The organism is Pectobacterium carotovorum (genome assembly GCF_033898505.1).
GTDB lineage: Bacteria > Pseudomonadota > Gammaproteobacteria > Enterobacterales > Enterobacteriaceae > Pectobacterium > Pectobacterium carotovorum_J.
The window spans coordinates 1-53,816 of sequence record NZ_JAXAFK010000007.1 but is presented as its reverse complement, the minus strand read 5'-3'; the positions used below and the strand labels follow the sequence as shown (position 1 = coordinate 53,816).

Genomic DNA, 53,816 nt, shown 5'->3' with positions numbered 1-53,816 from the left:
TCCTGAGCTGAACGAATTCCAGTGTGGCACCTATGAGATGCACTCGCTGAAAGAAGCGCAGGAAATCGCTCAGCACATCGTGGATCATGATATTGGTATCAACCAAAATGACGATCTGGCACTGCCGAAAGATAAGCTGGCCGAGCTGCATATCTAGTTTGTCGGATAGGTACAAATAAAAAAGAGAGCTGAAAGTTGGCTCTCTTTTTTTGTGTTCGAGAAAGGGTCAGACGGCAAGAAAGTGTTGTATAACCCGGCTACCAAAGTAGGAAAGCGTTAGCATCAGCGCGCCGAGCAGGCTGAACCAGACAACGCGCCGACCGCGCCACCCTTCATGATAATGTCCCCAGAGCAGCAGAATATAGATGAACCACGCAAACAGGGAGAACACGGCCTTGTGCAAGTTCTCTTTGTTATCGATTAGATCGTCCATGTAGAACAAGCCGGTACAGAGCGTCAGCGTGAGCAGAATGACGCCAATCTGCGTGATGTGAAACATTTTACGCTCAATGCCCATCAGCGGCGGCATGTCAGCGGCAAATCCCAGTTTTTTATTCTTGAGCAGATAATCAAGCCAGGCAAGCTGGAGCGCATAAAGGGCAGCAATTAACAGCGTGGCATAGGAAAAAAGTGCCAGACCGATATGGATCATCAAGCCCGGTGACGCTTCCAGATGCGTAATAAATTCACTTGGCATGAAGCTGGCGAAGGCTAGATTGATCAGCGCAAAGGTGTAAACGATAGGAAGAATAAACCAGCCACGATCGCGCGCGGCAACAATCGTCATCACCGTACAGATGATAAGACTGACCAGCGAACCGATATTCAGCAGGCTAAGGTTTTGGCCGACCTGGACATCGAAAATACGTTGATAGAGCGCCACCGCATGGCAGATTAGCGCAGCGCTGGCCGAGAGTATTGCCAGCCGACGATATGCACTGTTCTTGCGCAGCAGACTGGGGATAATCAGTCCGAGGCTGAGTGTGTAGGCGACAAGCGCCACAATAGCGAAAACAGACATACAAATAGGTTATTAAATATCAACTAGGTAAAATGAAGAATCAGTATAGCGTTAGTCGCCGTGGGCACCAACAGTTCTCCGTCAGCAGCGCTGAGATCGTTCCCGCTTTTGTGTATAATCTCTTCCATTCGTGTCGCGCTGGCGGCCTGTCTTACGTTGAGCATGAGATATGTTTGAAAATTTAACCGATCGACTCTCGCGCACATTGCGCAATATCAGTGGCCGTGGGCGGTTGACTGAAGACAACATAAAGGAAACGCTGCGTGAAGTGCGTATGGCATTGCTGGAAGCCGACGTCGCGTTACCTGTGGTGCGTGATTTTATCAATCGCGTGAAAGAGCGTGCCGTAGGGCATGAAGTTAATAAAAGTCTGACGCCGGGCCAAGAGTTCGTCAAAATTGTTAAAAACGAACTCGTCAGTGCCATGGGGGACATCAACGCCGAGCTGAATCTTGCTGCGCAACCACCTGCGGTTGTTCTGATGGCCGGTCTGCAAGGTGCGGGTAAAACGACCAGCGTGGGCAAACTGGGTAAATTCCTGCGCGAAAAGCATAAGAAAAAAGTGCTGGTGGTTTCAGCTGACGTTTATCGCCCTGCGGCGATTAAACAGTTGGAAACATTGGCAGAGCAGGTGGGGGTCGATTTCTTCCCGTCAGACGTGCAGGAAAAGCCGCTTGCGATTGTAGAACGTGCGTTACAACACGCTAAGCTGAAATTCTACGATGTATTGTTGGTCGATACCGCGGGTCGTCTCCATGTTGACGACGCGATGATGGACGAAATCAAGCAGGTTCACGCGGCGATTAAGCCCGTTGAAACGCTGTTTGTGGTTGATGCCATGACGGGGCAGGATGCGGCGAATACGGCGAAAGCCTTTAATGAAGCGCTGCCGCTGACCGGTGTAATCCTCACTAAAATTGATGGTGATGCCCGTGGCGGTGCGGCGTTGTCTATCCGCCATATTACTGGTAAGCCGATTAAATTCCTCGGCGTCGGTGAAAAAACCGAAGCGCTGGAGCCGTTCTACCCTGAGCGTGTTGCATCGCGCATTCTCGGCATGGGCGATGTGCTTTCACTGATTGAAGATATTGAAAGCAAGGTTGACCGTACACAGGCAGAGAAGCTGGCGAAGAAGCTGAAGAAGGGTGATGGGTTTGATTTGACCGATTTTCTGGATCAGCTCAAGCAGATGCGCAATATGGGCGGCATGGCGAGCATGATGAGTAAAATGCCTGGCATGGGCCAACTGCCTGATAATGTGAAATCGCAAATGGATGACAAGGTGCTGGTACGTATGGAAGCGATCATTAATTCAATGACGCATCAGGAACGTGCTAAGCCTGAGATTATCAAAGGATCGCGCAAACGTCGTATCGCGATGGGCTCTGGCATGCAGGTGCAGGATGTAAACCGCCTTCTGAAACAGTTCGATGATATGCAGCGAATGATGAAGAAGATGAAAAACGGCGGCCTGGCGAAAATGATGCGCGGTATGAAAGGGATGATGCCACCAGGATTCCCGGGGCGTTAACCACCGAAACCGATGGTGCAGAGAAACTCTTGGCGAGATTACACGCTTTAGATTGCTTTTTGCGCCAAAATGAGTAAAATTTTCGGGCTTTTTATATGACATACTGGGCTCCGTTCCTCGATGGGGCCCAGTTGTTTTATTCACTAAAGAGGATGTTATGGTAACAATTCGTTTGGCACGTGGCGGCGCTAAAAAACGCCCTTTCTATCAAGTAGTCGTGACCGACAGCCGCAATGCGCGTGATGGTCGTTTCATCGAGCGCGTAGGTTTCTTCAACCCAATCGCAGCTGGTCAAGCAGAAGCCCTGCGTCTGGATCTGGACCGTATTGAGCATTGGCTTGGTCTGGGTGCAACTGTGTCTGATCGCGTATCTTCGCTGATCAAAGACGCTAAAAAAGCAGCATAATCTGTTGCGGTGGTGATAATGAGCAATCAACTCAGCCCAAAGCCTCCCGTTAACCCGATTGTGATGGGGAAAATTGGATCGGCGTATGGCATCCGAGGTTGGCTCAGAGTGTTTTCATCCACCGAAGATGCCGAGAGCATTTTTGATTATCAGCCTTGGTTCATCCAGAGCAAAAGCGGTTGGCAGCTTGTCGAGATTGAAGGCTGGAAGTATCACAATCAGGATCTGATCATTAAAGTGAAAGGTACTGATGACCGTGATGCGGCTAATTTACTGACTAATTGCGAAATTGTCGTAGATTCGTCACAACTGCCCGATCTGGGCGAAGGTGATTATTACTGGAAGGATCTTATGGGCTGTCAGGTCGTGACCGTAACTGGTTATGAGTTGGGTAAAGTCATCGATATGATGGAAACCGGCTCGAACGATGTGATGGTAATAAAAGCCAACCTGAAAGATGCCTTCGGAGTCAAGGAACGGCTGGTTCCGTTCCTCACTGAACAGGTTGTTAAGCGCGTCGACCTTTCTACTCAAACTATTGAAGTAGATTGGGATCCTGGTTTTTGAGCTCTGAATCGACCAGTAGTACCCAGCGGAACGAGACTATGTGGATTGGGGTGATTAGCCTGTTTCCAGAGATGTTCCGGGCAATTACTGATTACGGAGTCACTGGCCGGGCAGTAAAAAATGGCCTGCTGAACGTACAGTATTGGAGTCCTCGCGACTTCACTTACGATCGGCATCGCACCGTGGACGACCGACCTTACGGCGGCGGCCCCGGAATGCTGATGATGGTGCAACCTTTACGGGATGCGATCCACGCAGCAAAAGCAGCGGCAGGCGAAGGCGCGAGAGTGATTTATTTATCACCTCAGGGCCGTAAATTAGATCAGCAAGGCGTACGTCAACTCGCTACGAACCAGAAGATGATTCTGGTCTGTGGACGGTACGAGGGGATTGATGAGCGCGTAATTAAAACCGAAATCGATGAAGAATGGTCGATCGGCGATTACGTACTTAGTGGTGGGGAACTGCCAGCGATGACCCTGATTGACTCCGTTGCCCGCTTTATACCGGGCGTACTGGGGCATCAGGCTTCAGCAGAAGAAGATTCTTTTGCCGATGGGTTGCTGGACTGTCCTCATTTCACTCGCCCTGAAATACTGGAAGGCATGGAGGTTCCGGCAGTGTTACTGTCTGGAAACCATGCGGAAATACGCCGCTGGCGATTGAAGCAGTCGCTGGGCCGAACCTGGCTTAGAAGACCTGAACTTCTGAAAAGCCTAGCTCTGACTGACGAGCAAACAAGGTTGCTGGCTGAATTCCAACGTGAATATCAGTCTGAGCAACAAGAGTATTAGGTGGTTACGCCGGTTTGACCTGGCGAACCCAACTATCAGTTTACCTAGGGTAAGAGACATATTATGAGCAACATTATTAAGCAAATCGAAGACGAACAAATGAAGCAGGACGTACCTGCATTTCGTCCGGGTGATACCGTAGAAGTGAAGGTATGGGTTGTTGAAGGTAGCAAAAAACGTCTGCAGGCATTCGAGGGCGTGGTTATCGCTATTCGTAACCGCGGTCTGCATTCTGCATTCACTGTTCGCAAAATTTCTAACGGCGAAGGCGTGGAGCGTGTATTCCAGACTCACTCTCCAGTAGTTGACAGCATCGCTGTTAAACGTCGTGGTGCCGTGCGTAAAGCCAAACTGTACTACCTGCGTGAGCGTACTGGTAAGTCTGCTCGTATCAAAGAGCGTCTTAACTAAGATAGCGCTTTCGCAACATCCGAAAGTTGTTATTTTTCAAAGGCCTAGCGTAAATGCTAGGCTTTTTTTTATCTAAGTGGCGGCAAAGTGGCGGCAGAGAAAAAGCAGTGGCGACAGATAGGCAAAAGAAAACCCGCTTTCGCGGGCTTTAGGTTGCTGTGTTAAATCCAGAGTGTTCCCTGATTTGACCGATCAGGGTGTGGCGGGACGGGCTTAACATCGCCCGGCGTCATAATAATATCCGCGATGGTTTCCATTGACTTGAATGTGCAACCGCAGTTGATATTCTGGCACTGGTGATAACGCTCTTTTGTCTTGTTCGTAATGTAGCGGCTGGATCTCGCGTGCGCTGCATTTTGGCAGAGTGGGCAATGCATCATTTCGTAAATCGCCTTATCGTCCTGTCTGGTTTATATCATCAATCATATCACTTTATTCGATTTTTCAAATATTGATTTGAAAATGAATTACTGTTCACTTCCCTCATACTCAACATCAGACAGCAGCACTTCCAGCTCCAGTGCGGTAATGTAGCCGTTATTACTCAAGGAATGCGTCACTTTTGAGATTGTCCATTCCTGTTCGTCGATCACCTGCTTAAAGCCGCTCACCTGAACAGGGGTTTCAGGGAACAGGTCAGCGCGTCCCATTGCCAGCGTAATAGAAAACTCCGCGACACCGCGTTGCAGCTTGTCCCACTTCGCCTGTGCAGCGCGCGTGGCCTGTGCTTTAGTCGCAAAAACCGTGGTCAGCGCCAGCACGTTTTCATCCGTGCCAACCAGATAATCCCCCTCGCGGGCTTCTGGCTCCTTCTTTGCCTTTTTCGCTTTAGGGTGCGTCTTCTGTGGTTGTGCTCCCTGATGCAATAACACTTTTTTCTGACGTTTTACCTTTACCGTTTTCGGCTTTTCAGGTTGAGGCTCTTTTGTATGCAGCCAGCTTGCCGTTACACCTGTGTACGCGCCCCGGTCAGCGAGGCTAAAACTGTGCTGATCGCCGTCGCTGCGTTCAATAATCTGCTGTGGGATAGGTTTACCGCTGGCCGTCTTCCCCGTTCCGGGACGGATAAACAGCAAACGCCCGGCTTTGATCGCCACGATTGCCCCGTTGCGCTCAGCCAGCCGGGTAATAAATACCGCGTCGGTTTCCTGCGTCTGGTCGATGTGCGGAATTTTTATCCCCGCGAATCCGTCAGCCAGCATCGGCGCAAGGTTGTTACGCTTCGCCACCTGTTCAACAATCGCCCCCAGCGTGGTGTCGTGATAGGACAGCTCACGCCGGGAGTTCAGCGACCCGCGAAAATCGGCACTCCGCGCCCGGATAGTAAGCGTATCCGGTGTGCCACGGTGCTCTATTTCATCCACCGTAAAATCACCTTTACCGATCAGCGCTTCACCTTCCCAGCCCAAAAACACCGACAGCACCGCGCCCCGGCGGGGTAACTGCAACAGTCCGTCGCTGTCGTCCAGCTCGATGTCGAGCTGGTCGGCTTCAAATCCCCGGTTATCAGTCAGGCTCAGTGATAGCAGACGCGAGCTGATAACGGTTGTGATGTCCTGCTCATTGAGTCGCAGCAGGTACGCCGGGGCGGTTTTACTGCCTGCGCGAACATTCAGCGGGTTAATCATGCGAATAACCCCCCAATGGCGGATTGCGCCCGGTTAGCCATTTCCCCGGCGCTGCCGATCAATCCCTCCGCCTGCTGGCGTAAATCGCCCAGCATCGCAGACAGCGACGAGTCAACGCGGGTCAGCGTGATGGTAAATTCAATCCGCCGGGCGCGGCCATCAGGGAAAAAATCGGTTTTCGTCTGGCTGATACTGTTCACCACAAACACGCCGTAAATCGTGCCGCTGCCCTCAATCAGCGGCCATGCACGCCCCTGATCGGCCATCGTCTCCAGCATCAGCAACGACAGTGTGCCGCCTGTGATTTCCGGCAGGAGTTCCCCTGACAGCGTGATTTTCTCGTCTTCAACGCCTAAGAACTGCAACGCAGGACGCTGACCGACGCGGCTGTTTGACGGCCAGCGGTAGTCAACGTTGCGCTGCATGTTCTGGTAAGGCAGGGTCTGGAGCTGGAACACAAACAGCCCTAATGTGAGCATCATAATTCGCCTCCCTGATAACTGTACTGACTGAATGCGCGTGACCGCGCCGCCCGTTCCCGCTGCTCAAGCTGGCGTGTGACTTCCTTCGCGATGTCCTGCGCACTCTGGCCGGGCTGGGCAACAATGCTAATTGGCGCGTGAATGCTGATCGGGGATGATGCCGCGCTGGCCTGAACCGTTGGCGCTATCGGGCGATAGGCTGACATGTTCATGGCTGCGGACGCCATCGCCGCCGTTTTTTTACGGCTGGTGACATTGACCGGACCCTCAACGATTTCAGGACCATGTTCACCGACGACGGCAAACTCTCCCAGCTTGATACCACCGCCGTTATCACGTACACCGCTGTAGCGGGCAGCAATTGACGTTGCGTCGACGCCTTGCGGAACCGGTGCGGTGATGACCCCCACCTTTAGCGCGGCGGCCTCTTGTGGCGGCAGGATACTGTCAGCGGTCGGCAGCTTCTTCGATTTCTCGTCAACCAGCCCCAGCTTTTCCAGCAGCCACGACACGCCTTTTTTCAGCGACTCCAGCGGGTTCATGATGATGTTCAGCCCGTTAGCCAGTGCCTCACCAAACCGTTTCCCCATGCTGGCCGCACCGTCCAGCTCGGCGGCAGTGGATTTGACCGGATTCAGCAGATCGCCGAACCAGCCAAACAGCGCCCGGATTTTGTCACCAATCCACGTAAAGACAGGCTGGAGCGGCTCAAACGCCGCAATGATTGGCGCGCTGGCCGCCACGAATCCCTCAACCACGCCGCCGATAAAGGCCTGAATCGGCTCCCAGTATTTCCAGATAAGCAGTGCGCCGCCAACCATCGCCGCGACGGCCAGCCCGACGGGAGACAGCAGCACGCCTAACGCACTACCAACCAGCGTAATGCCAGTGCGCAGCAGTGCCAGCGGTGACGTAAACAGCCACATCAGCACCCGGCCAAAACCCGACATCGCGCCCCGAATAATGGTCAGCGGGTTACTGACCGCCCCGAATGCCGAGGTCAGCGCAGAGGTTCCGGCACGTAGCAGCATCAGCGGCGACTTTGCCAGCCAGCCGATCATCCCGCCGAGGCGGGTTAATCCTCCTGACAGCGGCGTAATGCCGCGTGTTCCGGCAAACCGTAATCCGGCACTCAGTAAACCCGCTCCGCCAATTAATGCATTAATCCCGCTCATGACAGGCCACGCAACCAGCCCGATCCCGCCCAGCACCGTAATTAACGCCGTGGCTGCGCCACCCACCATCACTATCTGCCGCGTCAGCTCCGGGTTAGCCTTGACCCATTCATTGACGCGGGTTAACCACTCCGTCGCGGCCTGCGTCAGTTTGCGCAGTGCGCCGTCATCGTCATTGAACAGGTTAAAGCGCAGACTGGACATCGCGCCCTGTAGCCGCCCGATATCCCCCTCAAGGTTATCACGCAGGGTATCGCCCATACGGTCAGCCGCCCCGGACACGTCACCGAGCTTGTTTTCGGCTCCGGCCAGTGCGGACAGGAATTTCGGTATCTGGTCAATCGACAGGTCTTCAATCGGCGTACCAAACAGGGCGATGGCCGCGTTTGCCCGTTCTGCCGGATCTTTGATTTTCAGCAGCCCGTTGGCGGTTTTTTGCATTGCCGCCCGCGCCTTATCGCCGCCGCTGGCAATCGCGGTAGACATTTTGGCGGCATTGAGTCCGGCGGCGTCATACGCTTCAATGCTGGCTTTGGACATATCCGACCCACGGATTGAGAACTCTTTAACCGCGTCGCCTGTCTTGTCCAGCGCAAACTTGCCTTGCTGCGCCATCTCAACCAGCAGCGTCATCGCCTCCGATCCGCTGAATCCCATGTTGCGGAAGTGGGTCGAATATTCGTGCAGGATTTCCGGCAGTTCGCCGCGCATCTGCGCCGACACGCGCTGCATCCCGGACACCATCAAATCAAATGCCTCGTCGCTGTTCTTCGCGAGGCCATTTTTCATCATGATGGCGGCTATCTGGATACTCTCGGTTGCATCGCCACCGAGCGCCGTTTGTATGTCCAGCGCCTTCCGCGATATCCGCGCCAGCTCGGTTTCCCCGACGTCTCCCATCGCCCCCAATGTGCTGCGCACCGCAGCCACCGCGTCCGCTATCTGAGTGAGATCGTTACTCACACCCGAAGCGTTAATATCTTTGATAACGCGGGTGTACTGTTCGCCGTCGGCCGCATTCCCGCCTGTCTGCGCGGCGATGCGCGCCCCGTGTCCGTCGGCCTGTACCGACGGCGCAATCAGGCGGCTTTCGGCATACAGCGCCGCGGAACCGAGGCCAAACGCCGCCGCGCTGGTATTGCGTACCCCGGCGGTGATTTCCTTGCCTTTCTCATAGCGCTGCCTGACCGCGTTCAGTTTTTCCTGTTGCTGGCTGACGCGGGACAGCGCGGCGCGTTGCTGGTCAAGCTGCGTCGTTGTCTGAGATATGTTGTTGCGTAATTTGCGCTCCGCGCCGGACAGGTTGCGCGTGCTGATGCCTGCCAGCTCTAGCTCAGTACGCTGGCGCTGTACCGACTGGCGCAGTTGTCCATACTCCGTTTTTAGCGTGGCGGCATGACGTTTCGCCCGCTCCAGCGCCTGTGCCTGCCGTTTGGTGGGATTTTCGCTATTGCGCAGTTCCGCCGACAGTTCGGCGGCTTTGGCCTGCGCCTGCTGGAGTACCGCGCCCGTTTCGCTGAGCTGGCTTTTTGCCTTGCGGAAACCGTCGATACGCCCGGCCTGCGTGTTCAGGTCTTTGAGCTGGGTCTGTGAATCGCGGATATCGCCCGACAGCTTTTTACTGGCGGTTTGCACCGCCTTAAACGGGCGAGTCGCACTGTCCACGGCCTTGAGCAAAACATTTAACTGTAAATTATTACTCATTGGTATGTCCGCTGCGTTTCAGCGCCTTGTCGCGCCACAGGATCAACTCGGTGAGGGTCATTGGGTACAGCTCCGATGGCGGCCAGTGAAAAATTACCGCGATATCCGCCATCAGCTCATCAACACTCAGGCTTCGGGGGAGGTTCCCTGTTGCGATTTCGGCGTCAAAAAACCGACCACCTTGCCCGCGATGGCAATCATATCCGGCAATTCCATGCGGGTGATGTCGGTTTCGGTGAGTGCCGGAATGGTCATGCGTGGCAGCACTTTAATCAGTGCGTCGACGTCCGACCCGGCCAGCGCCGCCAGGCTGACGCCGCGCAGCGTTCCGGTAGTCGGTTTAATCAGGGTGATAGTGTCGATGATGGTTTCGCCGCGCTTGATAGGGGTTTCCAGTGTGACCACGTTGTCGTTTTTGTTCATGATGTTGCCTCTGTGTTCAGATAGAAAATAGAAAGAAGACGGCCAGCGCCGGGCTGGCCGGATAGATTTACGCCAGACCAATCGCCCGGCGGTGCTGCTCCAGACGGTCAACACCGACAACACGCTCAATCATGTTGATGGTGTCAATCTCGATCATCTCTTTGCCGTCGATGGTCAGCTTGTAATAGGTGCATTGGGTGGAAATCTTGGTTTCAGTGGCTTCCCCTTGCTTACTCTCGCCGCCGTCAATTTCTTTATGACGGCCACGCATCACCACTTCAACCGCCGAAATTTCCCCGGTGTCATCGCGCTGGTATGACCCGGTAAAGCGCAGCAACACCTTGTCAGCGCCCGGCGCGGCGTACTGGCTCCACAGCGTTTCATCAGCAAAACCGCCTAGCGTCCATTCCATCGACAGCGCGTCATCATCCAGCCCAAAATCAATGGGCGCGGTGCCGTTCATGCCGCCGCCGCGATAGTTCTCCAGCTTGCGGGTGAGTTTCGGCAGCGTGACGGCGGAGGCGATCCCCATATAGCTCATGCCGTCGTTAAACAGGTTCATAAATTTCAGATTGCGAGGCAGTGCCATAGCGCGTTAGCTCCTTAGCTGTTGACCGACGCGGCCAGATTCACCAGATATTTATCGGTGATGCGCTGGCGCAGGGTGAGGTTTTCAAGCGGGGGAACGGGGGTATAGTCGTAATCGATATACAATTTCCCCGCTTTGAGGGTGCCTTTATCGTTCGCGGTTTCATCGAACCAGCAATCCGCATCAATGATGTAACCGCCGGATTTCAGTTCGCGAAACTTGGCTTTGATACCTTCGATAATGTCTTTGATAAGCGTCGCGGTAACGGGCTTATCCACCGCCCACATGTGCGCCTCGGCCATCGTGTCAGCCAGCACCTGCGCGGTGCGGGTGTAGTTCTCAAACAGGAACAGCGGATCGTCAGAACAGGTGCGGTTACCCCAGAAGCGGAAGCCGTCTTTACGTACCAGCGTGGTGACACCTGCCTGATTCAGTAAATCCGCATCGGTGCCGGGTGCCTGCAAATCCCAGAACACCGACGCGCTGATGCCCGTCACGCCGTTCACGCCGACGTTAGACAGGGTTTTATGCCATCCGGTTTCTTGGTCGATTTTGGCGCGCAGACCGAGGGCGCGGGCGGTGGCATACGCGGTGGCGCTGGCGTTGGCCGTGGTATCCCATGCGATAAAATCCGGCCAGATCACCATCAATTCACGCTGGCTAAAATTTTCCCGGTAGTTGATGGCGTCCGACAGGGTTTTGCAGCCCCACGCGCTGACGTAACCAAAAGCACGCAGCGACTGACAAATGGAGGCTAACGCCGTGGCAACAGGCAGCGAGTCCAGCCCCGGCGCACCGAGAATGCGCGGTTTCACCCCCGTGGCGGTCATGGCATCTAACAGGCATTTCATCCCGGTGTATTTGCCGTTTTCGTCACTGCCGCCGATCACATTGCTGATGGTTTCGGCCTCGTCTTTACCTTCGTCCACACGCACCACAACGGTAACGGGTTTGGACTGGTCGGCGATGGCAGACAGGGCAGCGGCCAGCGTGCCTTTTTTCCCGGCCTTGCCGACGGCGGACAGCACGTTGGTAATCAGCACCGGGGTATTCAGGGGAAAGGTGGCCGCGTCGGCGTCGGCGGCGGTACATACCATGCCGATAATGGCGGTGGAAACGGTGGAAATAACGCGCGTGCCGTCGTTGACTTCGACGACCTGCACGCCGTGGTGAAAATCACTCATTTAGCTGACTCCATAAAAATAGGCAAGGCTATTGTGTTGTGTGAGTCTGAGGCGGGCGAGTAATGCTGGCACGGTGGGGGCTGGCACAACACCGGGGCGAAAAACAGCCATGAAAAAAGCCCACCGTTGGCGGACGGTGGGCTTCGCTTTCCCCAGTGGATCATTATTATTTTAAAACCATAGACATAATGACATCTGGACTGGCTATTTTATAAACGTTTATACAGATCGATTATGCGTTATTGATCGGCTACGTCGATCAATGTGCCTATTCAGACTCCGCCAAAAATCGCAACGGAATTGACCGGAAAATCCAATAGCCGAAAATCGCCCCCTTTGCCGATCCCTGTCGCTGAAACACTGATAACCCGCAATGCATCAACCGTCGGCAGTTGGGATGCGCCGGAACACATGTTCATCGAGTCGCCTCGTCCGCCCACGGTGTAGGTGAACGCGTAATTTTCATTTTTCATCGGGGTTTTAAAGCGGATCGTAAAATCTCCGGTGCTGTTTTTTATCACCGACTGCACATTGTATGCGTCATTGATTTCACCGTTTTCATTAAAGCGCACCCACGCCCGGCACATCTGTTTATCGTCACGAAGCGGCACACCTAACGCCGCGATATCAGCCGCGTGCAGGGTTTTCGAATTATATTCACGACGCCAGCCGGGCGCGGAATCGGCACCGTTATCGATATAAACAAACGTTCCGGGTATCGCCTCCGCGTCGCTTGATGTTGTCGGGGTCGTGATGCGGATCGTTCTGCAATGAAAGCGGTCACTGAACACTTCAACAACCGCCCCCGCCAGCTCAATGTGACCGCAGCCTGTATCGGTAATTTTCCGGTTTACCGCGTAGCTCCATGACCCCGCACACACAAAATACAGATGCTGAAATGCCCCTATCTCATCTAAAAAATCAATAAATTGCGCGGTTGTCCACGCGCCAGCACTGCCGCCGAAATTAACCCACCCGCTCCCCAAATGGGGCAGGCTGGCATTTCTGGCGAACTGTTTTTTATTCACGATATCTGCGCCGTTCTGGTCTTTTGCCAGCTTCCCGGCCAGCGCGTTTACTATCGTCGTTGAAAAATCGGGGTCATTACCCAACGCGGCCGCCAGCTCCTGCAAGGTGTCCAGCGCGCCCGGCGACCCGTTCACCAACGCCGAAATAGCCGCTTTCACAAAGGCCGTGGTCGCCAGCTGCGTGTCATTCGATGCCTGCGTTGCCGTAGGGGCGGTGGGTTTACCAGTCAGTGCCGGGCTGGCTTTCGGCGCGTATTGTGTGTGCGGGTCGGTGGCGGAGGCGTGTGCATTCTGCTTATTCGTCACATCAGCAAGGGCATTGAGTACCGTCGTAGAGAAGTTCGGATCGTTACCCAGCGCCGCCGCCAGCTCTTGCAGCGTATCCAGTGCGCCGGGGGCACCGTTAATCAGTGCGCCGATGGCCGTTTTCACAAAGGCCGTGTTCGCCAGTTGCGTGTCATTCGATGCCTGCGCTGCCGTGGGCGCAGTGGGTTTGCCTGTCAGTGCCGGGCTGGCTTTCGGTGCGTATTGCGGGTGCGGATCGGCGGCTGTTACGTGTGCATTGTGCTTATTCGTAACATCAGCAATGGCATTAAGTACCGTTGTTGAGAAGTTCGGATCGTTACCCATCGCCGCCGCCAGCTCTTGCAAGGTGTCCAGCGCCCCCGGCGACCCGTTCACCAACGCCGAAATAGCCGACTTCACAAAGGCCGTGGTCGCCAGCTGCATGTCATTCGATGCCTGCGTCGCTGTGGGTGCGGTAGGTTTACCCGTCAGTGCCGGACTGGCCTTTGGCGCGTACTGCGGGTGCGGATCAGCCGCGGCAAGGTGTAGCTTCATCAGATTATCCGCATAGGCTTTCACCTCGATCACGGCGTTATCAACATAGCTCCGCGTTGCCAGCACCACAGCCGGGTCAACTTTCAGCGTCACCGCGTCGGTACTGCTGACAATCAGTATCATGCGCACGGTCTGGATGCGGCCGCTGCCCTCCTGTAGCTGCGGTTTGTAGGTTTCCGGGCAGTTGGCGACCGCAATCAGATTGCCGTCATCGTCAAATAGCCCGATTTCACGAATCCACCAACCGCCCTCATTTTCGGGAATAACCTGCTCGGCGATAATCTGGCTGGGGTTTTTCGGGTCAATGCTCATCATGTTGAGTGCGGCGCGCCGCTTCTCGCTAATCAGTGCCGTTTGTGCCGGGTTCGGTGTCGGCAAGACACCGCCGCCGTCACCGACGGCCATCTGGCTGATGTTCAGGCGGTTACCCAGCGCGGTAGCGTTAGCCAGTCTGGCCGCGCCGATGTTGGTTAACAGGGCAAAATAGGTTGCGCTCATGCGGTTACGCTCACATTGTCGATTAAATGAAGTGCTGCCCCGGTCACATCCAGACCGGACACGGTAATGGTTTCAGGAAAATAGGGGTAAACGGTCAGCGCGTCGCCGCCATAGGACAGCGCGGCAACGTAGGCCGCGCCCTGCGTGTCAAGGTTGATATTCAGCCCCAACAGGTGACGGGACGCGGGTTTGGCGTCGGCAATCAGCCGCTCCAGCTCGTAAAAGGTTTCTTCGGTAATGCCGCTATCCTGCACGCCAATGTCCAGGCGAAACGTGCCTGGCTCGCCGCCGTTCTGAAACCATTCGCTGATACGGATCAGATAACCAAACGGCTCCACCACGCGACGTAACGCACCGATGGTGCCTTTATGCCGATGGATAAAGAACGCATCGCGGATCACCTGCCGTTTCACGCTCTCCGGCCACACCTCATCCCAGCGGTCAACGGAAAACGCCCACGCCAGATACGGCAGCAGGTGTGCCGGGCAGGTGTCCGGGTTCCACAGCAGGCGCAGGGGAACCGGTACGCGGGTAATCTCGGCGCAGGCAGTAGCGGCGGCGACTTCCAGCGCGGACGACCCGACAGGCAGCAGACGGCTATCACTCATCTGCACCGCCTACACCCAGCCGATAGCCGGAACAGTAGGACGCCTGCGCGGCGGTCAGCACGATATCGGCGGCGGGTGTCGTCAGCTCGACCCGTTGCACGCCTTCAACGTGCAGCGCAGCATAAATCGCCGAGCGACGAATATCCCGCCCCAATCGGTGCTGCGCACTGATATAGGCTTTCAGCTTCTGTTCGGCGGCGGCGCGTACTGGCTCCGCTTCAGGACTCCGATACAGATACAGCGTGGCGTCAATCTCATACGGCACAATGGCGGCAGACTGCACCGTCACGCGGTCTGCCACCGGGCGCACGTCTTCGCCGTTCAGAGCGTCGGTAACAATAGCGACCAGCTCCGGGCTGGCGCTGCCGTCGCCCTCGCGTGACAGTACCGACACGGTGACGCTGGCCGGGCTGGGGCTGATAACCGACACATCCGCCACGCGCCCGTCGGCGCTGCGTCCGTGGTACTGGTAAGCCCCGACAGACCCGGCAACGCTTAAGCCCTCGAAAGACTGCTGAATGCGCAGGCGCAAATCGCTGTCGGATTCCATCAGGGCTGGCGTGGGCGGCAGGGTCGAATCGTCAGCCGGGGTGACCACCAGACGGGACACGCTGAAATTGGCGCCGAGCTGGTCGAGGTCACTCCCTTGCGCATACGTCACCATCACGGCGCGAGCGGCTTCATTGACGCGCTGGCGCCATAGCAATTCGCGGTAGGCGTTTTCCTGTAACAGCTTGACGAGCGGATCGGATTCCAGCGCCAACGTGCGGGCAACGGCGGCGCGCTGGTCTTCCGGGTAGAGCGACAGCAGCATCGCTTTGCGCTCGGTGTAAACTGCCTCGTAGTCCAGTTCTTCCACCACGGCAGGTGCGGGAAGCTGGCTTAAATCAATCATCGCCATGTGTCAGCTCACAGGAACAGAAAGGGAAACGGCGTTGCTGTCAGCCAGCACGCCCGTAATATCAACGGCCAGCTTGCCGTCAAAGGTGCTTGTCAGGTTGATGGCCGTCAGCGTGATGCGTGGCTCCCAGCGCTGCAGCGCCATGTAACACGCGGCCATGACCTGCAATTTCACAGCGGGATTTTGCGGCTGGTCGATCAGCGCCGACAGCAGCGACCCGTAATCCCGACGCATCACCCGCGACCCGACGGGCGTAATGAGAATGTCGCGCACGCTCTGGCGAATGTGCTCAAGGTCGCCGAGCGTCTGGCCGCTGTCACGGCTCATGCCGAGGTAACGTGCTGTCATCGTGTCCCGTCCGTCCAGCCGCCGCCGTTTTGTACGTTGCCGTGATTGTGTTTATCCACTTGCACGCCGTTTGAAGTAAACGCGCCGCCGCTGTGCTGGATAGTGCCGCGCATTTCCCCGCCTTTTTGTACTTCCAGCGTTCCGGTAATCAGCTTGTTGGTGCAGACCACCTCCGGTGAGTCTAACGTGATGCGCGTGGAGGCGTTCACGGTGACCTGTGGCGCGGTAGTGGTAACAGACTCTGACGCGGTGAGTGTGGCGGTTTTAATCCCGCTGACGGTCAGCGCTGATGTTGCGGGTTCGTACTCGATCATCGCACCGTCGGGAAAGCTGATATGTAACGCATCGGCAGACGCCGACGGCGCGGGCTGGTCATCGGAATAGATGCCGGGCAGCACAAAGGCGGTGTCCAGTTCGCCGCCGATGGACAGGATCAACACCTGTTCACCAATGGACGGTGCCCACCAGTCGCGTGAACGTCCGGCACGGCGGGTTAACCAGTTCAACCAGCCTGTGGTCATGTCTCCGGTTTGCACCCGGCACAGGGCGTCCGCTGTGTTGACGTGGGTCACGACGCCGACACGGATCATATTGCGCAAGAGGCGCTGGATTTCGGTAAGGGTGGCTTGTGTGTTCATCGCTTCATGGTGGATACTTTGAACGACTTACACAAACCTTTGACGTTGTTCTGTTGGCAAAACAACAAGGTAAAAAACTAAAAGAGAAAATAAATATGCTCGATTTTTTTAAACTAAGTAGTACTCAAACGTTAATCAACGAATATATCCCTAATATAAAAAACGGTGGTGCTGATGAGTTTAATAAAAATAGGGGGACGTTTATTAAATTAATTCTTCTCAATATGAGGCGGAATCCAGCTTTATGGGATGAGTACACTCAGTTTAATATCAATCTCATACATGGGTGGATTAATAGCTATCTCGAAGAGAAATCACAAAATGATGCAGATCTTGATTCATTTCTTGCTTTGTTGTTTCGGTTTTTGATGGAGTTTCATTTTTATCAACCTAATGATATTTCCTTTGAATTAACTAGAGTAAAAGATTTTGTTATTTATAAAAAAGATAGCTTTAGTTATGATGCGCAAGTTCAAATTTTATATGCATTATATGAGATGCCATTTTCATTATGTCGTGAAAAATATCAAAATAGCGATGTGCAAAATTTTATAGATGCAGCCCGAGCTGAAACAGTAATGAAAGAAACCATGGATACTTGGAATGAAAAAATCAAAACACAAACAGAAAAAGTAGAAAAACTAAAAGAAAGATTAGATGAGCAAGAAAATGCCTTTAATTTTGTTGGCTTGTATCGCGGATTTGATGATCTATCAGAAAAGAAAAAAATAGAATCAAGACGAGCCTTTTGGTTTACTATACTGCTTGGGGTTTTAGTTCTCTTACCTTTTGGTATCGATGTTTATTTAGTTTACGAGGGGGTTGTTAAGCTTGATTCAATGCTATCTTTATTTAGCTTGATTCCTGCTTTTACATTGACATTCATATTTGTTTATTACTTTAGGATTTCCTTGAGCAATTACACGTCTATAAAATCCCAAGTAAATCAAATTGAATTAAGAAAAACACTTTGTAGCTTTATACAAAAATACTCTGAGTATGCTAAGGAAATGAAAGCTAATGACGGAAATTCATTGGAAAAATTTGAGGCGATAATTTTCTCAAATATCATGCCATCAGAAGATAAGATCCCTTCAACCTTTGACGGGATTGAGCAAATTGCTAAATTGATTGAAAGCGTGAAGGGAAGATAAATTTATAGCCCCGCCATCAGGCGGGGCAGTTACCAATAAATCAGTTCTGCTTACTCAATTCATCACACTCTGCACGCTTATCCTTTAACAACCGCATCAACAAATTCACGGTATTAACCGCTGAGCCGTGTTTGCAATCCAGAGTTGGGAATAACGCTTGCATATGCGGCCAAAAATCCATGGTCAGATATTCCACGGATTTGAATAACGCATTGAGTTGCGAGGTTTGAATATGGTTGAAGATAAGCGGTGTCTCAGGAATATAAAATTCCAGCTCACAAGGGTGAACGGGCTTTTTCGGTTCAGGTGGAACGGCTTTTTCCTGCGGGTTGAAGTAGCAGTCCTCCAGCTTTTCGAACACATCCCATGCCTGATCGGTTTCCAGCATCTTGGCGTGGCGGGCTGCACCGCGTTCCGTCCAGAGGATGAGGCTACGGGCGCGTTTACCGACTAACCCGTTTAAATCGGGTCTGTTCTTAAATTCTTTTAATTCTGAATTGGTTATCTTGAAATAATGCTTACCACAAACAAAGCGCTGTGCATTGTTGAGGTAGTTGTCAGAAATGTTTTTAGGTTTTGAACCGTAAAGCTGAGCTAAGAGTTCAGTAGTAACGACGGGAATATTGTTGTGAGTAATAACGGGCAGGCTTTCTACAGATAGTTGGGTAGTCATGATGACCTCGTTAAATTTTTCGAGTTACCACAAACGGTGTGGTGCCGGGAGGCTCGAAACGGCTTAACGAAACCGCGGACTTATTCCCCTTGCGGGTATTCTATTAGTCGCCCTCCCGACATTGATCGGGGTGTGACCGCGCAATGCGTCCACTGAATGACAGGCATAAAAAATCCAACACTATCGGGGTTGGTTGTCCGCGTTAAGAGGTTTTCGAGGCCTCGTGGGGCGAACCATAGCGGAAACTGTCAGGTAAAATCAACCGTTTTGTTAATGCACTTGCGCACAGTGCATGGGTGCATTACAATTACACGCACAACAAACGAGGGAGCGACGGATGCAAAAAATGCGCAGCATTCATAGCTTTCGGGATCAGTGGCTGGAAGATTTTTTTATGTATGGCAAGTCGCATAAAAAGATACCTGCCGATGTGGTTACATCCTTGTCCCGCAAGCTGGATATCATCAACGCGGCGGTTTCAGCAAAAGACCTAAAATCGCCGCCGGGGAACCGATACGAGAACCTTAATCCGCCATTGGGGGAATATTCATCCATCAGAGTAAATATCCAATATCGCCTGATTTTTAAATGGGTTGATGGTAAAGCAGAGGATATCTACCTTGACGACCATGGTTATAAAAAGCACAAATAACCCGTAGACCCGTAGACCCGTAGACCCGTAGACCCGTAGACCCGTAGACCCGTAGACCCGTAGACCCGTAGACCCGTAGACCCGTAGACCCGTAGACCCGTAGACCCGTAGACCCGTAGACCCGTAGACTCGTAGACCGAAGGAAAATATATGGCACAGGCACAACGCAAGCCGACATCCGTAGGCGATGTCCTGTTATATGAATATCTAGAACCTACAGGTTTGAAGATTAATGACTTGGCGGAAATGCTGAATGTCCACCGCAACACGATCAGTGCACTGGTCAACAATAACCGTAAGTTAACGGTTGATATGGCATTCCGGTTGGCGAAAGCATTTGATACGTCAGTTGATTTCTGGTTGAACCTGCAAAATAGCGTTGACGTGTGGGAAGTGGAAAACGACGCGCGCACTCAGGAAGAAATTAGCCGTATCACTACGCTGGAAGATTTTCTGGCGCAGCGTGATGAAAATGTGAAAGACGTAGCGTGAGCTAAGCCCCGCACTCGCGGGGCTGATTTCATTTACTCAGATGCTCTATCAGTAATCCCTCGACTTCTTTTAACTCCCGATCGCTAAACCCTAACAGCGGCCGTGCCTCGTATTGAACATCGTCGCCGTTGCGGCTAGGCCGATCACGCAGGCCGTAATGATGCACCCGCGCCATGCGTTGTACCCGTCCGACAAATTCCACGCTGGCCGCATCGGCGGTGCCTTTGGCTTTCAGGTATTTAGCGGTACGCAGTTTCTGGAACATCTGGCGTTTAACCCGGCCTTTTTTGCCTTTAATCGGTTGGGCTTTGCGCGGGGCATAGGGCGTGCCGTCCGGTGCCTGCTGCTGTTTGATGTGTTGCTGCTGGCTACCGCGCAGGGCTTTTGCCACCGTTCCGGCCAGCTTTCGACGGCCAGACGCCGACAGGCTGGCAAGCAGCCCGGCCAGCTTGTCGTCAAACGGTTTCAGCTCATTCATTCCACTGACTCACTAATTCGCCGTTGATATACATGGAGTCCGGACGCGTGACGGGAACAGGTAACGGCGGCTCTGGCGCGTGGGTAACGTGCAATGCCTTGTCTACCTCTTTGACGATCACACGCTCAGTGAGTTTCAGGCTGATACTGATATCACAGCTACCGTTATCGTTAATATCCGCAAGATAGGTAAACCCTTTACGATCATGGGCTATATCCGGCTGATTTTCACGTATCCACGCCTGAATCGGCACCAGTAGCCAGTCGATATCGTCGGTAAAATCCGTGATGACCAGATTCAGTGTGTACTGATTTTCAAACGACAGCGACGCGGCCAGCGTAGACACCACCGCGCCGCTGTCGATAAAGACATGCAGCATATCCGGGTTATTTTTCAGTACCGGCACCGCATCATTTAAGGCGCTGCGCAGGCTGTTGGGTTTCAGCATCGTGTTGTTCCTGACAGTGTTTGATGGTTTCGACCTGTAGCGCACAGCTCACCAGCGCGCTTTCCAGTTGGCGGTTATCCGCGCTTAAATCACCGTTCGTTTCCGGGCTGCTGCCCGGTATTGGGCAGCTCGTTACCTTCGGACAGCCAACGTAAATAAGCGCCGGGGTTGTCAAAGGCGGGGCGGGTGTGCAGCCGCTTAAAGTCGTCAGGCAAAGCAGTGCCATACCAGCGGCGCAGTTCGGCATTTTCATTAAGTAACCTCATAATTTTTTTATCGCGGGACGCGGCCAGTTGCCCGGCCTGTGACAGTTTCGTTCGGAGTTCCGCCTGTGCCTGTTCGTTGCGTATCGCACTGGACTGCAACGCGTCGATCACTCCATCCCTGACCAGCAGTTCAAGCGACTGTTTAACCAGCATTGCGCTCTGTTCGCTAATCAGTTTTTCTGCGTCAGACAGTTGCCGCTTAGTCACGAACAGCAGCACGATGAACAACACGACAGCAACAAGGATTACGCGGGTAAACGTGCTCATGCCGCCCCCTTAAGGCAGACGGCGCGCTCACGCTGGCGACGGGTTTCAATACCGCGTGATACCTCACCGTTGACATAGACCCAGCGTAATAGCTGGTCACAGGCGCTGCGCCACTGGCCTTTGTTGATGAAAAACGCCAGCGTAGAGCGGCAGGCCGCACCGACACCGACATTAAACGCAAAACTCACGATGGCGTCATAGACGGCCTGCGGCATGTTAACGGCCATACAGCGTGCCAGCGCCCGTTCGACCCGCAACACATCGGCAACCAGATTGACCGCCGCCTCACGCTCGGTGATGGTTTTCCCCGGCGCCACGCCTGCGGTGTGTCCGATCCCGTTTGTCCACACGTTCGCGCTGCACTGGTACGGGCTTAAGCGGCATCCCTCAAGGTCGGCAATCAGCGCCAGCCCCTCTTGTGACGTTTTCAGCAAGGAAAAATCCGGCACTAACGCGGCCAGCGCTAACACCGTGGCGATAACGCAGCGTTTAACGAGTGATTTCATTGATAACCTCGCGGGGATCGATAGTCTTCAATAGCTGGTAACTCTTGCGGCGGTAGTACCAGTTAACACCGACAGTGAACACCACCCCCAGCGCCCCGAAATAGGCCGCGAAATCCTGCGGCGTCATGGCGCCGAAAAATGCCAGCGCAACACTTATCCAGTACGCGATAAACGAAGTGATTCTTTCCATATTCAATCCCATAAACTCACCGTTTCTGCGACAGGGGCGGCGGCAATATCCGGCAGGGTGACGGCGGTGCCGTGGGGCAGAATCGCCCCGAATTCAGCCAGCCCCGGATTGGCAGCTAACACCGCCTCAACGGCACCCTGCGTGCGCCCGTAATGGCGATAACACAGGGCGTCCAGTGTGTCGCCCTGCTGGGCGATAACGTTCATCAGATATGCCCGATGATGCAGCGGGGTTTATCCTGTAACTGACTGATTGACCAGCGCGCATCGCGCCACAGTTCATCAATCGTGCCGTCGAGCGAGTCGGCTTTGCGGTCGCCTTTGGCGCTGGCGTCATAGCTCCGATAACGCTCGTACAGCGTCGCCGTGGTAATGGCGCTGACTGCACACAGATAGTGGTGCTCTTTTTCGCTCTGACCGTCGAGTCGCTCAGCGGGAACCGCGTCCAGCGTTTTAAACCCTGCCGCCATCTGTGCAGCGCGGTACTCGTACAGCTCGGCGTTAACCTCAGAAATTGCGGTTTTCGCCGCATGGCGCAGGCGCTCCGGCGTGACGGTGTTCTCAAGGCGCATCAGCGTGCGCAGCGTTCCTGGCTCCACGGTAGGCCAGAAAAACGTGTTTTCGATTACCGCATCCTGTTTCGCAGGCACAGGGATAACCACCGCATCCGGGTGTGGATCCGCTTTCGCGGGGAAAATCATTGTCGTCATGACAACCTCTGAATAGGTGGGCGGTGGACACAGGCACAGAAAACAGTGAACTGTTCCGGCCTGTGTGCCGCCCGGCGCGGGGCGCGTTGGGTTAACGGCTGGCCGCTGCTTTGCGCAGCGCCGTTTCCAGCCGCTCTATGTCTTTTTTCACACCGCTTCGGCTATCAAGCTGAAAGGCGCGTTTCAGGTGAAACAGGGCTTGCTCCGGCTTGCCGCTGCGCAGTATCAGACCGATGATTTTGTGCAGCTTGGCGCGCACCTGATCGGGCATGTCTTCCGCATCGGTCAGCGTCAGCGTGTCGATCAGCAGCTCAATATTGACCGCCTGCCCGGCGGTATGGGCGCGGGTTGCGGCGTCGGCCACATCTTCGGCTAACAGGTATGGCGTCGGGCGGGTGTAGCCCTCCGGCATTACCAGTTTGTGCTGGAGTGCATAACGGGCAATCTCCAGCGCACCGGGGATGTCTCCGGCGTCGAGTTTCCACACCATGACCGTCATCAATACCGCGTCCTGTGCGCCGCGACCGCTGGCGAGGACACCCGCCACCCACGGTGCATAGCCCGGCAGCAAGACATTTTTCATTTCGGCTTTACGCTCAATTGAGCGCACCTGTTTTAACGTGCGTTTGTCAGCCGCAAGCCGGAACAGCATTTGCTCGTATCCGGTGGCCTGTCGCAGCGGATCATTCTCCCGCTGCGACGCCTCAGCAGCCGACACCCGCATCATGTGACGCTGGGCGGGGCTTAGCATGGTTTAGGCTCCGGCGTTATCGGTTGGGGTATCAGTCGGTTTTTCATCCTCTGACGCGGCAGGCTCAGCGGCTTTTTCCGCTTCCGGCGGTTTCGGGAACGTACCGAGCTGGATGTTTTCGATCACACAGCCACAGCCGTAATCTTCAACGACGTAATCCTGCTTAATGGATTCGTAGTTTTCGATACGGTCACGTTTAGCGACTTCCTCAATGTGGCGGCGGTGGCTGTCGTCCATGTAGTAAATGGACAGGTTATCCAGACGTGTCACCATCAGCGCATTCGCCGGGAAGTACGGCACACGCACCGCAGGCAGATTGCCGATGCGCTTCTGGCTGACAATCACATCAGCGGCCAGTATTTCGCTGTTTTCCTGCTGTTTGTTGACCAGTGGGAAATACTTATCGGACAGCAACTGACGGCCACAAATCACTACTAAATCCGGGTCTTCCTGATGCCATTCGTCGATCATGGTGTTGGTCGCATCCATCACCAGCGCGTCGAGGCTTTCATAATCGCCGTTCTCACCGACGCGGATTTTTTCGGAAATCACGGTGCCGTCCTCCTCGACAACACGCCCCATCACGCGCTTGGCGGATTCGTTACGGTATTTTTGCAGCCAGCCCACCGCCACATCCTGCAACAGCGGATTTTTAGCACGGTCAGAGGTTGCCGCACGTTTCACGCCATGCCATCCGGCCATGATGTAATCCAGCGCCTGACGCTTGGCGATGGCATTGCGTAAACGCAACTGGAAATCCTGAAAACGCGCCCACAGGTCAAGGGTGTTGTAACGGATATGGAAATCAAAGTTCATCTGTTCGCACTTGTACTGGCGCGCTTCCAGACTCATCAGATCGGCGGTTTCGCGCTCGTCACCGCTTGAGGTATCCGTGGTGCTGGCAACCGACCCGGACACACCGAGGCCGATTTTTTCCCCGGTCAGTTCGGCAACCGGCACGATATTGATGCGGGTCAGGAAGTCGGACGACTCTTGCACCACTTCCATCAGCGACTGCGTGACGGACGGCTCGACACTGAATTTTTTACTCAGGGTTTCCACGTCAACGCCATTCAGTGCGGCAAGCTGGGTCATGTAGGCATTAAATTTAAAACGGGTTTCTTTACGCATTGTTTTTCCTGTTCTTTCCGAAAAAGGGTATCGAGGGGCAACGCCCCGGTTAGCAGTTGGTCAGCAACGAGGCTTCGCCGTCGCCACCTGTTGCCGGGGGACGGCGCTTTTGCGACAGGCTCTCTGTGCCGTCCAGCGTGGCTTTGAGGTCGGTTAACTGCTGCTCACTGGCGCTCAGCTTCTGCGTCAGGGTGGCAATGTCCTGTTTCTGGCGCTGCTCAAACTGAGTAAAGCGCTGCTCCATGCTGTCGGCGTTGGTCTGTACCTGTCCGGCGACCTCGGCCACGGCTTCATGCACATCAGTAAAGCGGGCGTCATCGCTGGACTGTTTGCCGCTCAGTAGGTTTTTGATGCGTGACAACAGCGTCGGCTCCACGTCTGGCAGGTCTTCAAACTCCAGCGTCACTTCGGTAGCGACAGAAAAGAGGTTTTCCGGGGAGGATTTGCGCATAGCCAACGGGCTATGTTTGGCTTTGGCGCTGAACTCCAGCATTTCCGTGCCGAGGCTGGCCGGGTCATCAGTGACCGCCAGACCGACTAGGCAGCTTTTCCCTGAGTTGCTGAAATTGGGCTGAATTTCCATTGAGGTATAGATTTTCTGGCGCGCCTTAATCATTGCCACCAGTTCATCTGTCGGGTCGATTTTGGCAAACAGCGCCAGCTTGCCGTTAAGCACCGAGTCATCTTCAATCTTCTCGGCTTTCAGCTCGACCACATCGCCGTAGCGCCGGAAGGGACTATCGGGCAGCAAGCCTTTCACGTGTTCAATGTTGATGCGGCAACCGTAGACACGCGGATCAAATCCCTCGCCCATCTGTTGAATATCGTTCGCATCAATGATGCGACCATCGCAGGTGTCACCTTCAACACCGACGCGGAACCACTTAGAAATTTTCTTTGCCATTTTCTCATCCGTTGTTTGCGGGAAGTTGGGGCGAGTATCCGGCGTGACACCTTGCCGTGCCATCAATCACGGTTCGCTAACCGCTGGCACAACAGGCACTTAAGGCGGGGAAGGTCGGCGCTGACGTAGCCTTGCCGTCATGAATACAGCCATCGATACCACCATCATCAGCGACCCACGGCGACAGGCGGCCTTGCTCTATTGGCAGGGCTTTTCGGTGCGTCAGATTGGGGAAATGCTGAACCAGAAAACGCCGACCGTTCAGAGCTGGAAGCAGCGCGACGGCTGGGACGCTATCGCCCCGGTATCGCGTGTGGAAGCCAGTCTGGAAGCGCGGTTGATCCAGCTCATCATGAAGACGAAAAAGGAGGGGCATGACTACAAAGAAATCGACCTGTTAGGCCGTCAGATTGAGCGGCTGGCGCGGGTGAACCGCTACAGCCAGACGGGCAACGAGGCCGATCTCAATCCCAACGTGCGCAACCGCAACAAGGGTGAACGCAAGGCACCGGAAAAGAACGCGTTTAGCGATGCGGCTATCGAGAAGCTGAACGACATTTTCCTGAGTGAGATTTTCGAATACCAACGCGGCTGGCATCAGGCCGGGCTACAGCACCGTATCCGCAATATCCTAAAATCGCGCCAGATTGGGGCGACGTTCTATTTTGCGCGGGAAGCCCTGATTGATGCGCTGACCACCGGGCGCAATCAGATTTTCCTGTCAGCGAGTAAGGCGCAGGCGCACGTCTTTAAAAACTACATCATTGATTTTGCCCGACTGGTTGATGTTGACCTGAAAGGCGATCCGATGGTGCTGCCCAACGGGGCGCGCCTGTTCTTCCTCGGCACCAACATCCGCACCGCGCAGAGCTACACCGGAAACCTGTATCTGGATGAATATTTCTGGATCCCCAAGTTTCAGGAGCTGCGCAAAGTCGCCAGCGGCATGTCGTTGCACAAAAAGTGGCGCTCCACGTATTTCTCCACACCGTCGAGTCTGGCACACAGCGCCTATCCGTTCTGGTCGGGCGAGCTGTTCAACAAGGGACGCAGCAACAAGGCCGATCACCTCCATCTGGATTTAAGCCACGCGAACTTGTCCGGCGGCGTGCTGTGCGGTGACGGCCAGTGGCGGCAGATTGTGACGGTAGAAGATGCGCTGGCCGGGGGCTGTAACCTGTTTGACCTCGACCAGCTCACGCTGGAGTACAGCCCGGCAGAGTATCAAAACCTGCTGATGTGTGAGTTTGTTGATGATAAGGCGTCGGTGTTCCCGTTTGAGGAATTACAGCGCTGTATGGTCGATGCGCTGGAAGAGTGGGAAGACTTTAACCCCTACGCGCTGCGCCCATTTGCCTATAAACCTGTCTGGATTGGCTACGATCCGTCACATACAGGCGACAGCGCGGGCTGTGTTGTACTGGCACCGCCGCAGGCACCGGGCGGCAAATTCCGCATCCTTGAGCGCTTCCAGTGGAAGGGCATGGATTTTGCCGCACAGGCCGACGCCATCAAGCTGCTGACGGAAAAATACATCGTCGAATATATCGGCATTGATGCAACGGGCATCGGTCAGGGCGTTTACCAACTGGTTCGGGGATTCTTCCCGGCCGCACGCGAAATCAAATACTCACCGGAAATTAAAACCGCGATGGTGCTCAAGGCGAAAGACACCATCACCAGTGGACGTCTGGAGTACGACACCAGCCACACCGACATCACTCAATCGTTTATGGCCATACGCAAAACCATGACGGCCAGCGGCAACCGCACCACCTATGAAGCCAGCCGCAGCGAGGAAATCAGCCACGCTGATGTGGCATGGGCAACCATGCATGCGCTGTTAAATGAACCCCTGACCGCGATTAACGGTCATGTCCCTGTCAGCATTTTGGATTTTAACGAATGAAAATGACCACATTTACCCCCAGCCAGATAGACGACCTCCACACAGCAATCGAGCATTTCACCTTTCCGCACCAAGCCGTCTGGCAGCATGTCGGCAGACTGAATGTTGACCGCACGATCACCAAGGCGCGCCAGATTGGTGCAACGGCATTTTTTGCACGCGAAGCGCTGCTGGACGCGCTGACTACCGGACGTAACCAGATTTTTTATGCCCCGACGACAGGCGGCGCACAACAGGCTCGCGCTCACATGCAGGCGGCGGCGTGGCAGGTTGGCGTCAATCTGTCAACGAACCTCGCCGGACAGGTGCTGTTACAAGATGCGGTGATTTCATTTTTAGGGGAAGACAGCCACTTCGCGGCCTATTCTGGCAATGTTTATGTTGATGAATTTCCGTGGTTCAAAAACCCGCGAGCGGCATTGTTAATCGCCAAATCCATGTCGATGCATAAACAACATCGCCGGACGCTGTACGGCTCAGCCTCAGATAACTATGCCGCGTTCCGGGTATGGTGGGGCGATTTTTCACGGCGCAGGCATCCACTTCCAGCCCTCTTTATGCCGGGTAGTTCGTTTGGTTCTGATGGTGTATGGCGTCAATCATTAACGTTGGAACAGGCGGCCGCTCAGGGCTGCGACCTTCACGACATTGAGGAAATCAAGCGGGAATTTACCCCGGAAGAATATCAGCAGTTTTTTGAATGCGACTGGTCACAGGCCATCAACAATAAGGGGATGGCCGCATGAAAAAGCGTAAATTCCAGTCAAAATCTGCGCCCGTTAGCCAGGCGCAACCAATGGAGGCTTTCACTTTTGGTGAGCCGTCCGCCGTTCTGGATCGCCGCGACATTCTGGACTATGCCGAGTGTATCCATAACGGACGATGGATTGAGCCGCCGATCAACTTCAGCGGACTGGCTAAAAGCCTGCGTGCTGCGGTACACCACAGCTCACCGATTTACGTGAAACGTAACATTCTGGCGAGCACCTTTATCCCGCACCCGCTATTGAGTCAGCAGGATTTTAGCCGCTTTGCGCTGGATTATCTGGTGTTTGGTAATGCATTTCTGGAAAAGCGCCTGAACCGCACAGGCGGCATCCTGCGCCTAGACTCCAGCCCGGCAAAATACACCCGACGCGGGGTAGAGGACGATGTTTACTGGTTCGTGCAGTCATTCAAAGAGCCGCACCGCTTTGAACCGGGTAGCGTGTTTCATTTGCTGGAGCCGGATATCAATCAGGAAATGTACGGCCTGCCGGAATATATCAGCTCGTTGAACTCGGCATGGCTGAATGAGTCAGCGACGCTGTTCCGGCGCAAGTATTACCAGAATGGCGCGCACGCGGGTTACATCATGTATGTGACCGACGCAGCACAAAGCGGCACCGACGTAGACAAGCTGCGCGCCGCAATGAGTAATACAAAGGGGCTGGGGAATTTTAAGAACCTGTTTTTCTATGCCCCCAATGGTAAGCCCGACGGTATCAAGATTGTGCCGTTAAGCGAGGTGGCGACGAAAGACGATTTCTTTAACATCAAAAATGCCAGCCGTGACGATCTGCTCAGTGCTCACCGCGTACCGCCGCAGATGATGGGGATTATCCCGAATAATACAGGCGGATTCGGGGATGTGGTAAATGCCAGTCAGGTGTTTGTCAGGAACGAGCTGACGCCACTACAGGAACGAATGAAAGAAATTAATGATGTGGTAGGCATTGAGGTGATCGCATTTAAGCCCTACAAACTAACAGAAGAGTAACCCAGCAGCTCAGCCGCCTAACCAGCGGCTTTTTTACATCCCTTCCAGGACTCACCAATCGCGTTCTACGCGCACCAATAAAAAACCAACCCCATGCATGATATCAAAGCCGAGCACTTCACAGCGAGGCGCATCGGTGCGGGATGAATCACGTCTAAACACCTTTGCGCGCAATGCTATCCCCGCCACGCCTGCCCGCTTTATGTCTCGCTTTTCATGCAGTTGCATTAGTCAGTTGAAAGCGCGACAACACTGGTAGCACGCTCTTAAAGGTGAGACATTATATGCATGCAAAATCATGCATCATGAATGCACGCTAAAAGCGACTCCAATTTAATCATTTTTGGAAAATTTTGAACGGGTGATTTATGGCTAAAAAAACTACAATGAAGGAAATTTTAGAGCTTTCACCGTATCTATTCGTGTACTTACCAAATAAACAAGAGGTTAAAAATCATGTCAAAAAGCTGATAAGCGAGGGGCTGGAGGCAAGTGAAGTATTGCATCAAGTTCAGCTCTGGATGGCAAATAACAGAAAGCCTCCAAAATCTACATCAGCTAAAAAAATTGAGTACGCTGGTCAATTTAGCGTCAGGACCAATGCTGCTGGCACAATTTCAATGAAAGACACATTGAAGTTACCTCCCTACCGCCGTGGCGAAAAAATGGAGAGATTGGCACCACCATCGCAAAACCTCCCATCGCATCCAAATTCATTACCTACCACCGAACTACAGAGGTGGCTGTTATCCTTAGATGAATATGATAGAAGAACTTTCACCAATTGGTGTGCCCGTCAGGGAAAAATAGTAGGTAAACATCTTTGGGAAGAATTTAAGTTTAGCCAATATTCCATACAGCAAGTCTCTGAACCGCTACCAACATTTGAGCAGCGTTCATACGTTGAAGACGGTTATTCGACTACTAAAGTTCGAAAATCTCAAGGTAAGTTTAGAAAGGACGTTTTAGCAAACTGGAGAGGATGCTGTGCAATTACCGGCACTCGATTTGCAATTGATGCCTGTCACATTTTAAGCCATGCATCAGGAGGTGTACCTAGTGTTGAAAACGGTATTGCACTTGCTTCAGATCTCCACCGTTTATTAGATTCAGGTCACCTGCGAATAGAGAGTAATCGGGCAATATTTTCAGATGAGGCTCGCAAGGATCCCCGTTATAAAAATTTTCACGGAAGAGAATTAAATGAACCATTATTCCCTGTTAAATTTAGCTAGCGCTAGCATAGCGAATTGTACAATCTCGCCATAATCGTTAGTGCTATGAAACGTTGTTTTTACGATGGTGTGCGGGTATTTATTCAAATCAGATAGTATACCGTCGAAAAATGCACTCTTACACTTCAATCAACAGCATCATGATTAGACCTACGATGAATGCAATAAATATAGCCAGAGATAAAGTGATATTAGGCTATCTATGATTTACTTCTAGTTTCTTGATGTTCTAAGGTTTTTATAGTGCCATTTGCCAAATCCGCAATGATTGACATCGCGGTTTTTAATTCTTCAACATCGCACTGAGCCACTAACGACATGTCAGCGATTAACTGAACCCGCGACAAAACGGCTTGTATGTGTTCCGTGTTTTCCAAGGGGTGCCATTTCCTTATTTTTACTGTATGCACATACAGTATTTTACGTATTGAAATTTTCGTCAATCACTTAGTGTGCTACGGGTGACTGATTGGTTATATGTTCATCGCTATACAAAACGGCGTGACATGTCACTTAAACATTTCACGCCGTGACATGTCACAGAATTAACTTTAAATCATGCCAGCCTTGTGTGTTCCAGCACTCAGACGCACCGGATAGGCAGCACTTAGCGACGGGAAGTTTTTTCCCCGCATCTCTGGCAGTTACGCTGATTTAGCGCGGCTATTTTGTGCTGTAGGGCAGCGGCGTCCTGACGAATTAACGTGGTCAGGTATTCGTCGATATCATACGGATCGCGCCCTGGACGACGTAGGGCGCAATTCCGTTTCAGCATCTCCAGCTCTTGCGTATCAACATGAATCTCGATTTTCACCACGCCAGCATCACGCTGACGTGCGCGCTGGGCGGCTTTACGGTCTGCGGGGGATTTAGGCATTCTCTTCACCATTTCAAAACAACGGCTTTCACGCCGTGGACATTGATGTGCTCCGCCTCATGGCATGAACCAACCGCCGCGTTGTATTCATTCTCTTCGTTGTCGTCCTGTTCATGGTCTTGCCATACAACCGGGGCGTTCTGGGGCATCTTCTTTAACTCTTTGATTAACTGCTTTACCGTCATACCCATTTTCTTCAATCTCCATCTGATTACTAAACCCCGGCCACTCATCAGCCGCCGGGTATGAAATAAGCTCGCCGTCCACCTTCATCTTTGCCCCACGCGCCAGCGCTTCTAGTTCCCAGCGCTGCACGGTGATGCCGCGCTGGAATAAATCACGCTGAATACGGGGTATCCGCTCCCGTTCTTCACCCGTCAATCTGGCTGACGGTGACGGATCGCGGAGGCTATTGGGGTTAAAATCGCGTTGCTTATGGTTTTTCCTGACGGATTGCTCACGCAGACGCATTCCTAGCGCCCTCACAGCCGCGTTGTCATTCCAATCAATCGGTGGGTTATCGGTTTCTGATGTCGTTGCTATGCCGCTGTTTTCGGCCTGTTTTTTGACATCTGCGCCCGACCGTTGGGCACCCAACCCACAGTTATTGACAGGACTCCGAGGCGCGCCGGGGGCGCTTTTTAAAGTCAAAGGCTCAAGGTCAACGGCTTTAGAAACGATGCGCCACTCGGTTGTCCGGGTTTCAAAAACATGACCGGCACCCAAATGCGGGGCGAAAATCCCGACAACCCGTTGCACTTCTTCGTCATACTCGTTGAGCGTGTCTGACACCCGGCGCGCAACACGCACCGTTTGCAGTTCGCGGGAAACATTCGCGCCGCCCTGCGCTGTCATGTATGTGGCAAAGTCGCCAGCATCGGCGGCACAACGAACGGCTTCGACTTGCTCATCGAACTGGTCAGTGAGATTGACGGTACGCAATGGGCTACTTCGGCATTCACGGTACGCGCCCATTGTGGGGATGCCGATAGCCTTAAATTGAGGGATGCGCCACGTTGACGCCCACGCTGTGACTGCGGCGGCCATATCACGCAACGGCTTTCCGGTTTCGCTATCCAGTTGACCGTCGAGCGCGTAGCCATCAATGTTTTTACTGATATATTTTGCGATATAGCCAGCCGCGCCGCCCTTATTTAGGTGTTTACATTCAAAGCGGTACTTAGCTGCGCCGCGCTCGTCGCCATCTTCTTTCAGGGCGTAGCGGCGCATAATATCGATGACTGACTGGCGATATGCGCGCTTGCAAAACAGCATCATGTGCCAGTGGGGTGTCCCGTCGTGATGCGGCTCGACAACGCGCATCCCGTAAACCTTCAGGTCTGCGTCTTTAAATGCCGTGCGCATCTTGCTCCAAATTTTTACCAGATAGCGCTGGCCGTCTTTCGGCGTAAACGCTTCACTGTCCCAACTCCTGTTAAACTGGACTTTCTCGTTTTCGCCCTTACCGATCACGCGGGTCGGGTGATATTTCGACGGGGTAGTAATAGTGATAAACATCCCGACATCTCGCTGTTCGCTGGCGTAACGCTCAATCCCGGCGATAGTGCTCATCAGCTCCATACGGCGGATTTCAGGGTTAGAAATACTCGCCATCACTTTATCGATCAGGTCGATACGTTCGCCTGTTGCGACGTTCTCAAGCTCACAGTTTTTCAGGTAATCCATGTTGGCAAGGCGACGCGCCTGTACATCGCGGATCGCCATCTTGCTGGCATAGGGTGACGCTTTCTTACTGACCTGACCGACGGCAATATTCAGCGCTTCACGCCAGCGGGTGCGCTGGGCTTTAAGCTGACGAACCCACCATTCCTCATTAATCAGGCGGGAAACGCTGGCTATCGCCTTGCGTATATCCAGCGTACCTTTGCGGTAGCTCTTCCAGAAAAGTGGGGTGATATTGAACGCACGCGCCATGCTGGCGACATGGCCGAAAAGCTCGGCCTGTGCTGCATCGGTAAAGAGATCATCAGGCTGGCCGCCGTGCTCCTCTTTCATGGCATCGCTCATTTCCTCATACGCGGAAAATATCTGGCCGGAAATACGCGCAGCCAGACGCCCCAGCGCTTTGTCATTCATGCCGGGCAGTGTTTGATAAGCGTCAGATTCAGACAAGAAACGCTCGGAGGCGTGGCGGTTCATGGCATGGCGGCTATTGATTGCCTCAATACGCGGCCACATGCGCTGCATAAAGCTGTTAACTAGAAAACGATTAGCGCTCAACACCCCTTTATTTTTTTTCAGGTAAGCGTAACGATTCAGGCATATTTCCCGCAGGAAGTGCGGTTGCTGGTTAATTTTCGCTAAAACGGCTTGCCCCTGAGTCCATTCCTCACGGGTAAGCTGTCTCTCTTCTGGCACGATGGCCGGGCGGGGGGCATTCCATGAATGCGCACCCACGAACGCATCGCGGGTGCTGCCGGGGAAAGGTGGCGGTGGGGTGGGAGCGGAGCGCCCCCGGTGGGTAATGGTCATTGATGATCGCGCATCACTGATTCAACACGCGCCATTAATGCGGCCTGCATTTCTTCCGGCGTTTCTGGTGCGCCGGGTTGGCCGATACCTGCAAAAAAATCACTAATTTCGCTTAGAACCAGTTGAGTTAAATCGGCTTTTTCTCGCTCGTGAGCGTCGATCAGCACCGCCAACGCACGCGCTTGGATTGCCAATCCCAGCGGATCAAGGGATGAAGACGGCGGAGACGGTGGGCAATTGGGACGAATAAGCCCTGCGGGCATAATGCGAGGGCTCATAACCCACCCCGATAATGCTTACGTTTCTTTTCGAGAATATCCTGACAGGACGCGCAGCGGGTCACGCCGACGATTGCAGCGCGGCGCGCTTCAGGGATGGGGTGATCACAATCTTCACAGATAAACGCAGATACGACGGGTAACCTGTTCCGGGCGTTGGCGATCTGGTGCTCTAACATGTCTTGCTGGCGCTGCTGCACCATGTCCATTAAATCCGGCATTACTCGGTCTCCTTATCGTTGTTGAGCTGGTCAAAGGCTGACTGGCACAACGCCGCAAAACGCTTGCTTTCTGTCAGTAGCTTCTTTGAGTCGGTGACATTGCCGCGCCAAATTTCTGTGGCGATAGCACGATGCACAAAATCGTTAATGAGGCTGACGGGATTTTGATAAACGGCCAGCGTGGATAAATACGGCTGGTCGCCGTCTTCTTTCCCGCATTTGATTTCGCCCAGCGCAAAGTCATAGCCGACTTTCGCTATTGCATAATTGCCGTTGATATCGACGCGGTTATAAGCGGGGTTTTCCATTACATCACCGCCTGAATATCTGAACCGGAATTATTAAAGGCGTCAGATTCCTGCCGTAATAATTCGATGATTTCCACGCTGCTTAATTCATTGATAGCGGCATGAGTCGCCAGCTTATCCAGACGAGAAGAAAAAGACGTGTGCGCATCGGCTTTCGCCTCGGTGCGTGCCTGAGAAAGCATTAACTGAATGCCTTCGCTTTCAGCCTTGCGATGCATCGCCTGACCGACTGTTTTATACATGTGCATATAATCCTCAGATAAAGGGAGTCCCGACGCGGTTAAGCGCCTAATTAATTTTATGGGTTATTTAATTCAGATATTCTTCGGGTTTAATTGCCGTCAGAATGTCGGGGGCGGTGTTAAATAAACTCACCAATTCGTTTAGTGCTCGGAATATTGGTTTACTCCACTGACATGAACTATTATCAATATTTTCTATATGCCAAAATGGTTGATTAAACTCTTTTTCACTCAGTCCTGCGTGCATAAATAATGCACGTCTTTCGCTAACACTTAACCTACCCAAAAACGTTAAGATACTTACACCACCACGGCGGCTTTCTGAAAAAGCATTACGTAGTTCATCAATCGCGCAAACAATCCGCTCGCGCTCAGCCGCTGGCATTTCTTCCAGACGGTAAATGGTGTGGCGCTTTTTCATCTGCGCATGAAAGCAGATGGTCAAACGATCACGTTCGTGCAGGCTGTTGTAATAGGCACAGGTTTCACGCCAGCGGCTATCGGCAAAGTGCTTGCTGATAACATTGCGCAGCCCAGCGGGCAAATTCTGCATACTGCTGATGGTAAAGGCTGTCATGCTTTCCCCCATATCACTGATTTGATAGAACGGATAACCCGTTGGGCATAATTTGCTGAACGGGTACGTATGATGATCCCCTGACGGCCTTTGCCGTGGGTGATCGTAAAGTCGGGCTTTGTCTCCGTCTGGTGCCACCAGAGGAACGGCGCGATTGATATCGGTACTTGCATGGTTTCCTCCTTCCTATTGGTAACCGCCCACGGATAGACGGTTGCGAATAGGTGCTGGGTATTTAACAAAGGCCACATATGGCTATATGATTAACTGCTAATGTTTTTTGACTTTCTCGATGGACTGACCCCATGCTTAATGACGCTGAATACGAAAAAATCCAATTCCTTGAAAACCAAATAGATACACTGCAAGATAAAATTAACCTCCAAAACATTGTTATCACTGGGCTACTTTCTCAGGTCTTGAACCTTGCTCAGGGTGACTACACTCAACTGACCGAGACTATTCGCAAAGAACTTAACAAATATCCTCCTCAAAGCGATCAGCGTGAAACCTACCTTCATACAATCCAAAGCCTGATTGACAGATTTACACGCTGATTAATCTCTAGCGGCAGACCGTAATTAAAGAGCTAAATGACTCCCGCCCTTGTGCAACTATTTCCCTGACGTTTTTAGCCCGGAATGTTCTGCCGCTCTTTGTAGTCAAAAAATGACTACCGTCATCTGCAATAGATGGATAAAAAAACGCGACATCATCCCCATCTATACAAACTTCCTTCCCCACACTCACAAAAATAAAGCGTGTGCCCGAATACATGCTGTTACCCAATATTCAACGACGCACTAATACCGCTCAGTGCATCTACGGTTGACGCTAACGCTGGGTTAGCCTGAATACGCGTCTGTAACGTTAAGCCGACCAGCGACAAATAACGCACACCCGCGTTGATACTCTCGATAACGTTATGCCGACGTGCTGGCGTCATACGCTCATCTGATACGCTTTCAGCAGCAACCGCGCCCACTGCGGCGGTGGCCTGCAATACATACGTGGTTAGCCGTTCCGCCTTTGCCTCATTCACTGGCACGGCTGGCAGGCAATTAAGCTGTGCCAAAAGCCCATCGATCAGCGTGGCGTCTTCTGTTACATCGGTGATGGTCATCAGCTCGTCACACGTCAGCTTGTGCGGCTGGTCTGGGTTCAGTTTGTTACGCAAGGTCTGATGATTCATGCCCACTTGTCCGGCCAGCTTCGACAGATTGTGCTTTAACGCGAACATCTGACAGGCGCGGTCAAAGTATGGGTGTATGGAAATCTGATAATCAAACATGCCGAAATTCCCTTTAGTTTGAATAATCGAATTGTTGATTACGCTTTTGACTTAATGTATCGGCAATTGACGGCCTGCTGGCGCAAACGCTCACGCCATGCGACCACGTTGATTAAAACGCGAGATTTATCTGCACGGCCTTTACCTGCTGCTGCACGGATAAGCGTGCCGTCATCAAGCCATTTACGGACAAGGCTATCGCTGACCCCACTTACTTTAGAGAACTCGGCGACGGTCATAACATCCGCCATTGAGGCACGCAGCATAGGTTCTAACGCGATAGTTAATACGGTGGCTAACTGTTGGAATTGCTCAGGATTGAGCGTTGAAACAACACCTTCCTGAGATAGTTCGGTTGCTTTTGCGGTTTGCATATCGCATCATCCTGCGTTGGTTGATAGTAATGTTTGGTTATGTTCACATCTTGGCAGATGGGAGCACTTTAGATCAAAGATTTTTTATTGTAAATAAAAAATATCGTGGTGCGACATGTCTAAATTTGGTGGCGGTGCGGCTAGCGCTCTTGGCAGAATTCTTTCTGCGTATGGGTTTAAGCAGCAGAAAGAGCTTGCTGAAAAGCTTGAACTGCATGCAAACAATGTATCTAGTTGGCTTTCTAGGGACACGATTCCCGGAAATGTAATCGTACAATGTGCCCTTGATACAGGTGCTGATGTCAATTGGTTAGTTACTGGTGAACTTGAAAATTCGAATTTGCAAATTAATGCGGATGCTTTAAAAGACAAGTCGCTTTGTAATCAAAAAGATTCCGCCTCGGAAATCTTGGAAAGAATCCTTTCTTCTTATGGGTTTACCATGCAAAAGGAGTTAGGTGAAAAACTTGGAATATCTAAAAGCAATGTGGCTGGTTGGCTACAGCGTGGGCAGGTTCCCGGAAATGTAATCGTGCAATGTGCCCTTGATACGGGGGCTGATGTAAGGTGGCTTGTGAAGGGTGAATTTGAGAATTCGCATTTGCAAACTGAGGCGAGAACTTTAAAAGGCAAGCCGCTTTACGATCAGATACTCGCATCCGGTGGGAAAGCAGTTTTGCGTCGGATGATGGACGCCTACGGGTTCAGAACACAAAAAGAGTTAGGCGACCTGCTGGGAATTTCTACCGCCACGATTAGCACATGGATTCGTCGTAACTTTTTCCCCGGTGATGTAGTGATTGCCTGTGCGCTAGATACTGGCGTTTCTCTGGAGTGGCTGGCGACAGGGAAGGGTAAAGCAACGACAGTGCAAGGAGTCGATGACCATGCACCCGAAACCATCACCATTGATAAAAAACGTCTGCTGGCTGGCAAGTTAGAAGAAGATGGATTTTGTGCTATTGATGCATCATTTTTACCTGAGGGTATTACTCAAGAAAAACTATGCTACATACGCTCAGGTAAAGACGCTTGGCTGGTCGAAATGGGTGAGGGTGAAATATCTAACGGTACATGGCTTTTAGATATTGATGGAACCTTAGATGTGTACTCTGTATCGCGGCGTCCGGGTAATAAACTGATCGTCAGTGGTCGTGATGGTGAGTTCGATTGCACCGTAGGTGAAGTGGTTGTAAAAGGTATTGTTACTATTATTTTCAAAACAGCAATATAAGGATTTTATTGTCATGCATATGAGCTTTGTTTATATAAATGCTCAGAGAGTTATCAGTAATTTTTTATTGCTTTTAACTCTTGTTGTTTTATCGCCACATTCAATTGCTGACGATAAAAAACTGGATGCTATTGATATTCATCAACAGACTGTCTCAGTGAGCACACAGTCTAATGTAGATGCATTCAATCATTTTGATGATGAAAAAAATCTAGCTAAATTAGCTGAAAAAATATCATCAAGTAAAGAGAAACGAGATGCGCTTGAAATATTAGAAAAGGTAGACTCTTTTTATTCAAAGTCATTTAACTCTCTATTGGCGTTAATAATTTCTATAATAGGTATTGCCGGGATTTTTATTCCACTTGGTATATCATATTATCAAGCTAAGTTGCTGAGAAAACAAACTATCGATTTGCAGGAAAGAATAAGCAATGAAGTGTCTGAAAAATTGTCGGATTTAAAAAAGTCCCTCTATGCTGATAATGAAAAAAGAATGTTAAGTTTAGACGGTGATTTAAAGAAAAACATTGAAAGAATAGAAAAGGAATACAAAATTGAAATAAAAAGCCTCAGATCTGAAAGTCTTGCAAGAATTAATCATCTTAGTGCTGCAACCTGCCTTTTAAACGAAGTATATGGAACGAGTTCTTCATATTATTTTGATGCGGCTTTGAATTATATGGATTATAGTGATCACGGTAATTTAAGGCGAGTGATTTTTTCTCTTAAAGATAATGATATTTTTGCTAAAATCCCACCCCAAAATAAAACTCCAGAGCTTGATAAGAAATATAATGATTTTATAAATAGACTGTCATCATTTAACGTTGATTCCATATATAACGATGATGTTATCTGGTTGAAAAAAACATGGAGGGAGTTTGAAAAAAGAGTAGAAAAAAATGATGACTAATAACCCTGAATGATCATCACTTCATATCTATGATGGTTTCTATACATTGTAGGTACGTTTAAAAGTATGTTTCTCAAACTAACCAGTTAGAAATAAAAATAGATGTCAGTACGAAAATTACCTAGCGGGAAGTGGCTGTGTGAGTGCTACCCAAATGGGCGAGACTCCCGGCGAATAAGAAAGACATTTAACACAAAAGGTGAAGCGGAATCCTTTGAAACCTACACCATGCGCGAGGTTGAAGATAAACCGTGGCTGGGTGAGAAAGAGGATCGCCGCAACCTGAGTGAACTGATTGAGCTGTGGAATAATTTACATGGGCAAGCACTCAGCGCCAGCAAATCACGGATGGGTAAACTGCGTATCATCTGTAACGGGTTGGGCGACCCGGTAGCCTCTAAGCTGACAGCGAAAGACTGGGCGCATTATCGAGATAAACGACTACGTGGAGAAATTGATAACGGCTACCATTCTGACCCCAAAATGTGGATAGCGAAGCCGATCACAGTGAACCGCGAACACCAATACCTTTACGCGATGTTCAATGAACTGAAAAGGCTAGGGGAGTGGACGTTACCTAATCCGTTAGAAGGGATGCGCATCTTTAAAGAAGCCGATCGCGAAATGTCGTGGCTGACAACATCCCAAATCCAACAATTGCTGGATGCCTGCGAACGCTACGGAAAAATTTACCTGACGCGTATTGTTAAAGTATGTCTGGCAACAGGAGCAAGGTGGAGTGAAGCAGAAAGGCTAACCCGTTCTCAGCTATCGCCGTATAAGCTGACGTTCTTCAAAACCAAAGGTAAGAAAAACCGGACGGTGCCGATCCCGCGTTGGCTTCATGATGAGTTATCAGAATTACAAGGGAAGATGTTCCAGCCGTGCTATCAGGATTTTGTAAAGATGCTGGCTTTAACAAACATTGAGCTTATTGAAGGGCAAAACACCCACGTTTTACGGCACACTTTTGCGTCACATTTTATGATGAACGGCGGAAACATTTTGGTGCTACAGCGCATCCTTGGACATGCCAATATTCGCGAAACGATGAGGTACGCACACTTTGCCCCTGACCATCTGGAAGAAGCCGCCCACCTTAACCCTTTAGCTGGTTACAGTGGCGGCAAAGTGGCGGCAGAGAATAATAAAGGCTACTAAACATTACTATCTATAATCGTATAACATATTGTTTTATATGATAAGTGTATGTTTTTAAATGAGGTCGTGGAAAAGCGTCTTAACTAAGATAGCGCTTTCGCAACATCCGAAAGTTGTTATTTATAAGGGGTTTAGCCAAAGGCTAAACCCTTTTTTTATGCTTGATAGTGGAAGCCTTTGCTGAGAAATGCTTCACCTAATGAAAAAACTCATCTGTAAAAGCCGTTGAAAGTGACCAGCAAGTTTTCTAGTGATAGGATATTTCCGGATGTAACATTACTCATCTATATTATTAAAAATTAAAGGAAGATCTGATCTACATGCGCAAACTATTATTCATTCCTCTCTTGCTTTCCTCGTTTATGGCAGAAGCTGATTTTATCCATCCTATGGATTTTGATAACTCCGAAGCTCAGAAAAATGAAGTTATCGAGTTTATACAAGAGACGGTGAAGAAGGATTACTGCGAGAGTGGTCTTGATATGTGTCAGGAAAGTATGTTGCGTATGATGGAGAAGGAAAACCTCAACGCCTTCAAACTTGCCACTAAAGCTAAAGATAGAAAAATAATGGATAAGGTCATAGAGGATTACTGTGAAAGCGGCTTTGATATGTGCAATTACAGTAATATTTATATGATGTACAAAGAAAACCTTAAGGCGAGTAAACAGTCCCTTGAATGGTAGCGCTTCTCCTCTCTGAACGACACTAAAGCACGACTATGACAGTAAAAAGCCCACCTTTTTGGTGGGCTTCGCTTTCCCTGGTGCCATCATTATTGTTTGAATTTCAGTACCATAATGACATCACGCATGGTTATTTTATAAACGTTTATACAGATCAATTTTTCAGTATTGATCGGTTACGGCGATCAAAATATCGCGTTGATACCGTTTTTATCCTGTTCAGTACGGCTTATTAGCGATAACCGTTGGGTACATGTGCATACGATCGTTAATAAACTGAATATCTGTAAATCCGGCCTGTTCTAACTGCAATTGTGTTTGTTTGTGGGTACGGAACGCTGTCCAGGTTGCCCCAATAATACGTGAGAAAAGGACATATTGGAGCGCTAGCAATTTCGGATCGGCGTTTGTCCATGGGGAGTCTTGCGATTGCGTAGGAGGAGGCGTCATAAAGCTGGTTATCAGCGTGCCCCCAGGTTTCAGCCCAGAATAGAACACGCGGTAAAGTTCGGTCACTTTGTCATCATCTTGCTCATAAACATTGAGTCCATTGCTGGTAATCACATCAGCTTGTGCGGCTAGATCAACGGTCCAGGCATCGGTCAATACCAACGATATCTGGTTTTCCAACCCTCGTTGACTGGCAAGTTTGTAAGCCTCTTCCAGCGCCTGTCTATCCAGGTCGATCCCGATTAATTTCACATCTCGATGCCGCGTATAGTCCAGCAGCAGTAAATCGGCCATGACGCCGCAGGGGACGGATACCATGACGGCATTCGGCCGTAAGCGTTCTTGAAGCAGGCGTTGGAAAATACCGAACCGCTCGCGTGTCGCTAAAACGCTGGGGAGTTGTGTGTAGATGATTTCTTCGAGCGGGTTCACATAGTGAGTTGGCTGATGTGCTATCACGTTATGCGTCCAGTACGCATTTAACCCATGATGTTTTAGTAAAAACTGGCCTAATTCAAGGTGGGAGAAGGCATCCAGGAGCGCCAACTGTTCCTTTACGGAAATACCGGGATGGTCACCGGACTCGATAATTCTGTTCTTTACCGCAGCGACTCGTTCATCATGGCTTTCCTGCGATGAGGTTGCGTGTGATAAGAGCCTTGAGCTGTTATTCAGAGACGGGTTATGAGGCTTGTGTGAACCGGACATGTGGGCACTCCATAATATCAATCGCTATCAGGAATAATGGGATTAACTATCAGTGACCTATGGTTTTTTTCAATATCCCAGCATTAGGCTATTGATAACTTAATGTGATTATTTTGTTTGAGCGATAATAGAGGCGAGGTATGTCTGACGTATTTCTATGCGAGTACAAAAGTGAGTGGAATTGTTACCAGATACGATGATCCATAGCTTGTTGCCAGCTAACTCGCTGATGAGTATGGGTCATCGTTTTATCTTTGGAAGGTGATTAAGGCAGGTTTTGCTGCCAGTGAGTTCGCAGTGTTTCCGCATTCTCTACGCCATCGCAGCTGGCGGGAAAGTTTTTTCCAGCTTTTCCCCATTCTTCCATGTTATCTGTACCGCAAAAAGCCGATTGTCCGGCCTGATAACCACGCAGGTAGGTTTCACGGTCGATCTGCGGATTACCAAACCATTCCTGTAAGGTGCTATCGTCCTTTACGACCATGCCAGAGATTGCATCCTGATAACCCGCCTCGTACCAGAAGCCTGATTCACTTTTAGTAGGTAACGAAGGGACGTTGCTTTGGCATGCTGTCATTAAAAGAATTACAGCCAAGACATAACTGTATTTCATCATCAAACCTTCAATGTTTCGGCCATTGGCCTTAAGGAGCATGCCGTCAGGCAATGCCCAGTTTTTCTTTCAGTAACTTGAGATAGCGGCGACTGACAGGAATGTGTTTTCCCGTGTGCGTCAATACTTCTGCTGCACCATTCTCCATTAACTGGATTTCTTTCAGTTGCTCCGTGTTAACCATATATTGACGATGGCAACGGACGAAAGGCGTTTTCTCTTCCAGCGTTTTCAGTGAAAGTTGGGTATAGCCGGACTGGCTGACGCCCACGACGTGCACGCCGCTGAGTTCCGAACAAAGATACTCGACTTCCTCAATCTTGAGCAAAAAAATACGGTTGTGCCCGTTACAGGGGATGTGACGAAGCAAGGGTTCTGAAATTATCTGTACGTTTTTATTTACACTTGTGCCGCGCCGTAAACGATTTAGCGTTTTGCCCAGCCGCTGTGCGTCCAGCGGTTTCAATAAATAGTCAAAAGCATGCTCTTCAAATGCTCTCACCGCGTACTCGTCATAGGCTGTCACGAAGACGACATAAGGCATATTTTCTGGATCCAGCATGGCAACCAGCTCTAAGCCGCTGACCTTTGGCATCTGTATATCCAGAAAAATGACATCCGGTTGCAGCCGGTGAATCGCGGGTATTGCCTCCAGCGCATTGCTGCACTGTGCAATGATGGTGATATCAGATTCATTTTCCAGTAACAGACTGAGCTCTTCACGTGCCAGCTGTTCGTCATCGATGATTATCGCTTTCAACATCCTTCCCCCTTGTTGGCGTGATTCTATCATTATTCACGCTGGAGATAGGCATGGTTGCGTCGGGAAGTGATCGGGCATGCAGATATTGTTTTTATGACAATATTTAGGGTGGTAATTTTTTATTTACACTAAGTGGATTGAAATCTTTACGGTTCGTGTTATGGTGTAAACATCACGCGTAGGTCGTACAGACAATGGGTGTACAGACAGTCGCGAATATACCGAACTTTTCAGGAATGGGATCATGCAAAAAGATTCACTTAACAATATTAATATCAGTGCAGAACAGGTTTTGATTACCCCCGATGAATTGAAAGCCAAGTTTCCACTTAACGATGCAGAACAACGCGATATTGCCCAAGCGAGAGCAACTATTGCGGATATCATTCATGGCCGCGATGATCGTCTGCTGATCGTCTGTGGGCCTTGCTCGATTCATGACACCGATGCCGCGTTGGAATACGCACGCCGCCTGCAATCGCTCGCCGCTGAATTAAACGATCGCCTCTATATTGTGATGCGTGTTTATTTTGAAAAACCACGTACTACCGTGGGCTGGAAAGGACTCATCAACGATCCGTTCATGGATGGCTCATTTGATGTGGAATCGGGGCTGCATATCGCGCGCGGTCTGCTGCTGGAACTGGTGAATATGGGGCTGCCGCTGGCGACCGAAGCACTTGATCCGAACAGTCCGCAGTACCTGGGCGATTTGTTCAGCTGGTCGGCTATTGGCGCACGTACAACTGAATCACAAACCCACCGTGAGATGGCTTCCGGCCTGTCAATGCCTGTCGGGTTCAAAAACGGTACGGATGGTAGCCTGGGAACGGCGATCAATGCGATGAGAGCTGCCGCAATGCCGCATCGTTTTGTGGGTATCAACCAAACGGGGCAGGTTTGTCTGCTGCAAACGCAGGGGAACATTGATGGCCACGTGATTCTGCGCGGTGGTAAAAAACCAAACTACAATGCGCAGGATGTCGCTGAATGTGAAAAACAGATGCAGGATGCGGGACTGAGACCTGCGCTGATGATAGATTGTAGTCACGGTAATTCAAATAAAGACTACCGCCGTCAGCCACTTGTTGTTGAATCTGCGATTGAACAAATTAAGGCGGGAAATCGTTCCATTATAGGACTGATGCTGGAAAGCCACCTTAACGAGGGGAGCCAGTCTTCAGAACAGCCGCGTTCAGATATGCGCTACGGTGTATCAGTCACGGATGCCTGTATCAGTTGGGAAAGTACAGAAACGCTGCTGCGTTCCGTTCATCAAGAGCTGAGTGCTGCGCGTGTGAAACATTCAGGAGAGTAACAAGATATGGTAGCTGAACTGACCGCATTACGTGATCAGATAGATGAGGTGGATAAGGAGCTTGTCGCGCTGTTATCACGTCGGTTGCGTTTGGTGGCGGAAGTAGGTGAAGTGAAAAGCCGCTATGGCTTGCCTATTTATGCGCCCGATCGTGAAGCGGCCATGCTCAGTTCACGCCGTAAAGAGGCGGCATCGATGGGGGTTCCGCCGGATCTCATTGAAGATATCCTGCGGCGAACCATGCGCGAATCCTATACCAGCGAAAATGACAAAGGCTTTAAAACGCTGTGTCCGCAGTTGCGCCCGGTCGTCATCATCGGTGGCCGTGGTCAAATGGGCAATCTGTTTGAAAAAATGCTGACACTGTCAGGATATCAGGTAAGGATTCTGGAGCAGGGTGACTGGCCGCGCGCGGATGAACTGCTGTCTGACGCCGGTATGGTGATTGTTAGCGTGCCGATTCACGTTACTGAACAGGTTATTGCCCGTCTGCCAGCTTTGCCGGATGACTGTATTTTGGTTGATCTGGCATCGGTAAAAAATGGCCCGCTCCAGGCGATGCTGGCGGCGCATAGTGGTCCGGTGCTCGGTTTGCACCCCATGTTCGGGCCAGACAGCGGCAGCCTTGCCAAACAGGTTGTTGTCTATTGCGATGGTCGGCAGCCGGAAGCTTACCAGTGGTTGCTGGAACAGATTCAGGTGTGGGGCGCGCGTCTGCATCGCATTAGTGCGGTCGAACACGATCAGAACATGATGTTCATTCAGGCGTTGCGTCACTTTGCGACATTTGCCTATGGTCTGCATTTAGCCGAAGAGAATGTGCAGATTGAGCAGCTACTCGCTCTGTCATCGCCAATCTATCGTCTGGAGTTGATCATGGTTGGACGTCTGTTTGCACAGGACCCACAGCTTTATGCCGACATTATTATGTCTTCAGAGGATAATCTGGCGTTGATTAAGCGTTACTACAAACGCTTTGGCGAAGCGATTACGTTACTGGAGCAGACGGATAAAGCTGAGTTTATTAACAGCTTCAAAAAAGTCGAACACTGGTTTGGCGACTATGCCAAACGCTTTCAGGCGGAGAGCCGAGTGCTTTTGCGTCAGGCAAACGATATTCGTCAATAAATACGTTTCGTCTTTGAGCTGTGTTTGATAACTGAATTGTGTTCGAGAAGCCATCCCGGTGGAGACCAGGATGGCTTTTTTCAATGATTCGTTCGTATCGACTATTCGTTTACATCGACGGGGACGACGTTTTCACTGGGGTAACAGCCCAACACTTTTAACGAGCGGGTGATGGGGGCTAATCCTTTTAGCGCTTTCTGCATGGAATCGCTGCGTAGGTTGGCCTGCACGTCAAGATAGAACATCTCTTCCCACGGGTTACCGTTGATCGGTCTGGATTCCAGCTTGGTCATCACAATGCCGTTATCACGCAATACCAACAGGGCTTCTACCAGCGCACCGGACTGTTGGCCGGTTGCCATAATTAGCGTGGTTTTTGCCGGTACTTGTTCAGTCACGTCGATAGGCTTACGTGCTAATACAATGAAGCGAGTGATGTTTTGCGACTGATTTGCCAGATCGTGTTCCAGCACCTGTAGCTGATACAGCTGACCGCCGGCTTCGCTGCCGAGTGCTGCTGCTTTTGGTGAGTTGAGCGCCGCGACTTTTTCCATCGCCGCAGCGGTGCTTTCACAATATTCAATCTTCCAGTGTGGAAAACGATTAATGAAATGGCTGCACTGCTGGAACGGTTGCGGATGGCTGTAAACCGTTTCGATTTGTGCCAGTGACGTATCGGTAGCTACCAGGACGCAGTGATTTATCGGGTTGGTTAATTCACCGACGATGGATAATCCCGTGTGTTGCAACAGGTCATAGACATCGTTGATCGAACCGGAGCTGGTGTTTTCAATCGGCAGAACGGCATAGTCTGCCTGACCTGTTTCCACCATATTGAAGATGTCCTGAAACTTTTGGCAACCGCATTCGATGAGTTGCTCGAAGTGTCGTGCGGCATACTGGCGGGCGGCAAGATGGGAATAAGACCCCTTCGGACCGAGAAACGCAATACGAGCAGAGTGTGATGTTGTTTGGTTGAGGTGATGCTGTAAGAGAGCCTGCTGCGTCAGTACCGAATCTTCAATAATGAGCTGAAATAAGCGGGTAATATAGTGGCCATCAAGATGATGCTTTTTCCCAGCAGCTGTCAGCTTGTCCAGCAAATCACGCTCACGCTCTTTGTCACGGATAGGGCGATGCGAATGTAATTTGCTGCGGGCAACGTCCAGCGCCAGTTCTCGTCTTTGTGCCAACAATTCAATTAATTGCAGATCCAATGCGCTGATGCGTTCTCGCAGTGCCAGTAATGGGTTGTCTGTCATGATGCTATTACCTGCCTTATGTTCTTATATAAAAAAAGCCTCCTGGTCAGGAGGCTTTTTTGTTCGTCTTCGTATTCTTGCTCTTACGACGAATCGCCTCCCAAATCAGGGGAAGGTGAAAAAGAATACGAAGAAAAACAGTTTATTTGTCATGTGTGCTCGGTTAGTCAGGAAAATCCAGATTCTTAGCAGGTAAGGTAACTGTTGGCTTTTCATCCTGTCAATACAAAATCGCCGCGTGCAATGTTAAACCATGTATTGCGTTGGTGCTTTAGGATGTGAGTTACGGGGGCGTAGAATGCAGAAACGCGCCCTCAGGCGCGTTATATTGAGGTAAAGAGAGTGAATTACTCTTCTTGAGTCGGCTGGAGATTGGCTTCTTTGACGCTAGCTACCGCACGTCTGGCTTCGCCTTTATGCTGGAGCTTGTCCAACTGGCGTTCGAGTTTGGTAATCAGCTCATTGATGGCGGCATACATATCATCATGTTTAGCACTGGCAACCAGCGGACCATTTGGCGTACTGATAGTGGCATCGGCCACAAAACCCTGGGGCTCTTTTGACAGAATAATATGCGGGTTAATCAGCTGGGTTTGCCACTTATCCAGCTTAGAAAGACGGTCTTCGACATGTTGACGAATTGCGGGGGTGATATCCATTTGCTTACTGGTAATATTAATAGTCATATAAACTTACCTCTCTGCCTATGTCCGTCTTGGATGATTTCAGCATACAGCGAGTTGTGACAAAAAGCGTGATATTGATCGCTTTTTTTCGTCACTTTTTGTCAAGAAAACGCGATTTGTGAGGCACCATCGGGAATAAGAGGGAAGTACTTGAGGGGGCATCTGGCCTGTGCCATTATTGACAGGATGTATTGACGTTACCGCGCTGTTGTTGACTCCCGCCAACCTGTTTTTTTCTGCGTCATTGATGCATAGCGAACCGATAAAACCATAAAAAAACGGCAACCGAAGCTGCCGTCTTATTATTATAGTGTGTGGCTTATCGTTTATGCTGGGTTAGCAGCGATGATTTTTGCCACTTTATCCGCCTGTGCGGCCAGTTGCAGTTCACGATAGGCATTTTCCATCAACGGCAGGGCATTTTTTGTTGCCTGAGTATCTGGGTAATCACGCAGCATTTGCTCAACGCGATTAACTACTGCCACATAAGCGCCGCGTTTCGTGTAGTATTGCGCGACAGAAAGTTCATACTTGGCCAGACGCTCTTTGAGGTAAACCAAACGCTTGTTTGCGTCGGTGGCGTATTGGCTGTTCGGATATCCCTGAATGAGCTTGCTGAAATCCCGAAATGCGGTGCGGGCATACTGCGGATCGCGATCGGAACGATCGACGCCGAAGAAGCCTTGTAACGCGCTATCATCCAGCGCCATGTCGGTCAGGCCGCGCATGTACAGGACATAATCCACGTTTGGATGGGTCGGGTTGAGTCGCAGGAAGCGGTCAATAGAAGCTTGAGCCAATGGCAGCTCTGCGGATTTGTAATAGGCGTAGATCAAATCCAACTGTACTTGCTGCGAATAGGGACCAAACGGATACCGGTTATCCAGTGCTTCCAACTGCGTGATGGCTGCTTTAAAGTTGCCGTCCTGCAGTTTTTGTTGAGCATTGGCATAGATTTCAGATGGCGGACTATCAGGAACCGCATCTTTGGAATTGCTGGAGCAACCAGCCAGCGCCAGGCTCAACGTGGCGGCAGCCACCAGATATTTCATACGCGTCATGACGTTTTGATTATCCTCAGAATGTTATTCCGGGAGACTGTCCGTTAAGCTCCCGATTTAGACCAGCTACAATAGTACATTATTTTAAACGGCGTCGCCGTCAAAACCCAACGTTAACGAAGAAGCTGCATAATATGGCACAACAAGTACAACTCACCGCAACGGTGGCCGAATCTCAACTCGGACAACGTTTAGATCAGGCTTTGGCCGAATTGTTCCCTGATTATTCACGATCCCGTATAAAAGAGTGGATTCTTGAGAATCGGGTACAGATTAACGGCAATGTCACCAATAAGCCAAAAGAGAAAGTACTTGGCGGCGAATCGGTAGCGATTGATGCATTGATTGAAGAAGAAGCCCGCTGGGAAGCACAGGATATCAAGCTGGATATCGTGTATGAAGATCAGGATATTCTGGTCATCAACAAACCCAGAGATTTGGTGGTTCACCCCGGAGCGGGTAACCCGGATGGCACGGTATTGAATGCCTTGCTGCATCACTATCCTGAAATTGTCGATGTGCCCCGCGCCGGTATTGTGCACCGGCTTGATAAAGATACGACAGGGCTCATGGTGGTCGCGAAAACCGTCCCAGCACAGACGCGTTTAGTTGAGGCGCTACAGGCGCGTGAAATTACCCGTGAGTATGAAGCCGTTGCGATTGGCTCGATGACCGCGGGCGGCATGGTCGATCAGCCTATTGCTCGCCACGCAACCAAACGTACTCACATGGCGGTGCACCCAATGGGCAAGCCTGCCGTGACACATTATCGCATCATGGAACATTTCCGTGCGCATACCCGTTTGCGGTTGCGTCTGGAAACGGGGCGTACTCATCAGATTCGTGTGCATATGGCGCACATTAATCATCCTCTGGTTGGCGATCAGCTATACGGCGGTCGTCCTCGCCCGCCAAGAGGCGCTTCGGAGAGTTTTATTGAGACGCTGCGTGGTTTCGATCGTCAGGCGCTGCATGCCACCATGTTGCGTTTCTACCATCCTATTACTGGTATTCACATGGAATGGCATGCGGAATTGCCGCAGGATATGGTCGATCTGATTGATGCGCTGAAAGCCGATACTGAAGAATTTAAAGATCAGCTCGACTGGTAATGAATTAATACGATAAGTGCCGATTTATAGAGGTGACGGACTATGCTGATATACCCCGACTGGCCTTTGCCAGAAAGTGTGAAATCTTGTAGTACGACGCGTGTTGGCGGACGTAGTGTTGCACCTTATGATTCGCTGAATTTAGGGAATCATGTGGGCGATGAGCCCGCACACATTACCGAAAATCGGCAAGCGCTGGTGGAGATGGCTGGTCTCCCAGCCATGCCGCATTGGTTGGAGCAGGTTCACGGCACCGATGTGATTCGTATTGGTGAGGTATCCCCCACGTCTGTTTGCGGTGATGCTGCTTATACGGATAAGAAAGGGCAGGTCTGTGCGGTGATGACGGCTGACTGTTTACCCGTGCTTTTTTGTGCAAGCAACGGTGATGAAGTGGCTGCTGCGCATGCCGGTTGGCGGGGATTACACGCTGGGGTGCTGGAAGAAACGTTAGCCTGTTTCCGTGCGCAGCCTGCGCAGATCATGGCGTGGCTGGGGCCCGCTATCGGGCCTGATGCTTTTGAAGTCGGTCCTGAAGTGAGAGACGCATTTATTCAGCATGATGCAGCAGCGGTTTCTGCATTTCGGCCTGAAGGAAATAAATTTTTTGCCGATATCTACCGACTGGCAAGTCTACGTTTACGCGCCGCAGGGGTAACGCAAATTTTTGGTGGAAACGCCTGTACTGTGAGCGAACCTCACAAATTTTTCTCTTATCGGCGTGATGGCGTGACTGGTCGTATGGCAAGTTTAATCTGGCTGATATAACCTATTGAATTAAGACGATCCAGGACAAGTAACGTTTAAATCCCGTCACGACTGGCAAAATAACCTTGAAATTTTTGAGGGATGACCTCATTTAATCTCCAGTAGCAATTTTGACCAGTGTATGGGAGGAGTTATGCGTCTGGATCGTCTTACCAATAAATTCCAACTTGCTCTTGCTGATGCCCAGTCTCTCGCCCTCGGGCGCGACCACCAGTTTATTGAACCCCTTCACTTGATGAGCGCTTTGCTTCATCAGGATGGTGGAACTGTTGGTCCACTTCTGACTGTTGCCGGAGCCAATCTTAATCACCTGAAAACCGAAATCGACCAGGCAATCACACGTTTGCCGCAGGTTGAAGGCACTGATGGTGATGTCCAACCTTCGAGCGAATTAGTCCGCGTATTGAATATGTGCGACAAGCTCGCGCAAAAGCGCAGCGATACCTTTATCTCTTCGGAACTTTTCGTGCTCGCTGCGCTGGAGTCTCGCGGCACGTTGGGGGATATATTGAAAAAGGCGGGTGTTACGCAGCAAGGGGTAACAAACGCGATTGATCAAGTGAGAGGAGGGGAGCAAGTGAACGATCAGGGGGCTGAAGATCAGCGCCAGGCATTGAAGAAATTCACGATTGATCTCACGGAGCGTGCGGAACAAGGCAAACTCGATCCTGTAATCGGGCGTGATGAAGAGATTCGCCGCACTATTCAGGTTTTGCAGCGTCGAACTAAAAATAATCCGGTATTAATTGGCGAACCTGGCGTGGGTAAAACCGCGATAGTAGAAGGGTTAGCCCAGCGTATCGTTAATGGTGAAGTGCCTGAAGGCCTGAAAAACAAGCGCGTACTTTCATTGGATATGGGCGCGCTGGTGGCAGGTGCGAAATACCGTGGTGAGTTTGAAGAGCGTTTGAAAGGCGTGCTCAACGATCTGTCTAAGCAGGAAGGCAACGTCATTCTGTTTATTGATGAACTCCACACGATGGTGGGCGCGGGCAAAGCCGATGGCGCGATGGATGCCGGCAATATGCTAAAACCTGCGTTGGCTCGTGGTGAGCTGCATTGCGTCGGAGCGACAACGCTGGATGAGTATCGGCAGTATATTGAAAAAGATGCGGCTCTTGAGCGCCGTTTCCAAAAGGTGTTTGTCGCGGAACCGACCGTTGAAGACACGATTGCGATTTTGCGTGGACTGAAAGAGCGCTATGAATTGCACCATCACGTACAAATCACTGACCCGGCGATTGTGGCGGCGGCAATGCTCTCTCATCGCTATATCGCGGATCGCCAATTGCCAGATAAGGCGATTGACCTGATTGATGAAGCTGCATCCAGCATTCGTATTCAGATTGATTCGAAACCCGAACCCCTCGATCGGCTTGAGCGCCGGATCATCCAGTTAAAGCTGGAGCAACAGGCGCTAAAAAAAGAATCTGATGAAGCCAGCCAAAAGCGGCTTGAATTGCTGAGTGCGGAACTTGACCAAAAAGAGCGCGAATATTCCCAGCAAGAAGAAGAGTGGAAAGCAGAAAAAGCGTCACTTACGGGAACGCAGAATATTAAAGCGTCTTTAGAGCAGGCGAAAATTGCGCTGGAACAGGCTCGCCGTCAGGGCGATCTGGGGAGAATGTCTGAACTGCAATACGGCAAAATCCCTGAGCTAGAGAAACAGTTGGCAGCAGCAACGCAGCAGGAAGGGAAAACGATGCATTTGCTGCGTAATCGAGTTACGGATGTTGAAATTGCTGATGTGCTGGCGCGTTGGACTGGTATTCCTGTTTCTCGCATGCTGGAAAGCGAGAAAGAAAAATTATTGCGCATGGAAGATGAGCTGCATCAGCGTGTGATTGGGCAGAACGAAGCCGTCGAGGCGGTAGCGAATTCTATCCGTCGCAGCCGGGCAGGGCTATCTGACCCTAATCGTCCAATTGGCTCGTTCCTGTTCCTTGGCCCAACTGGCGTTGGGAAAACGGAGCTTTGCAAAACATTGGCGACTTTCCTCTTCGACAGTGACGACGCCATGGTGCGTATCGATATGTCTGAGTTTATGGAAAAACACTCGGTTTCACGTTTGGTCGGTGCGCCTCCTGGATACGTCGGTTACGAAGAAGGGGGATATCTGACGGAAGCGGTGCGCCGCCGCCCTTATTCGGTCATTTTGCTGGATGAGATCGAAAAAGCGCACCCTGATGTGTTCAATATCCTGCTTCAGGTATTGGATGATGGTCGCCTTACTGATGGTCAGGGCAGAACCGTCGACTTCCGTAATACTGTGGTCATCATGACATCAAACCTGGGGTCAGATCTTATTCAGGAGCGATTTGGTGAGCGCGGCTACACCGAAATGAGAGACATGGTACTTGAAGTTGTTAGCCACAGCTTCCGCCCTGAATTTATTAACCGTATCGATGAAGTTGTGGTATTCCATCCACTGGGAAGAGCGCACATTACGTCGATCGCACAAATTCAGCTTCAGAGACTATACAAACGTCTTGAAGAGCGTGGATATAGCGTCACGATGACGGATGCGGCTTTAGATATGCTCGGTGAAGTCGGGTTTGATCCTGTCTATGGTGCTCGCCCGCTTAAAAGAGCGATACAGCAACTGATAGAGAACCCACTTGCTCAGCAGATACTTGGGGGCAAATTGATACCCGGTAAACCGATCACATTGGATGTTGAAGGTGAACAGATAGTCGCACGGCAATAATTATGTGAGTAAAACGGTAAGCGATAAACGGGGGCATTCGTTAATGGATGCCCCCGTTTTCACACCGTGAGCTCGTATCGTGTTCATTTTCTGTATGTGAAGTATGCGAAATGGTGTCTTTTGGTTTGTTTTTGAACGGTTGGAAAATAATTTGCATTTAGCGCTTGTCAGGCGGCGAGAAGTCCCTATAATGCGCCTCCACTGACACGGCAACAGCGACACGCGGTTGCGGTAACAGGAAAAAAGATTCAACGAAGGCGGTCAGTAATGACTTGACTTCAC

General features: G+C 51.3%; 63 protein-coding genes, 2 pseudogenes and 1 other annotated feature (1 of these 66 running past the window's edge). Of the genes and pseudogenes, 23 read left to right on the top strand and 42 right to left on the bottom strand.

Annotated features, from left to right (window positions below):
• A protein-coding gene (gene luxS, locus R9X49_RS21210; RefSeq protein ID WP_010286009.1) for an S-ribosylhomocysteine lyase crosses the window boundary here: on the top strand, positions 1–157 show its 3' portion. The gene continues 359 nt to the left of window position 1, outside the view; 157 of the gene's 516 nt are visible here — the last part of the coding sequence; its start codon lies beyond the left edge, outside the window; the stop codon is at positions 155–157.
• Between the two features lie 69 nt (positions 158–226).
• On the opposite strand, the gene R9X49_RS21205 is transcribed toward luxS, so the two are convergent.
• Positions 227–1,021, bottom strand: a complete 795-nt coding sequence (locus tag R9X49_RS21205) for an inner membrane protein YpjD (RefSeq protein WP_107169154.1) — start codon at positions 1,019–1,021, stop codon at positions 227–229.
• Between the two features lie 169 nt (positions 1,022–1,190).
• Here R9X49_RS21205 and ffh point away from each other — a divergent pair, with 169 nt between their 5' ends.
• The 5 genes from ffh to rplS all read left to right on the top strand — a co-directional run bounded on the left by ffh (position 1,191) and on the right by rplS (position 4,730).
• Positions 1,191–2,552, top strand: coding sequence for a signal recognition particle protein (gene ffh / locus R9X49_RS21200; RefSeq protein ID WP_319850253.1), 1,362 nt, complete (start codon positions 1,191–1,193; stop codon positions 2,550–2,552).
• A gap of 157 nt (positions 2,553–2,709) precedes the next feature.
• On the top strand, positions 2,710–2,958 hold the full coding sequence (rpsP, locus tag R9X49_RS21195; RefSeq protein WP_015841363.1) for a 30S ribosomal protein S16: 249 nt from the start codon (positions 2,710–2,712) through the stop codon (positions 2,956–2,958).
• Between the two features lie 18 nt (positions 2,959–2,976).
• Positions 2,977–3,525, top strand: coding sequence for a ribosome maturation factor RimM (gene rimM, locus R9X49_RS21190; RefSeq protein WP_180779587.1), 549 nt, complete (start codon positions 2,977–2,979; stop codon positions 3,523–3,525).
• Positions 3,526–3,563: 38 nt separating this feature from the next.
• On the top strand, positions 3,564–4,319 hold the full coding sequence (gene trmD, locus R9X49_RS21185) for a tRNA (guanosine(37)-N1)-methyltransferase TrmD (RefSeq protein WP_015841361.1): 756 nt from the start codon (positions 3,564–3,566) through the stop codon (positions 4,317–4,319).
• A 63-nt stretch (positions 4,320–4,382) separates the two neighbouring features.
• Complete coding sequence (gene rplS, locus R9X49_RS21180; RefSeq protein WP_010285987.1) at positions 4,383–4,730, top strand: 50S ribosomal protein L19; 348 nt, start codon at positions 4,383–4,385, stop codon at positions 4,728–4,730.
• 161 nt (positions 4,731–4,891) lie between these two features.
• On the opposite strand, the gene R9X49_RS21175 is transcribed toward rplS, so the two are convergent.
• The 13 genes from R9X49_RS21175 to R9X49_RS21115 all read right to left on the bottom strand — a co-directional run bounded on the left by R9X49_RS21175 (position 4,892) and on the right by R9X49_RS21115 (position 16,776).
• Positions 4,892–5,110, bottom strand: coding sequence for a DNA-binding transcriptional regulator (locus R9X49_RS21175; protein ID WP_103161059.1), 219 nt, complete (start codon positions 5,108–5,110; stop codon positions 4,892–4,894).
• An 87-nt stretch (positions 5,111–5,197) separates the two neighbouring features.
• Complete coding sequence (locus R9X49_RS21170; RefSeq protein ID WP_319850252.1) at positions 5,198–6,358, bottom strand: phage late control D family protein; 1,161 nt, start codon at positions 6,356–6,358, stop codon at positions 5,198–5,200.
• A complete protein-coding gene (locus R9X49_RS21165; protein ID WP_116238267.1) occupies positions 6,355–6,840 on the bottom strand; it encodes a phage tail protein in 486 nt (161 codons plus the stop codon). The genes R9X49_RS21170 and R9X49_RS21165 overlap by 4 nt, the downstream gene beginning before the upstream one ends.
• Positions 6,837–9,719 carry a phage tail tape measure protein gene (locus R9X49_RS21160; protein WP_319850251.1) on the bottom strand — a complete coding sequence of 961 codons (2,883 nt, stop codon included), beginning with the start codon at positions 9,717–9,719 and terminating at the stop codon, positions 6,837–6,839. Before R9X49_RS21160 ends, R9X49_RS21165 begins: the two co-directional genes overlap by 4 nt.
• A complete protein-coding gene (locus tag R9X49_RS21155; protein WP_319850250.1) occupies positions 9,712–9,831 on the bottom strand; it encodes a GpE family phage tail protein in 120 nt (39 codons plus the stop codon). The genes R9X49_RS21160 and R9X49_RS21155 overlap by 8 nt, the downstream gene beginning before the upstream one ends.
• A gap of 14 nt (positions 9,832–9,845) precedes the next feature.
• Positions 9,846–10,142 (bottom strand): phage tail assembly protein, encoded by a 297-nt coding sequence (locus R9X49_RS21150; RefSeq protein ID WP_201879259.1) that lies wholly within the window; start codon positions 10,140–10,142, stop codon positions 9,846–9,848.
• 67 nt (positions 10,143–10,209) lie between these two features.
• Positions 10,210–10,731, bottom strand: coding sequence for a phage major tail tube protein (locus R9X49_RS21145; RefSeq protein ID WP_319850249.1), 522 nt, complete (start codon positions 10,729–10,731; stop codon positions 10,210–10,212).
• 14 nt (positions 10,732–10,745) lie between these two features.
• A complete protein-coding gene (locus R9X49_RS21140) occupies positions 10,746–11,915 on the bottom strand; it encodes a phage tail sheath protein (RefSeq protein WP_319850248.1) in 1,170 nt (389 codons plus the stop codon).
• 272 nt (positions 11,916–12,187) lie between these two features.
• The gene (locus R9X49_RS21135; RefSeq protein WP_319850247.1) at positions 12,188–14,281 is read right to left on the bottom strand and encodes a phage tail protein; all 2,094 of its coding nucleotides are present in this window, start codon (positions 14,279–14,281) and stop codon (positions 12,188–12,190) included.
• A complete protein-coding gene (locus R9X49_RS21130) occupies positions 14,278–14,889 on the bottom strand; it encodes a phage tail protein I (protein WP_319850246.1) in 612 nt (203 codons plus the stop codon). The genes R9X49_RS21135 and R9X49_RS21130 overlap by 4 nt, the downstream gene beginning before the upstream one ends.
• Positions 14,882–15,790, bottom strand: a complete 909-nt coding sequence (locus R9X49_RS21125; protein WP_319850245.1) for a baseplate assembly protein — start codon at positions 15,788–15,790, stop codon at positions 14,882–14,884. Before R9X49_RS21125 ends, R9X49_RS21130 begins: the two co-directional genes overlap by 8 nt.
• A gap of 3 nt (positions 15,791–15,793) precedes the next feature.
• Positions 15,794–16,138, bottom strand: coding sequence for a GPW/gp25 family protein (locus R9X49_RS21120; RefSeq protein ID WP_319850244.1), 345 nt, complete (start codon positions 16,136–16,138; stop codon positions 15,794–15,796).
• Positions 16,135–16,776, bottom strand: coding sequence for a phage baseplate assembly protein V (locus tag R9X49_RS21115; protein ID WP_319850243.1), 642 nt, complete (start codon positions 16,774–16,776; stop codon positions 16,135–16,137). Before R9X49_RS21115 ends, R9X49_RS21120 begins: the two co-directional genes overlap by 4 nt.
• Here R9X49_RS21115 and R9X49_RS21110 point away from each other — a divergent pair.
• Positions 16,767–17,930 (top strand): hypothetical protein, encoded by a 1,164-nt coding sequence (locus R9X49_RS21110; protein WP_319850242.1) that lies wholly within the window; start codon positions 16,767–16,769, stop codon positions 17,928–17,930. The genes R9X49_RS21115 and R9X49_RS21110 overlap by 10 nt on opposite strands.
• A gap of 40 nt (positions 17,931–17,970) precedes the next feature.
• Here the strand turns inward: R9X49_RS21110 and R9X49_RS21105 are convergent, their stop codons facing one another.
• A complete protein-coding gene (locus R9X49_RS21105) occupies positions 17,971–18,603 on the bottom strand; it encodes an ORF6N domain-containing protein (RefSeq protein WP_319850241.1) in 633 nt (210 codons plus the stop codon).
• 337 nt (positions 18,604–18,940) lie between these two features.
• Here R9X49_RS21105 and R9X49_RS21100 point away from each other — a divergent pair, with 337 nt between their 5' ends.
• Together R9X49_RS21100 and R9X49_RS21095 are read left to right on the top strand one after the other, a co-directional pair.
• Positions 18,941–19,255 (top strand): type II toxin-antitoxin system RelE/ParE family toxin, encoded by a 315-nt coding sequence (locus tag R9X49_RS21100; protein ID WP_319850240.1) that lies wholly within the window; start codon positions 18,941–18,943, stop codon positions 19,253–19,255.
• A gap of 150 nt (positions 19,256–19,405) precedes the next feature.
• Complete coding sequence (locus R9X49_RS21095) at positions 19,406–19,747, top strand: HigA family addiction module antitoxin (protein WP_103161044.1); 342 nt, start codon at positions 19,406–19,408, stop codon at positions 19,745–19,747.
• Between the two features lie 28 nt (positions 19,748–19,775).
• Here the strand turns inward: R9X49_RS21095 and R9X49_RS21090 are convergent, their stop codons facing one another.
• From R9X49_RS21090 to R9X49_RS21040, 11 genes and pseudogenes are all read right to left on the bottom strand, one after another.
• A complete protein-coding gene (locus R9X49_RS21090) occupies positions 19,776–20,225 on the bottom strand; it encodes a phage virion morphogenesis protein (RefSeq protein WP_319850239.1) in 450 nt (149 codons plus the stop codon).
• Entirely contained in the window at positions 20,218–20,673 is a 456-nt protein-coding gene (locus R9X49_RS21085; protein ID WP_319850238.1) for a phage tail protein, read from the bottom strand. Before R9X49_RS21085 ends, R9X49_RS21090 begins: the two co-directional genes overlap by 8 nt.
• Entirely contained in the window at positions 20,636–20,926 is a 291-nt protein-coding gene (gene lysC, locus R9X49_RS21080) for an Rz1-like lysis system protein LysC (protein ID WP_319850237.1), read from the bottom strand. Before lysC ends, R9X49_RS21085 begins: the two co-directional genes overlap by 38 nt.
• Positions 20,847–21,206, bottom strand: a pseudogene (gene lysB / locus R9X49_RS21075) (Rz-like lysis system protein LysB); the annotation flags it as partial. The pseudogene lysB and the gene lysC, both read right to left, overlap by 80 nt.
• Positions 21,203–21,712 carry a lysozyme gene (locus R9X49_RS21070; protein WP_319850236.1) on the bottom strand — a complete coding sequence of 170 codons (510 nt, stop codon included), beginning with the start codon at positions 21,710–21,712 and terminating at the stop codon, positions 21,203–21,205. The gene R9X49_RS21070 and the pseudogene lysB, both read right to left, overlap by 4 nt.
• Positions 21,696–21,914, bottom strand: a complete 219-nt coding sequence (locus R9X49_RS21065) for an HP1 family phage holin (RefSeq protein ID WP_103184669.1) — start codon at positions 21,912–21,914, stop codon at positions 21,696–21,698. The genes R9X49_RS21070 and R9X49_RS21065 overlap by 17 nt, the downstream gene beginning before the upstream one ends.
• Positions 21,905–22,108, bottom strand: coding sequence for a tail protein X (locus R9X49_RS21060; protein WP_005967821.1), 204 nt, complete (start codon positions 22,106–22,108; stop codon positions 21,905–21,907). The genes R9X49_RS21065 and R9X49_RS21060 overlap by 10 nt, the downstream gene beginning before the upstream one ends.
• Positions 22,108–22,611 (bottom strand): head completion/stabilization protein, encoded by a 504-nt coding sequence (locus tag R9X49_RS21055; protein ID WP_319850235.1) that lies wholly within the window; start codon positions 22,609–22,611, stop codon positions 22,108–22,110. Before R9X49_RS21055 ends, R9X49_RS21060 begins: the two co-directional genes overlap by 1 nt.
• A gap of 91 nt (positions 22,612–22,702) precedes the next feature.
• The gene (locus R9X49_RS21050) at positions 22,703–23,362 is read right to left on the bottom strand and encodes a terminase endonuclease subunit (protein WP_161546050.1); all 660 of its coding nucleotides are present in this window, start codon (positions 23,360–23,362) and stop codon (positions 22,703–22,705) included.
• A 3-nt stretch (positions 23,363–23,365) separates the two neighbouring features.
• Positions 23,366–24,493 (bottom strand): phage major capsid protein, P2 family, encoded by a 1,128-nt coding sequence (locus R9X49_RS21045; protein WP_319850234.1) that lies wholly within the window; start codon positions 24,491–24,493, stop codon positions 23,366–23,368.
• 49 nt (positions 24,494–24,542) lie between these two features.
• Positions 24,543–25,397 (bottom strand): GPO family capsid scaffolding protein, encoded by an 855-nt coding sequence (locus R9X49_RS21040; protein WP_319850233.1) that lies wholly within the window; start codon positions 25,395–25,397, stop codon positions 24,543–24,545.
• Between the two features lie 139 nt (positions 25,398–25,536).
• Between R9X49_RS21040 and R9X49_RS21035 the strand changes: the two genes are divergently transcribed.
• From R9X49_RS21035 to R9X49_RS21020, 4 genes are all read left to right on the top strand, one after another.
• Complete coding sequence (locus R9X49_RS21035; RefSeq protein WP_044208977.1) at positions 25,537–27,306, top strand: terminase ATPase subunit family protein; 1,770 nt, start codon at positions 25,537–25,539, stop codon at positions 27,304–27,306.
• On the top strand, positions 27,303–28,052 hold the full coding sequence (locus R9X49_RS21030) for a terminase large subunit domain-containing protein (protein ID WP_319850230.1): 750 nt from the start codon (positions 27,303–27,305) through the stop codon (positions 28,050–28,052). Before R9X49_RS21035 ends, R9X49_RS21030 begins: the two co-directional genes overlap by 4 nt.
• Complete coding sequence (locus R9X49_RS21025; protein ID WP_319850229.1) at positions 28,049–29,065, top strand: phage portal protein; 1,017 nt, start codon at positions 28,049–28,051, stop codon at positions 29,063–29,065. The genes R9X49_RS21030 and R9X49_RS21025 overlap by 4 nt, the downstream gene beginning before the upstream one ends.
• A 368-nt stretch (positions 29,066–29,433) precedes the next feature.
• The gene (locus R9X49_RS21020; RefSeq protein ID WP_319850228.1) at positions 29,434–30,300 is read left to right on the top strand and encodes an HNH endonuclease signature motif containing protein; all 867 of its coding nucleotides are present in this window, start codon (positions 29,434–29,436) and stop codon (positions 30,298–30,300) included.
• Between the two features lie 537 nt (positions 30,301–30,837).
• Here the strand turns inward: R9X49_RS21020 and R9X49_RS21015 are convergent.
• From R9X49_RS21015 to R9X49_RS20980, 8 genes and pseudogenes are all read right to left on the bottom strand, one after another.
• A pseudogene (locus R9X49_RS21015) lies at positions 30,838–31,177 on the bottom strand (hypothetical protein).
• A gap of 111 nt (positions 31,178–31,288) precedes the next feature.
• On the bottom strand, positions 31,289–33,670 hold the full coding sequence (locus R9X49_RS21010) for a replication endonuclease (protein WP_319850227.1): 2,382 nt from the start codon (positions 33,668–33,670) through the stop codon (positions 31,289–31,291).
• Positions 33,667–33,948 (bottom strand): hypothetical protein, encoded by a 282-nt coding sequence (locus R9X49_RS21005; protein ID WP_319850225.1) that lies wholly within the window; start codon positions 33,946–33,948, stop codon positions 33,667–33,669. Before R9X49_RS21005 ends, R9X49_RS21010 begins: the two co-directional genes overlap by 4 nt.
• The gene (locus tag R9X49_RS21000) at positions 33,945–34,169 is read right to left on the bottom strand and encodes a TraR/DksA family transcriptional regulator (RefSeq protein ID WP_319850224.1); all 225 of its coding nucleotides are present in this window, start codon (positions 34,167–34,169) and stop codon (positions 33,945–33,947) included. Before R9X49_RS21000 ends, R9X49_RS21005 begins: the two co-directional genes overlap by 4 nt.
• Entirely contained in the window at positions 34,169–34,477 is a 309-nt protein-coding gene (locus R9X49_RS20995; RefSeq protein ID WP_201879215.1) for a DUF5405 family protein, read from the bottom strand. Before R9X49_RS20995 ends, R9X49_RS21000 begins: the two co-directional genes overlap by 1 nt.
• Positions 34,477–34,725, bottom strand: a complete 249-nt coding sequence (locus tag R9X49_RS20990) for a DUF2732 family protein (RefSeq protein WP_201879213.1) — start codon at positions 34,723–34,725, stop codon at positions 34,477–34,479. The genes R9X49_RS20995 and R9X49_RS20990 overlap by 1 nt, the downstream gene beginning before the upstream one ends.
• Before the next feature lie 61 nt (positions 34,726–34,786).
• Entirely contained in the window at positions 34,787–35,296 is a 510-nt protein-coding gene (locus R9X49_RS20985) for a replication protein B (RefSeq protein ID WP_201879211.1), read from the bottom strand.
• Positions 35,293–35,469, bottom strand: coding sequence for a hypothetical protein (locus R9X49_RS20980; RefSeq protein ID WP_201879209.1), 177 nt, complete (start codon positions 35,467–35,469; stop codon positions 35,293–35,295). The genes R9X49_RS20985 and R9X49_RS20980 overlap by 4 nt, the downstream gene beginning before the upstream one ends.
• 132 nt (positions 35,470–35,601) lie before the next feature.
• Between R9X49_RS20980 and R9X49_RS20975 the strand changes: the two genes are divergently transcribed.
• Positions 35,602–35,853, top strand: coding sequence for a hypothetical protein (locus tag R9X49_RS20975; protein ID WP_201879207.1), 252 nt, complete (start codon positions 35,602–35,604; stop codon positions 35,851–35,853).
• A gap of 224 nt (positions 35,854–36,077) precedes the next feature.
• Here R9X49_RS20975 and R9X49_RS20970 read toward each other — a convergent pair whose 3' ends face one another.
• Both R9X49_RS20970 and R9X49_RS20965 read right to left on the bottom strand, forming a co-directional pair.
• Positions 36,078–36,587, bottom strand: coding sequence for a phage regulatory CII family protein (locus tag R9X49_RS20970; protein WP_319850219.1), 510 nt, complete (start codon positions 36,585–36,587; stop codon positions 36,078–36,080).
• Positions 36,588–36,625: 38 nt separating this feature from the next.
• Positions 36,626–36,961 (bottom strand): Cro/Cl family transcriptional regulator, encoded by a 336-nt coding sequence (locus R9X49_RS20965; RefSeq protein ID WP_103199383.1) that lies wholly within the window; start codon positions 36,959–36,961, stop codon positions 36,626–36,628.
• 115 nt (positions 36,962–37,076) lie between these two features.
• Between R9X49_RS20965 and R9X49_RS20960 the strand changes: the two genes are divergently transcribed.
• The 4 genes from R9X49_RS20960 to R9X49_RS20945 all read left to right on the top strand — a co-directional run bounded on the left by R9X49_RS20960 (position 37,077) and on the right by R9X49_RS20945 (position 40,958).
• Entirely contained in the window at positions 37,077–38,195 is a 1,119-nt protein-coding gene (locus tag R9X49_RS20960; RefSeq protein WP_319850218.1) for a phage repressor protein CI, read from the top strand.
• A gap of 13 nt (positions 38,196–38,208) precedes the next feature.
• Positions 38,209–39,111, top strand: a complete 903-nt coding sequence (locus tag R9X49_RS20955; RefSeq protein ID WP_319850216.1) for a hypothetical protein — start codon at positions 38,209–38,211, stop codon at positions 39,109–39,111.
• A 102-nt stretch (positions 39,112–39,213) separates the two neighbouring features.
• Entirely contained in the window at positions 39,214–40,272 is a 1,059-nt protein-coding gene (locus tag R9X49_RS20950) for a site-specific integrase (protein WP_319850215.1), read from the top strand.
• A 320-nt stretch (positions 40,273–40,592) separates the two neighbouring features.
• On the top strand, positions 40,593–40,958 hold the full coding sequence (locus tag R9X49_RS20945) for a hypothetical protein (RefSeq protein WP_319850214.1): 366 nt from the start codon (positions 40,593–40,595) through the stop codon (positions 40,956–40,958).
• A gap of 219 nt (positions 40,959–41,177) precedes the next feature.
• Here R9X49_RS20945 and R9X49_RS20940 read toward each other — a convergent pair whose 3' ends face one another.
• The 3 genes from R9X49_RS20940 to btsR all read right to left on the bottom strand — a co-directional run bounded on the left by R9X49_RS20940 (position 41,178) and on the right by btsR (position 43,492).
• Positions 41,178–42,116, bottom strand: coding sequence for a class I SAM-dependent methyltransferase (locus R9X49_RS20940; protein ID WP_319850213.1), 939 nt, complete (start codon positions 42,114–42,116; stop codon positions 41,178–41,180).
• Between the two features lie 265 nt (positions 42,117–42,381).
• On the bottom strand, positions 42,382–42,729 hold the full coding sequence (locus R9X49_RS20935; RefSeq protein WP_319850363.1) for a DUF2799 domain-containing protein: 348 nt from the start codon (positions 42,727–42,729) through the stop codon (positions 42,382–42,384).
• A gap of 46 nt (positions 42,730–42,775) precedes the next feature.
• Positions 42,776–43,492, bottom strand: coding sequence for a two-component system response regulator BtsR (gene btsR / locus R9X49_RS20930; RefSeq protein WP_225085512.1), 717 nt, complete (start codon positions 43,490–43,492; stop codon positions 42,776–42,778).
• Positions 43,493–43,736: 244 nt separating this feature from the next.
• Here btsR and R9X49_RS20925 point away from each other — a divergent pair, with 244 nt between their 5' ends.
• Together R9X49_RS20925 and tyrA are read left to right on the top strand one after the other, a co-directional pair.
• Positions 43,737–44,810 carry a 3-deoxy-7-phosphoheptulonate synthase gene (locus tag R9X49_RS20925; RefSeq protein ID WP_319850212.1) on the top strand — a complete coding sequence of 358 codons (1,074 nt, stop codon included), beginning with the start codon at positions 43,737–43,739 and terminating at the stop codon, positions 44,808–44,810.
• A gap of 6 nt (positions 44,811–44,816) precedes the next feature.
• Positions 44,817–45,938 (top strand): bifunctional chorismate mutase/prephenate dehydrogenase, encoded by a 1,122-nt coding sequence (tyrA, locus tag R9X49_RS20920; RefSeq protein WP_319850211.1) that lies wholly within the window; start codon positions 44,817–44,819, stop codon positions 45,936–45,938.
• Between the two features lie 101 nt (positions 45,939–46,039).
• On the opposite strand, the gene pheA is transcribed toward tyrA, so the two are convergent.
• The 3 genes from pheA to bamD all read right to left on the bottom strand — a co-directional run bounded on the left by pheA (position 46,040) and on the right by bamD (position 48,947).
• A complete protein-coding gene (gene pheA / locus R9X49_RS20915) occupies positions 46,040–47,200 on the bottom strand; it encodes a bifunctional chorismate mutase/prephenate dehydratase (protein ID WP_319850210.1) in 1,161 nt (386 codons plus the stop codon).
• Between the two features lie 28 nt (positions 47,201–47,228).
• Positions 47,229–47,354: a sequence feature (Phe leader region), on the bottom strand.
• Positions 47,355–47,547: 193 nt separating this feature from the next.
• Complete coding sequence (gene raiA, locus R9X49_RS20910; RefSeq protein WP_010285968.1) at positions 47,548–47,886, bottom strand: ribosome-associated translation inhibitor RaiA; 339 nt, start codon at positions 47,884–47,886, stop codon at positions 47,548–47,550.
• A gap of 326 nt (positions 47,887–48,212) precedes the next feature.
• Complete coding sequence (gene bamD / locus R9X49_RS20905; RefSeq protein WP_039307890.1) at positions 48,213–48,947, bottom strand: outer membrane protein assembly factor BamD; 735 nt, start codon at positions 48,945–48,947, stop codon at positions 48,213–48,215.
• Positions 48,948–49,081: 134 nt separating this feature from the next.
• On the opposite strand from bamD, the gene rluD reads away from it, so the two are divergent.
• The 3 genes from rluD (at position 49,082) to clpB (ending at position 53,534) form a co-directional block, all read left to right on the top strand.
• Positions 49,082–50,059, top strand: coding sequence for a 23S rRNA pseudouridine(1911/1915/1917) synthase RluD (gene rluD / locus R9X49_RS20900; RefSeq protein ID WP_319850209.1), 978 nt, complete (start codon positions 49,082–49,084; stop codon positions 50,057–50,059).
• A 42-nt stretch (positions 50,060–50,101) separates the two neighbouring features.
• Complete coding sequence (yfiH, locus tag R9X49_RS20895) at positions 50,102–50,827, top strand: purine nucleoside phosphorylase YfiH (RefSeq protein WP_319850208.1); 726 nt, start codon at positions 50,102–50,104, stop codon at positions 50,825–50,827.
• Between the two features lie 133 nt (positions 50,828–50,960).
• On the top strand, positions 50,961–53,534 hold the full coding sequence (gene clpB / locus R9X49_RS20890; protein WP_319850207.1) for an ATP-dependent chaperone ClpB: 2,574 nt from the start codon (positions 50,961–50,963) through the stop codon (positions 53,532–53,534).
• Positions 53,535–53,816: the final 282 nt, after the last annotated feature.

What these genes read in the sequence shown, in the direction of transcription:
- R9X49_RS21205 (WP_107169154.1), bottom strand. Translation starts at nt 1,021, where the DNA reads ATGTCTGTTTTCGCTATTGTGGCGCTTGTCGCCTACACACTCAGCCTC.
- ffh (WP_319850253.1), top strand. Translation starts at nt 1,191, where the DNA reads ATGTTTGAAAATTTAACCGATCGACTCTCGCGCACATTGCGCAATATC.
- rpsP (WP_015841363.1), top strand. Translation starts at nt 2,710, where the DNA reads ATGGTAACAATTCGTTTGGCACGTGGCGGCGCTAAAAAACGCCCTTTC.
- rimM (WP_180779587.1), top strand. Translation starts at nt 2,977, where the DNA reads ATGAGCAATCAACTCAGCCCAAAGCCTCCCGTTAACCCGATTGTGATG.
- trmD (WP_015841361.1), top strand. Translation starts at nt 3,564, where the DNA reads ATGTGGATTGGGGTGATTAGCCTGTTTCCAGAGATGTTCCGGGCAATT.
- rplS (WP_010285987.1), top strand. Translation starts at nt 4,383, where the DNA reads ATGAGCAACATTATTAAGCAAATCGAAGACGAACAAATGAAGCAGGAC.
- R9X49_RS21175 (WP_103161059.1), bottom strand. Translation starts at nt 5,110, where the DNA reads ATGATGCATTGCCCACTCTGCCAAAATGCAGCGCACGCGAGATCCAGC.
- R9X49_RS21170 (WP_319850252.1), bottom strand. Translation starts at nt 6,358, where the DNA reads ATGATTAACCCGCTGAATGTTCGCGCAGGCAGTAAAACCGCCCCGGCG.
- R9X49_RS21165 (WP_116238267.1), bottom strand. Translation starts at nt 6,840, where the DNA reads ATGATGCTCACATTAGGGCTGTTTGTGTTCCAGCTCCAGACCCTGCCT.
- R9X49_RS21160 (WP_319850251.1), bottom strand. Translation starts at nt 9,719, where the DNA reads ATGAGTAATAATTTACAGTTAAATGTTTTGCTCAAGGCCGTGGACAGT.
- R9X49_RS21155 (WP_319850250.1), bottom strand. Translation starts at nt 9,831, where the DNA reads ATGGCGGATATCGCGGTAATTTTTCACTGGCCGCCATCGGAGCTGTAC.
- R9X49_RS21150 (WP_201879259.1), bottom strand. Translation starts at nt 10,142, where the DNA reads ATGAACAAAAACGACAACGTGGTCACACTGGAAACCCCTATCAAGCGC.
- R9X49_RS21145 (WP_319850249.1), bottom strand. Translation starts at nt 10,731, where the DNA reads ATGGCACTGCCTCGCAATCTGAAATTTATGAACCTGTTTAACGACGGC.
- R9X49_RS21140 (WP_319850248.1), bottom strand. Translation starts at nt 11,915, where the DNA reads ATGAGTGATTTTCACCACGGCGTGCAGGTCGTCGAAGTCAACGACGGC.
- R9X49_RS21135 (WP_319850247.1), bottom strand. Translation starts at nt 14,281, where the DNA reads ATGAGCGCAACCTATTTTGCCCTGTTAACCAACATCGGCGCGGCCAGA.
- R9X49_RS21130 (WP_319850246.1), bottom strand. Translation starts at nt 14,889, where the DNA reads ATGAGTGATAGCCGTCTGCTGCCTGTCGGGTCGTCCGCGCTGGAAGTC.
- R9X49_RS21125 (WP_319850245.1), bottom strand. Translation starts at nt 15,790, where the DNA reads ATGGCGATGATTGATTTAAGCCAGCTTCCCGCACCTGCCGTGGTGGAA.
- R9X49_RS21120 (WP_319850244.1), bottom strand. Translation starts at nt 16,138, where the DNA reads ATGACAGCACGTTACCTCGGCATGAGCCGTGACAGCGGCCAGACGCTC.
- R9X49_RS21115 (WP_319850243.1), bottom strand. Translation starts at nt 16,776, where the DNA reads ATGAACACACAAGCCACCCTTACCGAAATCCAGCGCCTCTTGCGCAAT.
- R9X49_RS21105 (WP_319850241.1), bottom strand. Translation starts at nt 18,603, where the DNA reads ATGACTACCCAACTATCTGTAGAAAGCCTGCCCGTTATTACTCACAAC.
- R9X49_RS21100 (WP_319850240.1), top strand. Translation starts at nt 18,941, where the DNA reads ATGCAAAAAATGCGCAGCATTCATAGCTTTCGGGATCAGTGGCTGGAA.
- R9X49_RS21095 (WP_103161044.1), top strand. Translation starts at nt 19,406, where the DNA reads ATGGCACAGGCACAACGCAAGCCGACATCCGTAGGCGATGTCCTGTTA.
- R9X49_RS21090 (WP_319850239.1), bottom strand. Translation starts at nt 20,225, where the DNA reads ATGAATGAGCTGAAACCGTTTGACGACAAGCTGGCCGGGCTGCTTGCC.
- R9X49_RS21085 (WP_319850238.1), bottom strand. Translation starts at nt 20,673, where the DNA reads ATGCTGAAACCCAACAGCCTGCGCAGCGCCTTAAATGATGCGGTGCCG.
- lysC (WP_319850237.1), bottom strand. Translation starts at nt 20,926, where the DNA reads ATGAAAATGCCGAACTGCGCCGCTGGTATGGCACTGCTTTGCCTGACG.
- R9X49_RS21070 (WP_319850236.1), bottom strand. Translation starts at nt 21,712, where the DNA reads ATGAAATCACTCGTTAAACGCTGCGTTATCGCCACGGTGTTAGCGCTG.
- R9X49_RS21065 (WP_103184669.1), bottom strand. Translation starts at nt 21,914, where the DNA reads ATGGGATTGAATATGGAAAGAATCACTTCGTTTATCGCGTACTGGATA.
- R9X49_RS21060 (WP_005967821.1), bottom strand. Translation starts at nt 22,108, where the DNA reads ATGAACGTTATCGCCCAGCAGGGCGACACACTGGACGCCCTGTGTTAT.
- R9X49_RS21055 (WP_319850235.1), bottom strand. Translation starts at nt 22,611, where the DNA reads ATGACGACAATGATTTTCCCCGCGAAAGCGGATCCACACCCGGATGCG.
- R9X49_RS21050 (WP_161546050.1), bottom strand. Translation starts at nt 23,362, where the DNA reads ATGCTAAGCCCCGCCCAGCGTCACATGATGCGGGTGTCGGCTGCTGAG.
- R9X49_RS21045 (WP_319850234.1), bottom strand. Translation starts at nt 24,493, where the DNA reads ATGCGTAAAGAAACCCGTTTTAAATTTAATGCCTACATGACCCAGCTT.
- R9X49_RS21040 (WP_319850233.1), bottom strand. Translation starts at nt 25,397, where the DNA reads ATGGCAAAGAAAATTTCTAAGTGGTTCCGCGTCGGTGTTGAAGGTGAC.
- R9X49_RS21035 (WP_044208977.1), top strand. Translation starts at nt 25,537, where the DNA reads ATGAATACAGCCATCGATACCACCATCATCAGCGACCCACGGCGACAG.
- R9X49_RS21030 (WP_319850230.1), top strand. Translation starts at nt 27,303, where the DNA reads ATGAAAATGACCACATTTACCCCCAGCCAGATAGACGACCTCCACACA.
- R9X49_RS21025 (WP_319850229.1), top strand. Translation starts at nt 28,049, where the DNA reads ATGAAAAAGCGTAAATTCCAGTCAAAATCTGCGCCCGTTAGCCAGGCG.
- R9X49_RS21020 (WP_319850228.1), top strand. Translation starts at nt 29,434, where the DNA reads ATGGCTAAAAAAACTACAATGAAGGAAATTTTAGAGCTTTCACCGTAT.
- R9X49_RS21010 (WP_319850227.1), bottom strand. Translation starts at nt 33,670, where the DNA reads ATGACCATTACCCACCGGGGGCGCTCCGCTCCCACCCCACCGCCACCT.
- R9X49_RS21005 (WP_319850225.1), bottom strand. Translation starts at nt 33,948, where the DNA reads ATGAGCCCTCGCATTATGCCCGCAGGGCTTATTCGTCCCAATTGCCCA.
- R9X49_RS21000 (WP_319850224.1), bottom strand. Translation starts at nt 34,169, where the DNA reads ATGCCGGATTTAATGGACATGGTGCAGCAGCGCCAGCAAGACATGTTA.
- R9X49_RS20995 (WP_201879215.1), bottom strand. Translation starts at nt 34,477, where the DNA reads ATGGAAAACCCCGCTTATAACCGCGTCGATATCAACGGCAATTATGCA.
- R9X49_RS20990 (WP_201879213.1), bottom strand. Translation starts at nt 34,725, where the DNA reads ATGCACATGTATAAAACAGTCGGTCAGGCGATGCATCGCAAGGCTGAA.
- R9X49_RS20985 (WP_201879211.1), bottom strand. Translation starts at nt 35,296, where the DNA reads ATGACAGCCTTTACCATCAGCAGTATGCAGAATTTGCCCGCTGGGCTG.
- R9X49_RS20980 (WP_201879209.1), bottom strand. Translation starts at nt 35,469, where the DNA reads ATGCAAGTACCGATATCAATCGCGCCGTTCCTCTGGTGGCACCAGACG.
- R9X49_RS20975 (WP_201879207.1), top strand. Translation starts at nt 35,602, where the DNA reads ATGCTTAATGACGCTGAATACGAAAAAATCCAATTCCTTGAAAACCAA.
- R9X49_RS20970 (WP_319850219.1), bottom strand. Translation starts at nt 36,587, where the DNA reads ATGTTTGATTATCAGATTTCCATACACCCATACTTTGACCGCGCCTGT.
- R9X49_RS20965 (WP_103199383.1), bottom strand. Translation starts at nt 36,961, where the DNA reads ATGCAAACCGCAAAAGCAACCGAACTATCTCAGGAAGGTGTTGTTTCA.
- R9X49_RS20960 (WP_319850218.1), top strand. Translation starts at nt 37,077, where the DNA reads ATGTCTAAATTTGGTGGCGGTGCGGCTAGCGCTCTTGGCAGAATTCTT.
- R9X49_RS20955 (WP_319850216.1), top strand. Translation starts at nt 38,209, where the DNA reads ATGCATATGAGCTTTGTTTATATAAATGCTCAGAGAGTTATCAGTAAT.
- R9X49_RS20950 (WP_319850215.1), top strand. Translation starts at nt 39,214, where the DNA reads ATGTCAGTACGAAAATTACCTAGCGGGAAGTGGCTGTGTGAGTGCTAC.
- R9X49_RS20945 (WP_319850214.1), top strand. Translation starts at nt 40,593, where the DNA reads ATGCGCAAACTATTATTCATTCCTCTCTTGCTTTCCTCGTTTATGGCA.
- R9X49_RS20940 (WP_319850213.1), bottom strand. Translation starts at nt 42,116, where the DNA reads ATGTCCGGTTCACACAAGCCTCATAACCCGTCTCTGAATAACAGCTCA.
- R9X49_RS20935 (WP_319850363.1), bottom strand. Translation starts at nt 42,729, where the DNA reads ATGAAATACAGTTATGTCTTGGCTGTAATTCTTTTAATGACAGCATGC.
- btsR (WP_225085512.1), bottom strand. Translation starts at nt 43,492, where the DNA reads ATGTTGAAAGCGATAATCATCGATGACGAACAGCTGGCACGTGAAGAG.
- R9X49_RS20925 (WP_319850212.1), top strand. Translation starts at nt 43,737, where the DNA reads ATGCAAAAAGATTCACTTAACAATATTAATATCAGTGCAGAACAGGTT.
- tyrA (WP_319850211.1), top strand. Translation starts at nt 44,817, where the DNA reads ATGGTAGCTGAACTGACCGCATTACGTGATCAGATAGATGAGGTGGAT.
- pheA (WP_319850210.1), bottom strand. Translation starts at nt 47,200, where the DNA reads ATGACAGACAACCCATTACTGGCACTGCGAGAACGCATCAGCGCATTG.
- raiA (WP_010285968.1), bottom strand. Translation starts at nt 47,886, where the DNA reads ATGACTATTAATATTACCAGTAAGCAAATGGATATCACCCCCGCAATT.
- bamD (WP_039307890.1), bottom strand. Translation starts at nt 48,947, where the DNA reads ATGACGCGTATGAAATATCTGGTGGCTGCCGCCACGTTGAGCCTGGCG.
- rluD (WP_319850209.1), top strand. Translation starts at nt 49,082, where the DNA reads ATGGCACAACAAGTACAACTCACCGCAACGGTGGCCGAATCTCAACTC.
- yfiH (WP_319850208.1), top strand. Translation starts at nt 50,102, where the DNA reads ATGCTGATATACCCCGACTGGCCTTTGCCAGAAAGTGTGAAATCTTGT.
- clpB (WP_319850207.1), top strand. Translation starts at nt 50,961, where the DNA reads ATGCGTCTGGATCGTCTTACCAATAAATTCCAACTTGCTCTTGCTGAT.